The sequence below is a fragment of the Pseudomonas entomophila genome, assembly GCF_029193575.1.
Lineage (GTDB): Bacteria > Pseudomonadota > Gammaproteobacteria > Pseudomonadales > Pseudomonadaceae > Aquipseudomonas > Aquipseudomonas entomophila_G.
The window spans coordinates 1-57,671 of sequence record NZ_JARGCS010000043.1 but is presented as its reverse complement, the minus strand read 5'-3'; the positions used below and the strand labels follow the sequence as shown (position 1 = coordinate 57,671).

The 57,671-nt window shown below is 67.3% G+C and carries 40 protein-coding genes (1 of these 40 running past the window's edge); 12 read left to right on the top strand and 28 right to left on the bottom strand.

Translation table 11 applies throughout. The features are described from left to right. On the top strand, window positions 1-1,141 hold the 3' portion of the coding sequence (locus tag P0Y43_RS19575; protein ID WP_275638912.1) for a methyl-accepting chemotaxis protein. The gene continues 1,025 nt to the left of window position 1, outside the view; only the last 1,141 of its 2,166 coding nucleotides appear in the window; its start codon lies off the left edge, out of view; the stop codon is at window positions 1,139-1,141. A gap of 10 nt (window positions 1,142-1,151) precedes the next feature. On the opposite strand, the gene P0Y43_RS19570 is transcribed toward P0Y43_RS19575, so the two are convergent. Next, window positions 1,152-2,480, bottom strand: coding sequence for a serine hydrolase domain-containing protein (locus P0Y43_RS19570; RefSeq protein ID WP_275638911.1), 1,329 nt, complete (start codon window positions 2,478-2,480; stop codon window positions 1,152-1,154). A 120-nt stretch (window positions 2,481-2,600) separates the two neighbouring features. Between P0Y43_RS19570 and P0Y43_RS19565 the strand changes: the two genes are divergently transcribed. Then, the gene (locus P0Y43_RS19565; RefSeq protein ID WP_275638910.1) at window positions 2,601-3,503 is read left to right on the top strand and encodes a LysR substrate-binding domain-containing protein; all 903 of its coding nucleotides are present in this window, start codon (window positions 2,601-2,603) and stop codon (window positions 3,501-3,503) included. Here P0Y43_RS19565 and P0Y43_RS19560 read toward each other — a convergent pair. The 10 genes from P0Y43_RS19560 to P0Y43_RS19515 all read right to left on the bottom strand — a co-directional run bounded on the left by P0Y43_RS19560 (window position 3,500) and on the right by P0Y43_RS19515 (window position 19,685). Then, window positions 3,500-4,216 (bottom strand): TraX family protein, encoded by a 717-nt coding sequence (locus P0Y43_RS19560; RefSeq protein ID WP_275639023.1) that lies wholly within the window; start codon window positions 4,214-4,216, stop codon window positions 3,500-3,502. The two genes, P0Y43_RS19565 and P0Y43_RS19560, sit on opposite strands and share 4 nt — an antisense overlap. Continuing rightward, a complete protein-coding gene (locus tag P0Y43_RS19555; RefSeq protein WP_275638909.1) occupies window positions 4,213-5,304 on the bottom strand; it encodes a metal-dependent hydrolase in 1,092 nt (363 codons plus the stop codon). The genes P0Y43_RS19560 and P0Y43_RS19555 overlap by 4 nt, the downstream gene beginning before the upstream one ends. Before the next feature lie 108 nt (window positions 5,305-5,412). Then, window positions 5,413-6,663 (bottom strand): OprD family porin, encoded by a 1,251-nt coding sequence (locus P0Y43_RS19550; protein WP_275638908.1) that lies wholly within the window; start codon window positions 6,661-6,663, stop codon window positions 5,413-5,415. Continuing rightward, the gene (locus P0Y43_RS19545; protein ID WP_275638907.1) at window positions 6,660-7,886 is read right to left on the bottom strand and encodes a benzoate/H(+) symporter BenE family transporter; all 1,227 of its coding nucleotides are present in this window, start codon (window positions 7,884-7,886) and stop codon (window positions 6,660-6,662) included. The genes P0Y43_RS19550 and P0Y43_RS19545 overlap by 4 nt, the downstream gene beginning before the upstream one ends. Before the next feature lie 127 nt (window positions 7,887-8,013). Further along, complete coding sequence (locus P0Y43_RS19540; protein ID WP_275638906.1) at window positions 8,014-9,351, bottom strand: MFS transporter; 1,338 nt, start codon at window positions 9,349-9,351, stop codon at window positions 8,014-8,016. A gap of 53 nt (window positions 9,352-9,404) precedes the next feature. Beyond that, on the bottom strand, window positions 9,405-10,160 hold the full coding sequence (locus P0Y43_RS19535) for a 1,6-dihydroxycyclohexa-2,4-diene-1-carboxylate dehydrogenase (protein ID WP_275638905.1): 756 nt from the start codon (window positions 10,158-10,160) through the stop codon (window positions 9,405-9,407). Between the two features lie 50 nt (window positions 10,161-10,210). Then, window positions 10,211-11,221: a benzoate 1,2-dioxygenase electron transfer component BenC gene (gene benC, locus P0Y43_RS19530; protein WP_275638904.1), complete on the bottom strand. Its 1,011-nt coding sequence runs from the start codon at window positions 11,219-11,221 to the stop codon at window positions 10,211-10,213. 68 nt (window positions 11,222-11,289) lie between these two features. Then, window positions 11,290-11,775 (bottom strand): benzoate 1,2-dioxygenase small subunit, encoded by a 486-nt coding sequence (gene benB / locus P0Y43_RS19525; RefSeq protein ID WP_275638903.1) that lies wholly within the window; start codon window positions 11,773-11,775, stop codon window positions 11,290-11,292. Then, window positions 11,772-13,133, bottom strand: a complete 1,362-nt coding sequence (gene benA, locus P0Y43_RS19520) for a benzoate 1,2-dioxygenase large subunit (RefSeq protein WP_275638902.1) — start codon at window positions 13,131-13,133, stop codon at window positions 11,772-11,774. Before benA ends, benB begins: the two co-directional genes overlap by 4 nt. 207 nt (window positions 13,134-13,340) lie before the next feature. Continuing rightward, window positions 13,341-19,685 carry a non-ribosomal peptide synthetase gene (locus P0Y43_RS19515; protein WP_275638901.1) on the bottom strand — a complete coding sequence of 2,115 codons (6,345 nt, stop codon included), beginning with the start codon at window positions 19,683-19,685 and terminating at the stop codon, window positions 13,341-13,343. Window positions 19,686-20,113: 428 nt separating this feature from the next. On the opposite strand from P0Y43_RS19515, the gene P0Y43_RS19510 reads away from it, so the two are divergent. The 5 genes from P0Y43_RS19510 to P0Y43_RS19490 all read left to right on the top strand — a co-directional run bounded on the left by P0Y43_RS19510 (window position 20,114) and on the right by P0Y43_RS19490 (window position 28,119). Continuing rightward, on the top strand, window positions 20,114-20,881 hold the full coding sequence (locus P0Y43_RS19510; protein WP_275638900.1) for a helix-turn-helix transcriptional regulator: 768 nt from the start codon (window positions 20,114-20,116) through the stop codon (window positions 20,879-20,881). 16 nt (window positions 20,882-20,897) lie between these two features. Next, window positions 20,898-22,286, top strand: coding sequence for an efflux transporter outer membrane subunit (locus P0Y43_RS19505; protein ID WP_275638899.1), 1,389 nt, complete (start codon window positions 20,898-20,900; stop codon window positions 22,284-22,286). Between the two features lie 67 nt (window positions 22,287-22,353). Continuing rightward, on the top strand, window positions 22,354-23,268 hold the full coding sequence (locus tag P0Y43_RS19500) for a LysR family transcriptional regulator (protein WP_275638898.1): 915 nt from the start codon (window positions 22,354-22,356) through the stop codon (window positions 23,266-23,268). 72 nt (window positions 23,269-23,340) lie between these two features. Further along, window positions 23,341-24,261 carry a glutaminase B gene (gene glsB / locus P0Y43_RS19495; protein ID WP_275638897.1) on the top strand — a complete coding sequence of 307 codons (921 nt, stop codon included), beginning with the start codon at window positions 23,341-23,343 and terminating at the stop codon, window positions 24,259-24,261. Between the two features lie 75 nt (window positions 24,262-24,336). Further along, window positions 24,337-28,119, top strand: a complete 3,783-nt coding sequence (locus tag P0Y43_RS19490) for a dermonecrotic toxin domain-containing protein (RefSeq protein WP_275638896.1) — start codon at window positions 24,337-24,339, stop codon at window positions 28,117-28,119. A gap of 7 nt (window positions 28,120-28,126) precedes the next feature. Here the strand turns inward: P0Y43_RS19490 and P0Y43_RS19485 are convergent, their stop codons facing one another. Further along, a complete protein-coding gene (locus P0Y43_RS19485; protein WP_275638895.1) occupies window positions 28,127-30,355 on the bottom strand; it encodes a putative bifunctional diguanylate cyclase/phosphodiesterase in 2,229 nt (742 codons plus the stop codon). A gap of 139 nt (window positions 30,356-30,494) precedes the next feature. Between P0Y43_RS19485 and P0Y43_RS19480 the strand changes: the two genes are divergently transcribed. From P0Y43_RS19480 to P0Y43_RS19470, 3 genes are all read left to right on the top strand, one after another. Next, entirely contained in the window at window positions 30,495-32,114 is a 1,620-nt protein-coding gene (locus tag P0Y43_RS19480; protein WP_275638894.1) for an NADP-dependent glyceraldehyde-3-phosphate dehydrogenase, read from the top strand. Between the two features lie 100 nt (window positions 32,115-32,214). Continuing rightward, window positions 32,215-32,682 carry a VOC family protein gene (locus tag P0Y43_RS19475; protein WP_275638893.1) on the top strand — a complete coding sequence of 156 codons (468 nt, stop codon included), beginning with the start codon at window positions 32,215-32,217 and terminating at the stop codon, window positions 32,680-32,682. A gap of 88 nt (window positions 32,683-32,770) precedes the next feature. After that, window positions 32,771-33,955: a hypothetical protein gene (locus P0Y43_RS19470; protein WP_275638892.1), complete on the top strand. Its 1,185-nt coding sequence runs from the start codon at window positions 32,771-32,773 to the stop codon at window positions 33,953-33,955. A gap of 103 nt (window positions 33,956-34,058) precedes the next feature. Here P0Y43_RS19470 and yiaY read toward each other — a convergent pair whose 3' ends face one another. The 11 genes from yiaY to P0Y43_RS19415 form a co-directional block, all read right to left on the bottom strand. Further along, the gene (gene yiaY, locus P0Y43_RS19465) at window positions 34,059-35,207 is read right to left on the bottom strand and encodes an L-threonine dehydrogenase (protein WP_275638891.1); all 1,149 of its coding nucleotides are present in this window, start codon (window positions 35,205-35,207) and stop codon (window positions 34,059-34,061) included. A 115-nt stretch (window positions 35,208-35,322) separates the two neighbouring features. Next, window positions 35,323-36,087 carry a malonate transporter subunit MadM gene (gene madM / locus P0Y43_RS19460; RefSeq protein ID WP_275638890.1) on the bottom strand — a complete coding sequence of 255 codons (765 nt, stop codon included), beginning with the start codon at window positions 36,085-36,087 and terminating at the stop codon, window positions 35,323-35,325. Between the two features lies 1 nt (window position 36,088). After that, complete coding sequence (gene madL / locus P0Y43_RS19455; RefSeq protein ID WP_275638889.1) at window positions 36,089-36,511, bottom strand: malonate transporter subunit MadL; 423 nt, start codon at window positions 36,509-36,511, stop codon at window positions 36,089-36,091. Window positions 36,512-36,574: 63 nt separating this feature from the next. Next, window positions 36,575-37,495 carry a malonate decarboxylase subunit epsilon gene (mdcH, locus tag P0Y43_RS19450; protein ID WP_275638888.1) on the bottom strand — a complete coding sequence of 307 codons (921 nt, stop codon included), beginning with the start codon at window positions 37,493-37,495 and terminating at the stop codon, window positions 36,575-36,577. Beyond that, window positions 37,492-38,106: a malonate decarboxylase holo-ACP synthase gene (locus P0Y43_RS19445; protein ID WP_275638887.1), complete on the bottom strand. Its 615-nt coding sequence runs from the start codon at window positions 38,104-38,106 to the stop codon at window positions 37,492-37,494. Before P0Y43_RS19445 ends, mdcH begins: the two co-directional genes overlap by 4 nt. 1 nt (window position 38,107) lies before the next feature. After that, window positions 38,108-38,899 carry a biotin-independent malonate decarboxylase subunit gamma gene (mdcE, locus tag P0Y43_RS19440; RefSeq protein ID WP_275638886.1) on the bottom strand — a complete coding sequence of 264 codons (792 nt, stop codon included), beginning with the start codon at window positions 38,897-38,899 and terminating at the stop codon, window positions 38,108-38,110. Further along, window positions 38,896-39,744 carry a biotin-independent malonate decarboxylase subunit beta gene (locus tag P0Y43_RS19435; protein WP_275638885.1) on the bottom strand — a complete coding sequence of 283 codons (849 nt, stop codon included), beginning with the start codon at window positions 39,742-39,744 and terminating at the stop codon, window positions 38,896-38,898. The genes mdcE and P0Y43_RS19435 overlap by 4 nt, the downstream gene beginning before the upstream one ends. Continuing rightward, window positions 39,737-40,036 (bottom strand): malonate decarboxylase subunit delta, encoded by a 300-nt coding sequence (locus tag P0Y43_RS19430; RefSeq protein ID WP_275638884.1) that lies wholly within the window; start codon window positions 40,034-40,036, stop codon window positions 39,737-39,739. The genes P0Y43_RS19435 and P0Y43_RS19430 overlap by 8 nt, the downstream gene beginning before the upstream one ends. 1 nt (window position 40,037) lies before the next feature. After that, on the bottom strand, window positions 40,038-40,883 hold the full coding sequence (locus P0Y43_RS19425; protein WP_275638883.1) for a triphosphoribosyl-dephospho-CoA synthase: 846 nt from the start codon (window positions 40,881-40,883) through the stop codon (window positions 40,038-40,040). After that, on the bottom strand, window positions 40,883-42,544 hold the full coding sequence (mdcA, locus tag P0Y43_RS19420; RefSeq protein WP_275638882.1) for a malonate decarboxylase subunit alpha: 1,662 nt from the start codon (window positions 42,542-42,544) through the stop codon (window positions 40,883-40,885). The genes P0Y43_RS19425 and mdcA overlap by 1 nt, the downstream gene beginning before the upstream one ends. 920 nt (window positions 42,545-43,464) lie before the next feature. Then, window positions 43,465-44,421: an AraC family transcriptional regulator gene (locus tag P0Y43_RS19415; protein WP_275638881.1), complete on the bottom strand. Its 957-nt coding sequence runs from the start codon at window positions 44,419-44,421 to the stop codon at window positions 43,465-43,467. 348 nt (window positions 44,422-44,769) lie between these two features. Here P0Y43_RS19415 and P0Y43_RS19410 point away from each other — a divergent pair, with 348 nt between their 5' ends. Continuing rightward, the gene (locus P0Y43_RS19410) at window positions 44,770-45,654 is read left to right on the top strand and encodes an alpha/beta hydrolase (RefSeq protein ID WP_275638880.1); all 885 of its coding nucleotides are present in this window, start codon (window positions 44,770-44,772) and stop codon (window positions 45,652-45,654) included. Window positions 45,655-45,669: 15 nt separating this feature from the next. Here P0Y43_RS19410 and P0Y43_RS19405 read toward each other — a convergent pair whose 3' ends face one another. Together P0Y43_RS19405 and hisN are read right to left on the bottom strand one after the other, a co-directional pair. After that, window positions 45,670-46,401: a hypothetical protein gene (locus tag P0Y43_RS19405; RefSeq protein ID WP_275638879.1), complete on the bottom strand. Its 732-nt coding sequence runs from the start codon at window positions 46,399-46,401 to the stop codon at window positions 45,670-45,672. A 110-nt stretch (window positions 46,402-46,511) separates the two neighbouring features. Beyond that, the gene (hisN, locus tag P0Y43_RS19400) at window positions 46,512-47,303 is read right to left on the bottom strand and encodes a histidinol-phosphatase (RefSeq protein WP_275638878.1); all 792 of its coding nucleotides are present in this window, start codon (window positions 47,301-47,303) and stop codon (window positions 46,512-46,514) included. Between the two features lie 194 nt (window positions 47,304-47,497). On the opposite strand from hisN, the gene P0Y43_RS19395 reads away from it, so the two are divergent. Then, window positions 47,498-48,142 carry a helix-turn-helix transcriptional regulator gene (locus P0Y43_RS19395; RefSeq protein WP_275638876.1) on the top strand — a complete coding sequence of 215 codons (645 nt, stop codon included), beginning with the start codon at window positions 47,498-47,500 and terminating at the stop codon, window positions 48,140-48,142. 101 nt (window positions 48,143-48,243) lie between these two features. Here the strand turns inward: P0Y43_RS19395 and P0Y43_RS19390 are convergent, their stop codons facing one another. From P0Y43_RS19390 to P0Y43_RS19380, 3 genes are all read right to left on the bottom strand, one after another. Next, window positions 48,244-50,250: a MacB family efflux pump subunit gene (locus P0Y43_RS19390; protein ID WP_275639022.1), complete on the bottom strand. Its 2,007-nt coding sequence runs from the start codon at window positions 50,248-50,250 to the stop codon at window positions 48,244-48,246. 2 nt (window positions 50,251-50,252) lie between these two features. Then, entirely contained in the window at window positions 50,253-51,404 is a 1,152-nt protein-coding gene (macA, locus tag P0Y43_RS19385; protein ID WP_275638875.1) for a macrolide transporter subunit MacA, read from the bottom strand. Window positions 51,405-51,455: 51 nt separating this feature from the next. Then, the coding region (locus tag P0Y43_RS19380; RefSeq protein ID WP_275638874.1) for a non-ribosomal peptide synthetase at window positions 51,456-57,671 on the bottom strand (6,216 nt) is incomplete at its 5' end.

Below are 57,671 nucleotides of genomic sequence, written 5' to 3'. Positions count from 1 at the left end.
CCTGGCGAGCATGGCCGGGTTGTTCGCCTGCAACTATCTGGTGCAGCACTACAGCGGCCTGCCCCAAGGTTGGACGGACGGCGTGGAAGTGCTGGCCATGCTCGCTTGCGCCACGTTGTTCAGCGCCGTAGGGCCGCGGCGCCTGGCGCGCCGCTTGAACGAAATGACCGAACTGCTGCGCACCATGGCCGAGGGCGAAGGCAACCTGCGCCAGCGCCTGGACATTTCACGCATGGCCAACGACGAGACCGGCGACATGGGCCGCTGGATCAACAGCTTCATCGACAAGCTCGACGGCGTGGTCGGCAATGTGATCAAGGCCAGCGACACCGTCGGCAGGACCAACCAACTCATGCTGCAACGCAGCCGTGGCGCCAACGCCCACTCCAACGCCATGGCCGATGCGGCGCACCACATGATGATCATCGTCGAGGGCCAATTGGGCGAGATCCAGCAGGCGTCGGTCAGCGCCGAACAGATGAAGCAGGCCATGACCGAAGTGGTCGAGCGGGCCCGCGAGCAGTTCCTCTCGGTGCAGGGCGGCACCCAGTCGATTCGCGATGTGGTGGAGCGGGCGTCGAGCAGCGTGCAGATGCTCGACAGCCAGATGGCGCAGATCGGTTCGATCGTCAGCCTGATCAGCGACATCACCAGCCAGACCAACCTGCTGGCCCTGAACGCCGCCATCGAAGCCGCGCGGGCCGGTGAGCACGGTCGTGGTTTTGCCGTGGTGGCCGATGAGGTCCGTTCGCTGGCCGCGCGCACCGCCTCGGCCGCCGACGACATCCGCGCCATGGTCGAAGGCCTGCAGCACGAGACCCGCAGCGCCGTGGCGTTCATGGATGGCGGCGTGCGCAACGTAGACGACAACCTGCGCCTGGCCGAGACCGCTTCGTCGGAGAACGTGCAGTTGCATCAGGCGGTCGAGCAGATCTTCGGCATCATCCAGCAGCTCAACCGCAGCAGCCACGACTGTGGCCGCACGGTCAAGCAGGTGGACCAGTTGTCCCGGGAGATGCACGAGACCGCGGGCGTGCTGCAGAACAGCGCCGAGACCGTGCGCCTGAACACCAGCAAGCTGGACAAGCTGATGAGCCAGTTCGAAGTCAGCGGCGCGGTGGCGCAACGCGGGGCGGCCTGAACGCTTTCGCTTAAGGCTTCGGCGCCAACGCCTGGGCCACGGCATTGACGAACACCGCCTGCTCGTCATACAGCGAGCTGGGCGACTCGGCGTTCTTCCAGGTCGACCACTGCACCACCACCAGGTGTTCGGTCGGGTTGATGGCGATGCTCTGGCCGAAGATGCCCAAGGCCCAGAAGGTCTGTTCGCTGGTGGCGGTGCGCTTCGGTTCGGCGCTGCTGTCCGCAGCCGGCGCGTTGTACCACCACTGGTAGCCGTACTGGCCGTTGGGCGCGAAGTCGGTCACCGAGCCCTTGGCTTGGGTCCAGTGGGTGGAGCGGGCGATCCAGTCGTCGGGCAGCAGCTTCTCGCCGTTGGGCAATTGGCCGCCGCTCTGCACGAACTGGCCGAAGCGGCCCCAGTCGCGCAGGGTGGCGTTGAAACCGTGGCCGCCCATGTCGACCTTGCCGGGCACCAGGGCGTGCCAGACGCCGTCCTGCTGCATGCCGTAGCGGCTCCACAGGCGGCTTTGCAGGTACTGGGCGATGGTCATGCCGGTGGCGTTCTCCAGCACTCGGCCGACCAGCCAGGCGCCACCGGTGTTGTAAGACCAGACCTCACCCGGCTTGACCCCGGGCTTGCGTTTGACCGAGCGCACCAGCTTGAGCACGCAGTCGTACGGGTCTGGCTTGGCTTCGCACTGGGTCATGTGCGAGAAGTCCGAATCCTTCGAGGCGTAGTTCTCGTCCCAGATCACGCCCGAGGTGTGCTGCAACAGTTGGTGCAGGGTCACGTCCTGCCATTCGGAGCCCTTCAGCTCCGGCACGTACAGGCTGATCTTGTCGTCCAGCGACTGGATCTTGCCTTCCTTGATTGCCATGCCCACCAGCACGCTGACCACCGACTTGGCCACCGAACGTGAGGTCCACAGGGTTTGCGGGGTATTGCCCTTGGCGTAGTACTCGTAGGCGACCTTGCCGTCCTTGAGCACCAGCAGACCGGTGACGCTCTGGTTGGCCAGGTAGTCGCTCAGGCCCAGCTGCTGTTTGCCATCGAGGCTGTATCGCACCGTTTCGAGCTTATGGCTGGCCTCGGGCAATGGAGAGGGCTTGGCGCCTTGGGTGGCGAACACGTCGCCCTCGTATTGTCGGTAGGTATTGCGAAAGCCCACCACACGGGTGTCCTGGTCCCAGGTCAGCATGTCCTTGGGCGCCGGCAGCACGCTGTCGAACGGTTGCGGGCATTGCTGCAAGCCCTTGACGCCGCACGGCCCATGGCTGTCGGCGGCATGCGCGGCGGTGGCCAGCGCGAGTACGGAAAGGCCCAGGAGGGTATGTCTTATTGTTGGTCTTGCCAGCATTGCCGGTTCCTCGAATGGCGTGGAAATACGCCACTGGAGTGTCGGAAACTTGAGCCGCGGCGAAAAGAACCATAAATTTACCCCGGCTATTACAAAAACTAACACCGGCGAGGTACCCCCTTGAGCATCGACCGGCTCCCTCCCCTGAACGCCGTGCGCGCCTTCGAGGCCGCCGCGCGCCTGGGCAGCTACGTGGCGGCCTCACAGGCGCTGCATGTCACGCAACCGGCGATCGGGCGCCACGTGAAGAACCTCGAAGACTGGCTTGGCGTGCGCTTGCTCGAACGCACGCCACGTGGCGTCACCCTGACCTTGCCCGGCGCGCACTACTACCAGGCCGCCTCCCAGGCCCTGCAACTACTGGCCGACGCCGGCTCGCGGCTGGCCCGTCGCGACGACGAACGTTGGCTGCGCATCCTCTGCGTGCCGGCCTTCGCCTCGCGCTGGCTGACCCCGCGCATCGACATCCTGCGCAGCCTGCGCCCGGGCCTGAAGATCGCCATCGAGCCCAACGCTTCCTTCACCTCGGTGGACGCGCGCCAGGCCGACCTTGCCGTGGCCTACGGCCTGCCCGGCGAGTTCTCGGGCGTGCGCGAGGTGGTGATCCGGCCCGAGGTATTCGCCGTGTGCTCGCCCGAGTTCCTGGCCAGCCTGCCGCACCGCCCTACCCTCGCCGAGCTGCCGCATTGCCAGTTGATCCATGTCGACGACGGCACGTGGTGGACCAGTTGGTTCGCGGCCAGTGGCATGCGCGTGCAGGTCAAGGCTGACACCTCGCACATCAGCAACGACGTGGTGCTGAACCTGGCCCAGCGGGGGCATGGCATTGCCCTGGCCACCGAGGTGCTGGTCGGCCCTGAACTGCTCGAAGGCAGCCTGGTGCGCTGTGTCGACCATGCGGTGGCGTTGGAAACCTACCAGTTGCTGACGCCGAACCAGGCGCCAAGCGAGGATGCTCTGTGGTTCATGGACTGGTTGTCCAAGTCCTTGCGCCAGGCGTTTCCCGACGCCAGGGTCGATTAGTCGCCGGGCGTTGCTGCCCACAGCAGCAGCCCCTTTATCACCAGCAGGTGCAAGGGATAGAACGCGTAGCCCCAACGCCCCACCGGCGGCACGCGCCAGTGCCCGTAGCGTCGCAGCCGCTCGCCCAGCGGCGGGGCCAGGGCCGCAATGGCGAGCACCGTCAGGGTAAAGGGCTGCCACAGGTGGCCTAGCAGCCAGCTGTTGGTCAGGTTGCCGGCCATCGCCAGCGCACAAGGCAGCAGCCAGAGCGCCCCGCCGCGTTGCAAGGCGAGCAGGCAGGCGGCGGGCAGTAAGACACCAGGCAGGCCGTACATCAGTCGCTCGCCGACCAGCGCTGCCAGCAGCGCCGCCCCCATGCCCAGGTAACGCGCGGGGCGCTGATGTGCGCCCCAGGCGACCAGCAGGCCAAGGGTCAGCGTGAGCATCACATTGAAGGTGTGCGTGGCGTTGTCCAGCCAGCGGTAAGGGGCTTCGGAGATCACCGAAAAGGCCAGCATCCAGGCCAGGTAGCGCGCGTTGCCTGGCGTGAACGGCGCATCCGGACGGCTGCGGGCGACGTTCACGGCAATGGCCAGGCAGAACAGCGGAAACGCCAGGCGCCCGACCACGAACAGGCCATCGGCCGCTGGCCACAAATAACGCAGGTGGTCGACGACCATCGTCAGCATCGCCAGCCACTTGACCAGGTCCAGCCCGGCCGAACGCCCGCTCAGGGGCGAACCTCCACCGGCGTGGCCTGGCCCAGGTAGCGCGCGGTCCAGGCGGCCAGCGGCAAAGGCGGCTGCTGGTCGAGAATGCGCTGCCAGATCAACCTCAGGTCCTGAAGGTTGAACATCGCCCCGACGCCGGCGCCCTGGTACGCCGAAGGCGTGTCGACGCGCCACTGCCCCTGCCCGTCGCGGTGGGCCATGTTGAAGCGGAAGGTGTAGTTGCCCGGGATGCCCATGCGCAAGTCGGTGACCACCAATGTGTCGCCGATCACGTCGTAGCGCAGCCAGTCGCCGGTGAACCAGCGCAGGCGTTCGTGCAACGCATTGCCGGCCAATGGCCGGGCGGCGTCCAGGTTCAGCGACAGGCGCTGCATCTCCGGCGCCTGGCGGTCGAAAGCACTGCTCACCCCCTCGTAGTAGTCGCCGTCCGGTGTCTTGGCCAACACCCGCCATACCAAGCTATTGAAGGCCATCGGCACCGCACGTACCTCGCTGGCGGTGACACCCTGTTGCGCCAGGGCCCCGGCGAAGCGCTGCTCGGCGGCCATGCGCCCAACGAGGCCGAAACCCAGGTAGGCGGTGCTGAACAGTAACGCGGTGGTCAGCAGCGCCACCGCCCTGCCCTTCAGGCCACGCACTGCCGCATAGAGCACGGCGACCAGCAATGGCACGGTATAGACCGGGTCGATGATGAACACCGCCGCCCAGCTTTCCGGGATGCTGGGCAACGGCCAGAACAACTGCGTGCCGTACACGGTGAAGGCATCCAGCAGCGGGTGTGTGACCAGCACCAGCCAGAACGCCACGAACAACCGTGGCCAGCGGTAGCCCTTTTCAGGCCAGTACCTTCGCCCCAGCGCGGCCACCAGCCAGGCCAGCAGCAGGGCCAGGCCGGTGAGCACGAACAGCGAGTGGGAGAAGCCACGGTGGTACGTCATCTGCGACACCGGGTCGGCGTAGCGGATCACCACGTCCAGGTCCGGCAGTGTGCCGAGGGCGGCACCGTAGAGCAGCGATCGCCGCCCCTGGAGGCGGCCCAGCACGGCGCCTTGCAAGGCGGCGCCGAGCACGGCTTGGGTGAGTGAGTCCAAGGTTTGGGTCCCTGTGCAGGTGTTTGCCGGAACCTACCGTGGGTGGAGGGGGCGGCGCAATCCCCGAGAACGACGCCGCCCCTGGGAGCGTGGATCTCGCTGCTGGCGTCAGAACAACTGCCAGGTATACGCCAGGATCAAGCGGTTCTCGTCGATATCACTGCGGTAGTTCGAGCGTGCCATGGCGTTCCTCACGCGAATCCCCAACCCCTTGAGCACCCCGCTCTGCACCGCATAGCCCAGGTCGATGTCGCGCTCGCGGTCACGCCCTTCGAAGCCCTGCCCGGTGTCGACGTTGTCGCCGGTGATGTAGCGCACCGTCGCCGTCAGCCCCGGAATGCCCATGGCCGCGAAGTTGTAGTCGTAGCGCACCTGGTACGAACGCTCGTCGGTGTAGGCGAACTCATAGGTCGGCACCTCGTTGCCCAGTGGCGAGATGTTGGCGAACACCCTTGGGAACGCGCTGTCGCCATACATGCCCTGGTAGCCGACATGGAAACTGTGGCCGCCATGCTTGGCAGTGAGCAAGGAGAAGAACGCCTGGTTGTCGATGCGCCCGAGCAACGCATCGCCCTGCTCGCGGGCGGTGAAATACCCCAGGTTGGCGCTGAGCACCCAGTCGCCCAGCGGCTTGCTGTGCTTGAGGCCGACGAAGCCCTGCTGGTAGATGTCCTCCAGTTGCCCGTACCACAGGCTCGCGCTGGTCTGGTTGCCGTTGAAGGCATAGTCGCCACCCACGTAATTGAAGGCATCGCTATAGGCCTGGCGCATCGGCACGTGGCCGAGCATGGCATTCATCTTGTCGTCGCCACCCTCGTTGCGCAGGTGGGTGCTGGTCAGGTGACCGGCTTGCAGGGTCAGGCCGGCCAGCTCGCTGGAGCTCAGGCTCACGCCCTGATAGGTCGGCGGCAGCAGGCGGATGTCGCTGAAGGTCAGCACCGGCAGGTTCGGCTGCAATTCGCCGAAGCGCAGCTCGGTCTTCGACAGGCGCGCCTTGAAGGTCGGCGCCAGGCGGCTGTACTCGCTGGCGGCGCGACCATCGCCGTGCACCGGCAGCAGGCCGCTGTTGACCCGGTCGGGGCTGCTGTCCAGGCGAATGCCCAAAAGGCCCAGGGCATCCACGCCGAAGCCTACTGGGCCTGGGGTATAGCCGGACTTGAAATCGAGGATGAAGCCCTGGGCCCACTCCTCGGCCTTGGACTGCCGGTTGGCGCCTACGATGTCGGAAAAATCACGGCTGAAGTAGTAGTTGCGGGCGCCGAGGGTGGCCTTGGCATCCTCGAAGAAGCCACCTTCGGCGGCCAGCAATGGTTGGCTGAGCAAGGTCAGGCCTAGGGCGACGCAAGGGGTATGGTTCATTCCGATAGCTCTCTTGATCTTGTTGTTATGGGTGAAGCGTTGGGCGTAGGGGAAAACGGTTGGCGAAAGCGCAGCAGCGCATGGGCAAGCAGGCCGAACAACAAGCCCCAGAACGCCGCCGACAGACCGAGAAAGGACACCCCCGACGCCGTCACCAGGAAGGTGAACAACCCGGCCTCGCGCTCCCGGGGCTCGGCCAGGCTGCGCGCCAGAGCCTCACTGATCGCGCCGTACAGAGCCAGGCCCGCCAGCGCGGCGATCAATGCCGCGGGAAAGGCGGCGAACAGCGCCATCAGGGTCGCCCCGGCAATGCCCAGCAGCAGGTACAACACACCGCCGGCCACTGCCGCCACGTAGCGCCGGCGTGGGTCTTCATGGGCCTCGCGGCCGGTACACAGGCTGGCGGTGACTGCCGCCAGGTTCAGGCCATGGCAACCGAACGGCGCGAGCACGGCGCCGACCAGGGCGCTGGCACCGATCAGCGGGCTGGCCGCGGTGGCGTAACCGGCGTTGCGCAGCACCGCCATGCCGGGCATGAACTGCCCGGTCAGCGCCACCAGCACCAACGGCAGCGCCAGGCTGAACAACGCCGGCACGCTGAATTGCGGAGTGACCCACTGCGGCGAGGCCAGCTCCAGCACCAGCGCTTCGCTGCGCAGTTGCCCGCTGACCACGGTGACCAGCGCCCCGATCAGCAGCACTGCGGCCACCGCGTAGCGGGGGCGGAACCGGCGCATCAACAGGTAACCGGTGAACATCGCCAGCACCAGTACGGGTTGCACCGGCAAGGCGCGGAACAGCTCGGCGCCGAAGCTGAACAGGATGCCGGCCTGCATGCCGGCGGCGATCGAGCCTGGCAACCGGGCGATGATGCGGTCGAAGGCGCCGCTGACACCGATCGCCAGCAGCACCAGGTTGGCCATCAGGTAGGCGCCCACCGCCTGTTCCAGGCCGACCTGGGGCAAGGCGCTGACCAACAGCGCCGAGCCTGGGATCGACCAGGCGATCACCACCGGCACCCGGTAGCGCAGGCTGAGCACGATGCCCAGTACGGCGCTGCCCACCGACACCGCCCAGACCCACGACGACAGCTGGGCATGGGACAGCTCGGCAGCCTCGGCGGCGTGGAAGATGATCACCAAGGGGCCGGCGTAGGAGATCACGGTGGCCAGCAGGCCGGCCAGGATGGCGGACAGCGAGCTGTCCTGGAACAGGGTTTTCATAGGGCCTCGACGTCGGGGGATGGCAAGGGCTGCGCCCTTGATCGCTGGGCGAGACCACGCCCGCAGGCACCCGCCGTTCAGCAGAGCGGCAAGGTACCTTTGGGCGCGGGCTGGCCCCGCGATGAGGTCACACCGCGGAAGTGGCTACGGACTGGCGTCGGCCGCTGACCAGGTGCACGGCCATCGCCAGCGCGGCCACCGCGCCGGGGATGGCGAAGGCGATGAAGTTCAGTTGCAGCGGCAGGTTGATACCCATCAGCGCCCCGCCCAGCAGCGGGCCGACGATGGCCCCGTTGCGGCCGACACCCGAGGCCCAGCCAAGGCCGGTGGAGCGCACCGACAGCCCGTACAGCTGCGCGGCCCCCGCATACAGCAGGATCTGCGTGCCGATGGTGGTGGCGCCGGCGATGAAGATCAGCAGGTACAACACTGGCATCGGGCTGTTCACCCCCAGCAAGCTGATCGACAACGCTGCGGCGAGGAAGAACGCGACCTTGACCTTGACCAGGTTGTAGCGGTCACCCAACCAGCCGCCCAGGATCGCCCCGGCCATGCCGCCGAAGTTCAGCGCCAACAGGAACGACAGGCTCGAACCCAGGCTGTAGCCGGCGTTGGCCATCAACTTGGGCAGCCAGGAACTGAGTGCGTAGACCATCAGCAGGCAGCAGAAGAACGCCAGCCACAGGGCCAGGGTGCGAGTGGCCAGGCCGTTGCGGAACAGGGCCGAGACCGAGGCGGCCTTGTCACGGGACGCGCCGGCTCCCACGACGGCTTGCAACGTGTCGGAGGGCTGGATGTCGCAGGTCGGGTCCAGGCGCTTGAGCAGCGTGCGCGCATCGTCCTGGCGGCCTTGGCGTACCAGGAAACCGATGGACTCAGGCAGGTGATAGAGGATCACCGGCAGCAGCAACAGCGGCACCGCCGCGGCGAAGAACATCGATTCCCAACCGAAACGCGGCAGCATGTAGATACCGATACCCGCCGAGAGCATGCCGCCCAGCGAATAGCCGCTGAACATGATCGCCACCAGGGTGCTGCGCAGGCGCTTGGGCGCGTATTCGTTCATCAGTGCCACGGCATTGGGCATCAAGCCGCCGCAGCCGAGCCCGGCGAAGAAGCGATAGATACCGAACTCACTGGGGCTGCTGGCGAAGCCGTTGAGGATGGTGGCGGTGGAGAACAGCGCAAAGCAGATGGCGATGCCCTTCTTGCGCCCGATACGGTCGGCCAGGCTGCCGAACGCCAGGGCGCCGAACATCATGCCGAACAGCGCGTAGCTGCCCAGCGCGCCGGCTTGCAGCGGGGTCAGGCCCCATTCCTTCATGATCACCGGCAGCACCACGCCGTAGATGAACAGGTCGTAGCCGTCGAAGATCAGCAGCAGGCCGCACAAGGCCATGATCATCCAGTGAAACGGGGTGAAGCGTGCGTTATCGATGATCGGGTGTATGTCGAGTGTTCGCATGGCATCTGTCTCTTGTTCTTGTTGTTTGAAGAAAACCTTGCCGCCAGTGGTGTTCAGCCCAGGTCACCACCGCCCACCGGCAAGGTCACACCGGTGATGTAGGAGGCCTCGTCGGAAGCCAGGAAGAGAATCGCGCCAACCTGCTCGTCGATGCTGCCGTAGCGGTGCATCAGGCTGCTGGAAAGAGTCTGGTCGACGATCTGCCGGTACCACACGCGCTCCTGCTCGCTCTGCTCGGCCTCGTTGCGCGGAATGCGCCGGGGCGGTGCCTCGGTGCCACCGGGGGCGGTCGCGTTGACCCGCACCCCACGGCCGGCGGTCTCGAAGGCCAGGCAGGCGGTGAGCGCGTTGACGCCGCCCTTGGCCGCGCCGTAGGGCACGCGGTTGACCCCACGGGTAGCGATGGACGAGACATTGACGATGGCCCCGTTGCCGCGTTCGAGCATGTACGGCAGCGCAGCATGGCAGCACCACAGGGTGGGGAACAGCGAGCGGCGCACCTCGGCTTCGATCTGCTCGACCGTGTAGTGCTCGAACGGTTTGGCCCAGATCGTGCCGCCGACGTTGTTGACCAGTATGTCGAGGCGGCCGAAGGTCTGCACCGCCGTGGCCATGACCCGGGCGCAGTCGTCGTGGCGCTCGAGGTCGGCGGTGAGGGTAAGGGTGCCCTCCCCGGCCAGTTCGTGGACCAGCTCGGAGCGGTCCACCGCCACCACCTGCGCGCCCTCGGCCTTCAGCCGCCAGCATACGCCGCGGCCGATGCCCTGGGCGGCGCCGGTGACCAGGGCGACCTTGTTGTGGAATCTCATGTTCGTTCTCCTATGGCCGCTCCTACAGGGGCGTCGTATGGTTCGAGGGGTCAGGCCGCTGCCGCGAACTTCTCGTAGTAGAAGTTCGCCGGGGTGATGCCCTGCTCACGAATGTATTGCCCCACTGCCTCGACCATCGGTGGCGGCCCGCACAGGTACACGTCGACATCCCCATCATTGAGGTGGCGCGGCTCGATGTGCTGGGTGACGTAGCCCTTGTTCGGGTACTGGCTGTCCGGGTTGGCCACGCAGGCGCTGTAGGTGAAGTTGGGAATGCGCGCAGCCAAGGCTTGCAGGCGGTCCAGCTCGACCAGGTCGAAGTCGTTGGTGACCCCGTAGATCAGGTGCAGCGGGTGCGCGCTGCCGGTCTCGGCGATCTTTTCCAGCATCGCGGTGAACGGCGCCAGGCCCGTGCCACCGGCCAGCAGCAGCAACGGCCGTTGGATCGGCCGCAGGTAGAAGCTGCCCAGCGGCCCGGCCAGGGTCATGCTGTCGCCGGCCTTGGCCAGGCTGGTGAGGAACTGGCTCATCAACCCGCCTGGCACGTTGCGGATCAGGAAGCTCACCTCGCCGTCCTTGGGCAGCGAGCTGAACGAATACGCCCGGCTCTGCTCGCTGCCGGGCACCTTGAGGTTGACGTACTGCCCCGGCAGGAACGCCAGGCGGCTCAGCGCCTCGCCCTTGACCGACAGCGCGATGGTGCTCGTCGACAGCTGGCGCACGTCGCTGATGGCCGCCTCGAAGCTGGCCTGCTCGGTCTTGCACAACTGCGACGACGCCGGGATGCGCACCACGCAGTCGGACTCGGCGCGCATCTGGCAGGTGAGCACGTAGCCCTGGGCGATTTCCTCCTGGCTCAGGGCGTCTTCGATGAAGTTGTCGCCCAGGTCGTAGCGCCCTGCCTCGGCCTGGCACTTGCAGGTGCCGCAAGCGCCGTCACGGCAGTCCAGGGGGATGTTGATGCCCTGGCGATAGGCGGCGTCGGCGACGGTCTCGTGGCCGTCGGCCTGGATGAAACGGGTGACCCCGTCCTCGAAGTTCAAAGCGATCTGGAAGCTCATAGCGGTACCTCGCGGGCGAGCCCGGCCACGGCGCGCGCAAAGGCACGCCGGGCGCTCTCGCACCGGCTTCAGATGTGGTAGATATCGATGACCTGACGCACGTAGTCGTTCTTCAGCACCACCTTCTTGGCCTTGATCAGTGGCTGCCCGCCACGCAGGTCGAGGGTGTAGAAGCTGGTGCCGAAGTAACTGTCGGTGGTCTTGTAGCGAAAGCTCAGGGTGTGCCAATTGAAGCGCACGCGACACAGGCCGTCGGCCTCCTCGAGGACCTCGATGTTGCTGAGGTTGTGCGAGGTGCGGGTATCCGGCACGGTAGCGCTGGAGCGTTCGGTCTTGATGCGGAACACCCGGTCTTCCAGGCCGCCGCGATTGCCGTACCAGATCAGCGAGATCTCGCGCTGCGGGTCTTCGGTGAGGCGGTCGTCATCGTCCCAGGCCGGCATCCAGAAGGTGGCGTCGGCCGCATACAGCTCCAGCCACAGGTCCCACTGGGCATCGTCCAGGTAGCGCGCCTCGCGGTAGAGGAAGTCGCGCACGGTTTCGTAGGTGCTCATTGCACGGCCTCCACGTCGATCAGCGCCGGCTGCTCGTCGGCCAGGGCCTTGAGCATGGTTTGCTGCCAGTACTTGTGCTGCAGCACGAACAGGCCTTCATCCTCGGTGCGCACGCCCGACAGCAGCGGGTGCAGCTCGATCTCGCGCGCCGCCTCGTCGGCGCCTTCGACCCAATGGGCCGCGCCACGGGACATGTCGTTCCAACCAGTGCCGCCGCCGTAGCCGGTCTGGCACGAGCGGAACTCCTCCAGGTCGTCCGGGGTGGCCATGCCGCTGACGTTGAAGAAGTCCTCGTACTGACGGATGCGTCTGGCGCGGGCCTCGCTGCTCTCGCCCTTGGGCGCGATGCAGTAGATGGTGATCTCGGTCTTGTTCACCGAGATCGGCCGGGCGATGCGGATCTGCGAGCTGAACTGGTCCATCAGGTAGACGTTGGGGTACAGGCACAGGTTGCGCGAGTTCTCGATCATCCAGTCGGCGCGGGCCTGCCCGAAATCGGCGGCCAACTGCTCGCGACGCTCGAAGGCCGGGCGGTCCTCGGGGTTGGCCCAGCGCGTCCACAACAGCAGGTGGCCGTGGTCGAACGAGTAGAAACCGCCACCCTGCTTGGCCCAGGACCCGGCGCTCATGGTCTTGATCTCTTCACCGCTTTCACGCTGCTTGCGCTGGTTCTGGGTCGCGGCGTAGTTCCAGTGCACGGAACTGACGTGGTAGCCGTCGGCGCCGTTTTCAGCGGTGAGCTTCCAGTTGCCTTCGTAGATGTACGAACTGGCGCCGCGCAGCACTTCCAGGCCTTCAGGGGACTGGTCGACGATCATGTCGATGATCTTCGCCGACTCGCCCAAGTGTTCGACCAAGGGCTTGACGTCGGCATTGAGGCTGCCGAACAGGAAGCCCCGGTACGACTCGAAGCGCGCCACACGGGTGAGGTCGTGGGAGCCGTCGCAGTTGAAGCTGTCAGGGTAGCCTGCGTTGCTGGGGTCCTTGACCTTGAGCAGCTTGCCGCTGTTGTTGAAGGTCCAGCCGTGGAACGGGCAGGTGTAGCTGGAACGGTTGCCGCGCTTGTGCCGGCAGAGCATGGCGCCCCGGTGGCTGCAGGCGTTGAGGAAGGCATTGAGCTCACCGTCCTTGTTGCGCGCGATGAAAATCGGCTGGCGCCCCATGGTCAGGGTGAGGAAGTCGTTGTTTTCCGGGATCTGGCTTTCATGGGCCAGGTAGATCCAGTTGCCCTCGAAGATGTGCTTCATCTCCAGGTCGAACAGACGCGGGTCGGTGAACATCTCCCGCTTGCAGCGGTAGACACCCGCTTCCCGGTCGTCCTCCAGCATGGCATTGAGGTAGTCGAATCCCAGGGACATGGCCAGGGTCTCCATTGTTATTGTTCAGGCCAGGTCAGGGTATGCGGGGGGCGATGAAGGGGATATCCGGATTGTGCAGAGTGCTATCCGTTTTCTGCGGGGGGATGGCCCTGTCGCGGGGCGAGCCCGTTCCCCCAGGTACGCCGCCGTTCTTTCTGGCGGCAAGCTACCTGTGGGAGCGCGCCCCGCGATAGGGCCCGAGAACCGCTACAGTCGCCGACGGTTCTTCAATTGCGGGATGGCCGTCTCGGCAATCTCCACCCGCTCGACCTGCTGCCGGGTGCTGGCCGCGAGTGCCGCCAGGGTCGGCTGGCTGAACAGTGCCCGGGCATCGGTGTGCAGCCCAGCCTGGCGCATGCGCGCCACCAGCCCCACAGCCAGCAGCGAATGCCCACCCAGCTCGAAGAAGTTGTCATCGCGCCCGACCTGCTCGACCTTGAGCACCTCGCTCCAGATCTGCGCCAGCGCCCGCTCCACATCATCCTGCGGGGCGTGGTAGGCGCGGCTGATCACCGACTCAGGCCCGGGCGTCGGCAGCGCCTTGCGGTCGACCTTGCCGTTGGGACTCAACGGCAGTTGCGCAAGCGTTACAAAGGCGGCGGGCACCATGTACGCCGGCAGCCGTGCCAGCAGGTGGGCACGCAGCGTCTCCAGGCTTGGCGCCGCCTGGCCGTCACGGCAGGTGAAATAAGCCACCAGGCGCTCGTCACGCACCAGCACCACCGCCTGCCCCAATGCCGGGTGGGCCAACAGCAGCGCCTCGATTTCCCCGAGTTCCACACGCAGGCCACGCAGCTTGACCTGAAAGTCGTTGCGCCCGAGGAATTCCAGCTCACCCGTCTCACGGTAGCGCACCAGGTCGCCGGTGCGGTACAGACGGTCACCCGGCACGAACGGGCTGGCGATGAAGCGTTGCGCCTGCAGTTCCGGCAGGCCGAGGTAGCCGCGAGCCACGCCGACGCCCCCGATGTGCAACTCGCCGGCGACACCCAGCGGCACCGGGCGGTCGTGTTCGTCGAGCACGTACAAGCGAGTGTTGGCGATCGGCCGGCCAATGGGGGGGGACAGCTCGGGCAACGGCTGGGTGGGCTCCAGGGTCCAGCAGGTGCTGTCGACCGTCGCCTCCGTAGGCCCGTAGACGTTGTGCAAGCGCACGTGCGGCAGGCGTTCGCGTACCCGTCGAACCAACGCCGAAGTCAACTCGCCGCCGCCGCAGAAGATATCGCGGAGGCTACTGCAGCCCTCGATCTGCGGCTCTTCGAGGAAGGCGTGCAGCAGCGCCGGCACGAACTGGATGGCGGTCACCCGCTTGGCCTGTACCCGCTGTACCAGGTAACCCGGGTCGCGGTGGCCGTCGGGGCGTGCCAGCACCAGGCGCAAGCCGGCGCACAGTGGCCAGAACAGCTCCCAGACCGAACCGTCGAAGCTGAACGGCGCTCGTTGCAGCAGGGCATCTCCCGGGCGCGTGGGGCATATCGTCGAACCCCAATGCATGAGGTTGCACAAGCCTCGATGCTCGATCATCACGCCCTTGGGTGTGCCGGTGGAGCCAGAGGTGTACATCACGTAGGCCAGGTGCGAGGCGCTCAATTGCGCCACCTCGGGCGCCTGTGGCGGATGCCGCAGCCAGTCGTGCTGGTCGAGGTCGACCCGTGGTGTCGGGTAACCGTCGAACAGGCCACGGGTGTTGCCGTGCACCAACAGCGCCAGCGGCGCACTGTCGGCGACCATGTAGCGCAGGCGTTCGTCCGGGTAGCCAGGGTCCAGTGGCACATAGGCCCCGCCGGCCTTGAGCACGCCGAGCAGGGCGACGAGCAGGGACAACCCGCGCTCGATGCATACGCCCACCCGGGTGTCGGGGCGCACCCCCAGGGCGATCAGGTGATGGGCCAGCCTGTTGGATTGCTGATCGAGCTCGCGGTAGCTCATCTGCGCATCGTCGGTTTCCAATGCCACCGCCTCGGGGGCAAGCAACGCTTGTCGACGGAACAGTTCCGGGAGTGTCGACTGCAATGGGCTTTGCGTTTGGTCGGTGGCGTTGAAAGCGTTCAGCAGGCGGCGCCGCTCGTCTTCAGGCACGATGCAGAGTTGGCTCAGTGGCTGGCTCGCGTCCCGGTTCAAGGTCTCGTGCAGCGACCGCAGGGCGCTTTCCAGATAGTCCAGCACGCGCTGCGCGCCCAGCGCGCAAGGGGCGTGCAGGCCAAGCTGCAGGCTGTGGCCACGGTCATCCACCGACAGCGCCAGGGGGTGGCTGTGCACCTCGCTGGCGTGCAGCAGGGCGGCCCCCGGCAACGCCAGTTGCGTGGGCGCCGGGCCCTGGCGGAAGTTGATCAAACCCTGGAACAGGGGCACGCCCGTCGGCAGGCCACTGCACTGCTGGGCCAGCACCAGCGGCGCATCTTCATGCTCCAGCAGCGCGGCGAGTCCGGCCTGGGTCTCGACCAGCGCCTCGGCGACCGTGCGCCCGCTCAGCAGAACGCGCAGCGGCAAACTGTTGATGAACATACCCAACGCCCGGTCGGCGCCCTCGCCCGCTGTCACCCGGCCCAGCAGGACAGTGCCGAACAGCACGTCATCGCGTCCGCCCAGTGCGCCCAGCACCTGGGCCCAGGCCAAGTGGAACACGCTAGCGAGGCTGACGCCCTGACGCTTGGCCAGGTGGCGCAGGCCTTCGGCCAGCGACAAGGGCAGCGTCCGCTCCAGCGTTTCCTGTGCGCCGTCCTGCGCTTCACCCAGGCCGGGCAGCTTCGGCGGCGCGTCGACACCTGCCAGCAGCTCACGCAGGAAGGTCTCGTGCTTCGCCTGGCGGTCAGCCGCGCCGCTGTGGGCAACGTAGTTACGGTATGGCACGGGGGTTGGCAGCCGGTGCCCTTCGTCGCTCAGCAGCAGGCGCAACTCCTCCAGCAGCACGTGCACCGAGACTGCGTCGTTGACCAGGTGATGGAAACGCAGCAGGCCCAACCAACGGTCGTTCGCGGGATCTGCGAGTGCCGCCAGCGCCATCATCGGCGCACGGCTCAGGTCCAGCGGCGCTTGCCCTGGCAGGTACTGCTTGCACAGGTAGGTGCTGGCGTCTTCGGGCACGCTGTCCAGCAGCGTCACCGGCAAAGGCGCCTGGCGGCAGACCACCTGCTGCGGCCGTTCGATGCCCTCCCATGCCAGGCAAGTGCGCAGGATGTCGTGACGCGCGATCACCTGTTGCAATGCCTGGCTGAAGGCGTCCAGGCTGGCACGGTCGGTGAAGGCGAACAGCGCGTGCTGCTGGTAAGGGTCTTCGTGGTCACGCAGGTGGTGGTACAGCAAGCCTTGTTGCAGCGGCGCCAGCGGGTAGATCTCCTGCACATTGGCAGCCCCCCCGGGGATGCCAGCGACGATGCGTTCGATGGCTGCCAAGCTCAGGTCGGTCAAGGGCAACATCTGTGGCGTGAGCTGCGTGCACCCCGGCGGCACGCGGTTGGCCGGCACCGCTGGGGACGCCTGGCGGCAGGCCGCCGCGAGACTCGCCAGGGTCGGCTGGCCGAACAGCACCTGCACATCCGCCTGCAAACCCTGTTGGCGCATGCGCTCGACCAATTGCACCGCCAGCAGCGAATGCCCGCCAAGTTCGAAGAAATGGTCATGGCGCCCTACCCCGGGCACCTGCAGCAGTTCACTCCACAGCGCGGCCAGACATTTTTCCACCTCACCCTCGGGGGCTTCGTGGCCACGGCGCACCATGGCCTGCGCGCCGGGTGCCGGCAACGCTCGACGGTCCAGCTTGCCGTTGGCGGTCAGCGGCCAATGGGCCAGCGCCTGGTAGGCCACTGGCAGCAAGGCCGCGGGCAGAAGGTTGCGCAGGTGCTCGTGCAACACGCTCGGCGCCACGTCGCCACCGACGAACCACGCCTGCAATTGGCCGTCGCGCAGCAGCACCACCGCCTCGCGCACGTCGGCATGGCTGGCCAGGGCGTTCTCGATTTCGCCCAGTTCCACGCGCACGCCACGGATCTTCACCTGGTCATCGTTGCGCCCGAGGTACTCCAGGGTGCCGTCGGGCAGCCAGCGCACCAGGTCGCCGGTGCGGTACATACGTGCGCCCGCGGCCTCGCTGAACGGGTCGTCGAGGAAGCGCTCGGCGGTCAAGCGTGGGCGGTTCAGGTACCCCCGGGCGACACCGTCGCCGCCCACGTACAGCTCGCCCGCCATGCCGATCGGCAGCAATCGCTGCTGGCTGTCCAGCACGTACAGCTGGGTGTTGGCGACCGGCGCGCCGATATGCAACGCCCGACCCGGCTCGACCTCGCCGGAGCTGGCCACCACTGTGGCTTCGGTGGGCCCGTAGTTGTTCACCACGCGGTAGCGGCGCCGCCGCGTCAGGCTGCGCAGGCGGTCGCCGCCGACCAGCAAGGTGCGCAGGGTCGGGTGGTCTTCCTGGCCGAAGGCATGCTCGGCCACCGGCGTGGGCAGGAAGCTCACATCCAGCGGCTGGGCGCGCCACCAGCGCAACAAGGCGTCGAGGTCTTCACCGCGGTCATGCACCGGTGCCAGGTGCAGGGTCGCCCCGGCGCACAACGCCGGCCAGACCTCCCAGGCCATGGCGTCGAAGCCGAAACCGGCCAGGCTCGAGGTATGGGCATTGGCGTCCAGGCCGAACGCCTGGCAGTGCCAGTCGACCAGGTTGGCGAGCATACGCTGCTCGACCATCACCCCCTTGGGTTGGCCAGTGGAGCCGGAGGTGTAGATCACATAGGCCAGGCTGCCCGGCCCGACGCCGGTCGCCGCGGGGTTGCCGGGTGGCGGCCCGTCCGCTGCGAAGCGATCGAGTTCGATCACCGGCACGGCCAGGGTTGGCAGGCGCTCGAGCAGCCCACTCTGGGTCAGCAAGAGCGCCGGGGCGCTGTCTTCGATCAGGTAGGCCAGGCGCTCGCGCGGGTGCGCGGGGTCAATCGGCACGTAGGCAGCGCCGGCCTTGAGCACCGCGAGCAACCCCACCAACGTCTCCAGTCCACGGCGCGCCACCACCGCGACCCGCTGTTCGGGCACCACGCCGAGGGCGATCAGATGGGCCGCCAGGGCATTGGCCCGGTCATTCAGCGCGCCATAGCTCAACTGCCGGCCTTCCTGTACAGCGGCCACCGCATGCGGTCGCGCAGCGGCCTGGGCCTCGATGCGTCGATGGACCACGGGCTCGCCCCGTGCGGGTAACGCGCTGGCGTTCCACTGCCGCAACTGGTGGTGCTCGGCCGGCGTCAGCAGGTTGAAATCGGCGATGGGCCGCGACGGTGCCGCCAAGCCCTGCTCCAGCACATGCAGCAGGCGCCGGGCCAGGCCCTGGGCCTCATCGCTGTCAAGCCAGGCGCGATGGTGCACCAGGTGCAACCAGGCCTTGTCGTTGTGCCGGTTGCTGCGCAGGTGGATGGCCAGGGGCGTGCTCTCGTGGCCATTGGAGACTTTCACCGTGTGCGCCGTGGCCTCGCCGTAGCGGTAGTCGTGGTCATCCTGCTCATAGGACACCGACACTTCGAACAATTGTTCACGCGCCCCGCGCCGCGCGGCCAGGGCGCGGTTCAGCTCGCTGAGCGCCAGGCGCTGGTGGCGGAAATCCTGGCGCAGGGTGTCGCGCACCGCCGCCACCAGTTCGGCAAAGCTCAAGGTCGGCGCGAATGCCAGGGGTACGGCACTGACCTGGGCGAACAGGCCCAGGGTGTTCTTGTAGCGCGCGCCACCCCGATTGAGCAGTGGCAGCCCAACCACCCAGCTGTCGCGCTGGGCGCTCCGGGTGAAGCACAGGTGCAGTGCTGCCAGCAGTACGTGAAAGGCCGAGGCCTGGTGCGCGCTGGCCAACTGGCGCATACGTGCATGCAACGGTGCGGGAAACGCCTGCACCCAGGTGCGTGACGGTGCCTCGTCGGTGGCACGGCGGTAAGGATGGCGCGCGACCAGCAGCGGCTCGGGCAGCGTGGCGAAGCGTTGTAGCCAATAGGCGCGATCACGGGCCTGGCGGGGCGAGCCCTGGTAGCTGAGGTCCTCGCTGATGAAGGTCGAGTAGCCAGTGCCCTCAGGGGCCACGGTGCCGCCTTCGAGCAGCGCGGTATAACGCTCGCCCAGGGCCTTGAGCATCTGGCCGAAGCCCCAGCCGTCGAGGATCAGGTGGTGGGCCTGGGTGGCCAGCCAGTGCCGCTCGGGGCCCAGGCGGATCAGCGCGAAGCGGAACAGCGGCGAGCCATCGAAGCGGTAGCGCTGCCCCATCTGCTGCTGGATCAACGACGCGGCAGCGGCCTGCGGGTCTGCCTGCCCGGATAGGTCCAGCAATGGCAGTTCCACACTCGACTCAGCGGCAAAGCGTTGCAGTGGCAGGCCGTCGGCACCCGCCCCCGGCACCAGTTCGGTGCGCAGCGCCGGGTGTTGCGCCACCAATTGCTCCAGGGCCTGGCGCAGGCGTGCCGGCTGCAGCGCGCCGGTCAGCTCGACATAGCCGCCGATGGTATAGAGCGGCGAATCGCCTCGGCTCAATTGGTCGAACCAGATATCGCGCTGGGCGCTGGTCAACGGGTAGGTATCGGCGGCAAGCATGGGCTGGGAGCGTCCTTCTCCAATGATCGTCCGCGGATTCAAGCACCCGTCCCCGCCGGTGTATGGCCCCGGAAACCCGGACAGTCACGACACATCAAAGTTCGCTGATTTTTGTGTAGGAAATCAGCTACATGAGAGCGCTCGCGATGACCTACGTGACCGCTCATCGACGGCAAACACGCTGGCTTCTATCGGTCTTCTGACGCCAATTAGCCGACTACGGCTCAGCGCGGCGTCTGTTCAAGTGGCCGAAACGCCGCCCGCCGTGTCGTATTCGTGCCATTGTCTGTCCCCGGTTTCCACTACAGACGCAGGTTCCGGCCGTGGGCTTGAATACCGCCACCCACTGGCCAGCCGCCTAGCCCGGCAAGGAGCGAGCCCGCGCGCGAGACCGTCCCGCAGTGCCCTCATTCAAGGATGACAAAGCCATGAAGCTGAACCCCGGCCTCGAACAGCGCCACGATCCGCGCCTCTACCTGCAACTGGGCGAACTGATCGCCAGCACCGGTGACGCGTGCTTCGCCACACACATGCTGCGCCTGGTCGACACCCTGGTGCCGATTCACCGTCTCGACCTCAGCGAATGGACCCTCGACGCCCGCCGAGGCAGCATCAGCCGCATCAAGGTGCTCGGCGGCGCGGGCCTTGGCCCGGAATGCCCGGCGCCGGACCAGCTCAGCCACCCGCTGCTGCAGAACATCATGCAAATGAAGGATCCCCTGCTGATCCAGCTCAAGGCCCCGGTCGGCCGTCATACCCGCCACAGCGCGCACCAATGCAACCTGGTGTCGTGCAATGGCGACCGGCGCCTGGTCATCTGCTTCCATCGCCAGACCCGCCAACGGGCCTTCTCCCTGGCCGAACTGTCGCTGCTCAAAAGCCTGTCCGACACACTCCTGCCGCTACTTGAGCGCCATGGCCTGCTGGTGCAGCCCGGTGCCGACACGCTGCCCGCCGAGCCTCACCCGAGCGCCCTGCGCCAGGCTTTCGGCGGGCGCTTGGCGCAGGAAGCTATCCACCTGTCGGCGCGCGAACAGGAAGTCTGCCTGGGCTTGCTGACCGGTGGCACCGTGCCGCAGATGGCCCAGCGCCTGAGCGTGAAGAACAGTTCGGTGGAAACCTACCTCAAGCGCGCCACCGCCAAGCTCGGCGTCAGCGGTCGCCATGGCCTGGCGCGCTGGATGGCCGGTGCCTGAACACAGGGAACCCGCAATGCCCAGATACCCCGCTACTTTACTGGCCATGCTCCTGGCCGGCTGCACGCTAGCCCCTGACTACCAGCGCCCTGCCCTGCCTGTCGCCACGCAGTACCCCGCCCCTCCCGATGCGCCTGCCACACCTGGCGCGCCGGAGGACTGGCGCGGGGTGTTTCACGACCCACTGCTGCGCCAACTGATCGACAGCGCACTGGCGAACAACCGCGACCTGCGCGTGGCCGCGCTCAACGTCGAGGCTTATCGCGCCCAGTACCGCATCCAGCGCGCCGAGCTGTTGCCCAAGGTCGCCGCCGATGCCAAGGGCCAGCGCCAGTACCTGCCGCGACGCATGACGGGCACCGGCGATGGGGTGATCTCGCAGACCTACTCGGCCACACTGGGCATCAGCGCCTATGAGCTGGACCTGTTCGGCCGCCTGCGCAGCCTCAGCGACCAGGCCTTGCTCACCTACCTGGCCAGCGACGAGGCACGGCGCAGCGTGCAACTGGGCCTGGTGGCCAGCGTGGCGAGCGGCTACCTGACCTGGCGCGCCGACCTGGAATTGCTGGCATTGTCCCAGCAGACCCTGGCCGCCGACCAGGAGAGTCTTCGCCTGACCCTCGGCCAGCGCCGCGCCGGCACCGCCTCGGCCTTGCAGAGCATCCAGGCGCGGACCAGCGTCGACAGCACCCGTGCCGCCGTGGCCCGCTACCAGCGCCAGGTGGCCCAGGACTTCAACCAGTTGACCCTGCTGGTCGGCACGTCGCTGAACGCCCCGCCCGCCAGCCTGCCGCTGGCCGCCGAACAGATCAGCGGCCTGCCGGCGGGGCTGCCCTCGGAGCTGCTGCAACGGCGCCCGGACATCCTCCAGGCGGAGTACCAGCTGCGCGCCGCCAACGCCAACATCGGCGCGGCGCGCGCCGCTTTTTTCCCCAGCATCAGCCTGACCGCCAATGCGGGCAGCGGTAGCCGCGACTTGTCCGGGTTGTTCGACGCCGGCTCCGGCACCTGGCTGTTCCAGCCGCAGTTGAACCTGCCGCTGTTCAACGCCGGCTCCCTGCGCGCGAGCCTGGACTACGCCCAGGTGCAGAAGGCCGTGGAAGTGGCGCGCTACGAAAAGGCCATCCAGACCGCCTTCCAGGAAGTCGCCGACGGCCTGGCCGCGCGTGCCACCTACGAACGCCAGCTGCGCGCCCAACGCGACCTGGTCCAGGCCAGCCAGCGCTACTACGACCTGGCACGCAACCGCTACCGCAGCGGCCTGGACAGCAGCCTGACCTTCCTCGATGCCCAGCGGTCGTTGTTCAGCGCCCAGCAGGGCCTGATCAACGACCGCCTGGCGCAGTTGCTGGCGGAGGTCAACCTGTACGCCGCGCTGGGCGGTGGCTGGGCGCCGGTGAACTGAGCGCCGATTGCCTCGGCGGGCAGCGGGCGGGCATCATCAGGCCTCTACCCGCCGCGAGCCCCTGCGCATGCTGATCGATGAAGAGCTGACCCTGAAGAAGCTGGAGACCTTTCTGGCCTTCATGCGCAGCGGCAACCTGGCCCGCGCCGCCGCCGAGCTGTCCACCAGCGCGGTCAGCGTGCACCGGGCCATCCACTCGCTGGAAAGCGCGCTGCGCTGCCCCTTGTTCAAGCACGAAGGCCGCCAGTTGATTCCGCTGGAGAGCGCCTACGTGCTGGAGAAAAAGGCCCGCCAGCTGATCCAGGACGCCGAACAGCTGGTGCGCCTGACCCGCGAGGCGGCAGGCTTCTACTCCCAGCGCTTCAAGCTGGGCGCGCTGTACTCGCTGACCGTCAAGACCGTGCCGCGCCTGGTGATGGGCCTGAAACTGCGGCGCAGCGAACTGAACATCGACCTGACCCTGGGCTCGAACGTGGAGCTGTTGCACCGGCTGAAGAACCACGAGCTGGACGCGATCCTGGTGTCGCTGGACGAAAGCGTGATGGACCCTGGCTGCGAGCAGTTGCCGCTGTTCTCCGACGACATTTTCCTTGCCGTGCCCACCGACTCGCCGTTCGCCGAACAAGGCGAAGTGGACCTGGCGGACCTCGCCGACTCGACCTTCCTTACCCTGACCCAGGGCTTCGCCACCCACCGGGACGGTACGCGGGTGTTTGAACAGGCCGGGTTCGAGCCGAAGGTGGCGATGCAGGTCAACGACATCTTCACCTTGTTGAGCATGGTCAGTTCGGGGGTGGGGTATGCGTTGCTGCCCGGGCGCATCGCCGCCGTCTACGAGAACCGTGTGCGGTTGATCCCGCTGCAGGCGCGATACCGCTTGCAGCAGCATATCGGGGTGGTGTTCCTGAAGGCGCGTGAGCGTGACCCGAACCTGCTGGCGCTGTTGGCCGAATGCCGGATGTACCGGCTCGAGCGGGAATGATTCAGGGTTGTTCCGGCGAAGCCCAGCCGTTTGCTGTACCCTGTGCCGCCTCGACAGCACTACGACCACCCCATGCAAGCCATCCTGCAAGAGATCCTCGACCACGTCCGCCCCCTGCTCGGCCACGGCCAGGTCGCGCAATACATCCCTGCCCTCGCCCAGGTCGCCCCACACCAACTGGGCATCGCCGTCCAGGAACTGGATGGGCAGTTGCACTGCGCCGGCGACGCCTACACGCCGTTCTCGATCCAGAGCATCTCCAAGGTGTTCAGCCTGGTCCAGGCCATCGGCCACAGCGGTGAAGATATCTGGTCGCGCCTGGGCTACGAGCCGTCCGGCCAGGCGTTCAACTCGCTGGTGCAACTGGAGGTGGAAAAGGGTCGCCCACGCAACCCCTTCATCAACGCCGGCGCCCTGGTGATCTGCGACATCAACCAGTCGCGTTTCGCCACTGCGGCCCTGTCGATGCGCGACTTCGTCCGCCGACTGGCCGCCAACCCGCGCATCGTCAGCGACCCGGTGGTGGCCGAATCCGAATATCAGCACCGCGCGCGCAATGCCGCCATGGCCTACCTGATGCAGGCCTTCGGCAACTTCCACAATGATGTCGACGCCGTGCTGCGCAGCTACTTCCACCACTGCGCCTTGTCGATGAGTTGCGTGGACGTGGCCCGCGCCTTCTCGTTCCTGGCCAACAGCGGCTACTGCGCCCACAGCGACCAGCAGGTGCTCAGCCCGCGCCAGGCCCAGCAGGTGAACGCGATCATGGCCACCAGCGGGCTGTACGACGAGGCCGGCAACTTCGCCTACCGCGTAGGGCTGCCGGGCAAGAGCGGCGTGGGCGGCGGCATCGTCGCGGTGGTGCCGGGGCGCTACAGCATTTGCGTGTGGTCGCCAGCGCTCAATGCGTCGGGCAATTCGCTGGCAGGGCTGCGCGCGTTGGAACTGTTGAGTGAACGCATCACCGGTTCGGTGTTCTCGGCGGTGCCGTAGGCAAACTACATATCTACCGTTCACCCGGGCCCTCGTTGATGCCTCCTGTGCACCTTCATGCACAGGAGCCGGATGATGACCACCACGCAAAACCCCCACCAGGCGTTGCTCGAACAACGCCTTCCCGTCTGGGCGCGGCATATTCACCCGCACCATTGGCAGGCCTTGAGCGACGCACTGCGCCCCGCCCAAGGTTTCGCCGATGCGCAAGCCCCCTGGTTCGCCAATGCCGCCCCTGGCCGGCGCGAAGCCGTTCTAACCAGCCAGGCGCGGCTGGCGCATTCGCAGCGAGCCCTGGCCCGCGCCCTGCGGGGGCTCAAGCAGATCGCCGAGTTCGCCGAACCGCTGCTGGCCAGTGCGCTTGAAACCCGCCATGGCGTGAAGGTATCGGTACGCGATGCCGAGCTGCTGCGCGTGCATCCCGTCTTCACTTGGCAGGCCGTTGTCAACCACCACGAGCGCCAGAGCCTGCTGGAGGCGGCCTTGCACAATTTCACCGAGGCGATGCCGTTCAGTCGCGAAAGCGCGCTGGCCCTGAGCGCCGACATCCGGGTCAGCAAGACCCAGGTGACCGGCAAGACCACCCTGGGTGACAGCGAGACCCTGGTAGACATCGCGCTGGACTCCGAAGCCTACGACGTCAAGCCTCTGCCCCTGTCGCCAGAGGCCTTCGCCAGCACCTGCCGCGCACTGGACATCGGCCAGCGCTACCAAGCGCACCTCGATGCGTCGTACGCCCCCGCGGCGGTCGCCGAGCTGGCCGTCACGGTCTACGAAGATCGGCTGCGCCAGGATGCGCAGCTGGCGTTCCTGCGCCACCAACTCAGCGGCGCCGCGTTGGATGAGGTCCTGGCACGACTCGACGGGGATAGCGCCCTGCCCTGCACCCAGCTCAGCCTGTTCGGTATCACGCTTCATGAGGTGCTGCTGTTCGACCTGGAGCACGCCGGGCTGTTATTGCACCTGCCTGGGCACGCAGCGGCCTTGCAACCCTGCGCGGGCCTGGCTGCCGTGCACGACCGGCTGCGTGACACGCTGTTGTCGCCTGAGGCGCGCCAAGCGTTTCTCGCCTATGTGCCGCGCGACCGGCAGGCCACCTTCCTCGATCGCCTGCGACAAAACCTCGATGCCGCGGGCGATACCCCCCAGGGGCAAACCTGGCCGCTGCGTGAAGGCGCTGACCTGCACCTGCGCGAACACACCGTCGAAGGGCCATGGGCGCGCTTCCTGCACTTCGAGCATGTCGCCCGTCTGAAGACCGAAGCCCGTCAACTGGCGGTGCCCACCGCTGACGTCGATGAGCAGGCGCGCAAGCGACGCATCGCCGAGCTGGAAAGCCTGGGGCTGAATACCTTGATGCTGGCCGGTTTCTTCATCCCGGGCGTGGGCGCATTGATGCTGGTGGTCACCGCCTGTCAATTGCTCGACGAAGCCTATGAAGGCTACGCGGCCTGGCGCCTCGGCGATCGCCACCAGGCCTTGAACCACCTGGCTGCCGTGGGACTGAACCTGGGCTTGATCGCAGGCTTGCACGTAGCCGGAAAATGGGCGCCGAAGCTGCTCGCCAGATGGACGGAGTCGTTGGATGAAGTACGCCTGGACAATGGCCAGGCGCGTCTCTGGAAGCCCGACCTGGCGCCTTACCGCAGCCGCCTGTCGCTCCCCGAGGATGCCGTGGCGGACCAACAGGGTATCTACACGATCGATGGGCACACCTATGCGCACGTGGATGGCCAGCTCCATGACATTCGCCTGGACGCGCGCGGGCAATGGCGCGTGCGCCACCCTGACGACACCGAGGCCTACCAGCCACCGCTGGAGCATAACGGCGAAGGTGCCTGGCGTGGCGTGCATGAGCAGCCGCTCGGTTGGTCGTACGCCACACTGGTGCGTCGACTCGGCAGTGTCGGCGAGGGCCTGGAGGCCCGCGAGCTCGAACAGGCCGCGCGGATCGCCGGGGTTACCGAGGCGCACTTGCGCGCCGTCCACCTGGAAAATGCCAGGGCCCCAGCGCTGCTGCTCGACACACTCGCCCGCATGAAGGCCTATAAACGCTTGCCGGCGTTCGACGACGAGGCATTCCGGCTGGCCTATGAGGGAAATGCTCCCGCCGATGCCGGGGTCGAACGCCTGTGCAGCGAATACCCCAGGTTCACCGCGCCGCTTGCCCGACGATTCCTGGCACGGCTTACCGAGGCGCAGCGCGGCGCCTGGGAAGCGGACGGTGGCTTACCGCGCGGGTTGCGCAGCGATGTCGAGCAGGCCCACGGTGACTTGCCGCTGGTGCGGGCCGTGGAAGGCCTGCACCTGGTGGGCTTGGCCGACCAGGCCAGCGAAAGACTGGCCTTCGTCTGCCTCGAGCGCCTGCCAGGCTGGCCCAGCGACCTGCGCATCGACCTGCGCGCCGCCAGCCCGGAGGGCCCGCTGCTGCGTCAGGCGGGCAACCCGCAGGCCGGTTCGGTGCGCACGGTGATCCGTTCGCGCGACGGCTACGAGGCGTACCGGGGCGAGCGGCCGGCGCCCGGCGTGGTGGACAAGGACCTGTGCCGGGCACTGCAACAGGCGCTGACCCCAAACCAGCAACAGGCACTGAACCTTGGCACGCCCAGGGCCTTGGCCAAGCGCTTGCAGACGCGTATCGACACCCTCAGGCCATCGCTGGCCAGACGCCTGTTCCAGCCCTCCCCGCGCCCGCGCCGGTCAACGGCAGGCTTGCGCGGCGGCGCGCCGACCGACCACACGCGCATCTCCCTGTTGCGCGATGCGTTGACCGCGCGTTATCGGCGCCTGTATCCGAGCGCCAGCGATGCGCACATCAACGAGGTGTTCAGTCGTTGGCGGCGGGAGCTGCGCTCGCCCGGCGACATGCTGCGCGAGCGTGAACAACGCCTCCAGTGGGTGCAAGACCACCTGCGCCAATGGGCCGGCGTTTCGGCAGCCAGGCAGCGGGCCATGCGGCCGATCCTCAATGCCTGGCGACGCACCAGTACCTTGCAACTGGATGAGGGGCGCATCATCCATACCTTGGCGCTGGGTGACCTCGACCTGGTCGAGGCAGACCTCGAGGGCCTGGACCTGGGGCAGGATCTCGCCCACGTGCAGGACATCAATCTCAGTGGCAACTCCGAGCTGTGCGCGTTACCGCCACGTTTCCTGGCGCATTTCCCCACCCCACAGCGGCTATACCTCAATTATTGCCGCTTCAGCCGCCTGCCAAACCTCCAGGCCCCTTCACTGAGCTGGCTCAGCCTGCAACACAATCGCATCACCTGGGACGCCTGGAGCCAAGCGGCGCTCGAACAGCTAACGAACGTGCGCGTACTCGAGCTTTCCGACAACCCATTGATCCAGGCGCCAGACCTGCGGCGCTTGCCTGTGCTCTATTCGATCTTCATGAACAATTGCAGCCTCACCGAACTGCCGGCAGGCCTCGATCTGCTCCAGGAGCCGCTGGCGCTCGACCTGGGGAACAACCAGTTCACCCGCCTGCCGCCAGGGTTGCGAGTGTCGCCGCAGACCGGTGGCGCGATGTGCCTCGACAGCCCATGGCTGGACGAACAGGTCCAGCAAGAGATTCTCGACTACTACGCCCGGCACCAGGTCGATCTACTGGTCGCCGACAGCGAATATGAGGAACTGCTGGACGACACCACCGTCGAGCAACGGCAGATCTGGCAACGCCTACCGCTGTTGTACCGGCGGGACTTGCGCAGCCTGCTGGAGCTCGACGTGTTTCTCGACGCCCCTCTGCAGACCTGGCGCCGGGTATGGCGCGCCCTGGCGTTGATCGACCGCGACCCCCGGCTGCGCGCACGTGCGCTGGCCGAACCGGTCGCGGCGCTGTTGGACATCGGCTGAGACCAACCTAACGGGCCGAGCGACTGCCCGCCCGGTTCGGCAACCAACCCAGCAGCGCCACCGCCGGCATCGGCCGACCCAGCAGGTAGCCCTGGCCCTGGTCGCACCCGGCATCGCGCAGGAAGTCGTACTGCGCCTGGGTCTCGATACCCTCGGCGGTGATCTTGAAGCCCAGGGCGTGCCCAAGGTCGATGATCGCCCGTGCCACCGCCACCGCGTCGTCGTCCTCGGGCAGGTCCTTGATGAAGGCGCGGTCGATCTTCAGGTGGTCGATGGGCAAAGCGCGCAGGTAGGCCAACGACGAGTAGCCAGTACCGAAGTCGTCCACGGCGGTGGTGACGCCCATCGCCTGCAACTGCGCCAGTACCGCACAGGCTTGCTGTTGGCTCTCCATCAGCAGGCTCTCGGTGATCTCCACCTCCAGCAGGCTGGGCGCCAGGTCATGGCGAGCCAGCGCCGTGGCCAGGGCGGTCACGTAGTCGCTGCGCTCGATCTGCAGCGCCGCCACGTTGATCGCCATCGGCCCCGGCAGGCAGTCGGCGGCGCGCCATTCGGCCAACTGCGCGCATGCCAGTTCCAACACCCGCTCACCCAGGGGGATGATCAGCCCGGTGCGCTCGGCCAGCGGAATGAAATCGGCCGGCGATACCAGGCCATGCTCCGGGTCACGCCAACGCAACAGCGCCTCGACACCCTCCAGGTTGCCGCTGAACAGGTCGATCTTCGGCTGGTACCACAGCTCGAATTCATTGTGCTGCAAGGCCCGACGCAGGTTGCGCTCCAGCTCCAGGCGTTGCTGCAGGCGTTCGGTCATGTCCGGGTGGTAGGGGCGCCAGGCGTTGCGCCCGCTCTCCTTGGCCGCGTACATGGCGGTGTCGGCGTGGCGCAGCAGGCTGTCGGTGTCTTCACCGTGCTGCGGGCACCAGGCCAGGCCGATGCTGCCAGTGACCAGCGTGGCGTTGCCGTTGAGGTCGAATGGCCGTTGCAGGCAGCGCAACAGCGCACGCACCTGGTGGTGAACCTGGCCCTGGCTGCCTTGCAGCATGAACACGAACTCGTCGCCGCCCAGGCGGCAGACGCGGTCCTGGTTGTCCAGCTCCTGCAAGAAACGCGCAGTGGCCTGTTGCAGCAGCAGGTCGCCCATGGCGTGGCCAAGGCTGTCGTTGACCTGCTTGAAACCGTCGATGTCGAGCATCAGCACCGCCAGGCCGTGGCCCTGGGTGATGGCGCTGCCCAACTGTTGTTGAAACAGCACGCGGTTAGGCAGGCCAGTGATCGTGTCGTAGTGCGCCAGACGCTCGAGTAGCGCCTGGGACTGGCGCAGCTCACGGTTGCGTTGTTGCAGCAGGCGCTGATTGGCCTTCAGGCGGGCGACGAACAGGCTGAACAGCCCTGTGCAAGCCAGGGCGATGAGGAACAGCGGCGAGGCCAACAGGGTATACCCCGGCCAGCCACCACGCGGCTCGGCAGCCAACTGCCACTGCCCACCCGGCACGTCGACGATCTGGCTCACGCGCGGGGTGTCGAACAACGCCCCATCCCCCCAGATCAACGCTCCTTGCGCACCCTTGCCGTCGGCGCCGCGCACCGCCACTGCGATAGGCCCGTCGGCGCGCAAGCCGGCGGCTTCCAGCAAACGGTCGATATCGGCGACGATCGACAGGTTGCCCCAGTAGAACTTCACCCCGCGCTTGCCGTTCACGAAGACTGGCCGTCGGTAGATCAGCGCACGACCACCCTGGTACAGATCCACCGGGCCCGCGAGTACCGCCTGTTGCCGCTCGCGTGCAGCCTGGAGCATGGGGTACTGCTGCTGAACACGTCGGTAATCCAGGCCGATCACCCCGACGTTGTCCTTGAGGGGGTACACCGCGGCAATCACATCGTCCGGCGCCAGCGACACATGACGCATGTACGGCACTGACTGCAATGCATCGCGGGCCATGCCCTGGAAATGCTCGGTGCTGATGTGGCCATCGGCGGCCAGCAACTGGGCAATCCCCTCGGTCTCGCCGAAGGCCGCACGCAACTGCGCTTCCAGAGCACCCCGCACTCCGGCCAGGCGCACCGCGATGCTGGCGGCGTCTTCATTCTGCCGGCGCTCGAGGTCCAGGTACCCGAGCATCATCGACAGGCTGATGCCGACCAGCGCGAAACCCACTGGCAACAGGCGGTTGAGGGTGCTACGCAAGGTCTTTGCGGGTGGCTCGTCGAAGATGGGGCGTGTCGTACTCATAGGCTCAAATCGAAATCGATTCATCCTGTATCGGCGCTTGCGCGGCAATGTTGAGCCAGACTGGTGTTTTTCCAACGGCAGGTGCATGCTCGAAAGCTGAAGCGTTTCACCTGGCCATCGACACCGAGGAGTTGTACCCATGGACCGCCTGCTCGATTCACTGTTTCCCGCCGCAGAAGACATTCCCGACGCCTGGCGCCTGGGTGAGCCGCTGGAGCAACGCGACTACCTGGTCGGCGGCCAGCTCAGGCGCTGGGACGGCGCGCTGGCCACGGTGCGCAGCCCGGTGTGGCTCAAGGATGGCAATGGCGAGCGCCAGGTGATTCTCGGCAGCGCGCCGCTGCTCGATGCCGACACCGCGCTCACCGCGCTGGACGCGGCGGTGCAGGCCTATGACAAGGGGCGTGGCGCCTGGCCGACGATGCGCGTGGCCGAGCGTATCCAGCATGTCGAGGCGTTCCTGGCGCGCATGCGCGAACAGCGCACGGCAGTGGTCAAGCTGCTGATGTGGGAGATCGGCAAGAACCTCAAGGACTCGGAAAAGGAGTTCGATCGCACCTGCGACTACATCGTCGACACCATCAACGCCCTCAAGGACCTCGACCGGCGCTCCAGCCGCTTCGAGCTGGAACAGGGCACCCTCGGGCAGATTCGCCGCGCGCCGCTGGGCGTGGCGCTTTGCATGGGGCCGTACAACTACCCGTTGAACGAGACCTTCACCACGCTGATTCCGGCGCTGATCATGGGTAACACCGTGGTATTCAAGCCGGCCAAGTTCGGCGTGCTGTTGATCCGCCCACTGCTGGAAGCGTTCCGCGACAGCTTCCCGCCGGGGGTGATCAACGTCATCTATGGCCGTGGACGCGAGACGGTCAGCGCGCTGATGGCCAGCGGCAACGTGGATGTGTTCGCCTTCATCGGCACCCACAAGGCCGCCAGCGACCTCAAGAAGCTTCACCCGCGCCCGCACCGCCTGCGCGCGGCACTGGGGCTGGACGCCAAGAACCCCGGCATCGTCTTGCCCCAGGTCGACCTGGACAACGCGGTCGACGAGGCGCTCACCGGCGCGCTGTCGTTCAACGGCCAGCGCTGCACGGCGTTGAAGATCCTCTTCGTGCACGAGGATGTGGTCGAACCGTTCCTGGAGCAGTTCCAGCGCAAGCTCGCCGCGCTCAAGCCCGGCATGCCCTGGGAGCCGGGCGTTGCGCTGACGCCATTGCCGGAGCCGGGCAAGGTCGACTACCTCGACGCCCTGGTGGCCGACGCCACTGCCAAGGGTGCGCGGGTGCTCAACCAGGGCGGTGGACAAAGCCGCGGGTCGTTCTTCTACCCTGCCCTGCTCTACCCCGTCAGCCCGGCGATGCGCGTGTACCACGAGGAGCAGTTCGGCCCACTGGTGCCGGTGGTGCCGTATCGCGACCTGCAGACGGTGATCGACTACGTGCTCGACTCCGACTACGGCCAGCAACTGAGCCTGTTCGGCAACGACCCGGCGACCATCGGCGCGCTGATCGATACCTTCGCCAACCAGGTCGGGCGCATCAACCTCAATGCCCAGTGCCAGCGCGGGCCGGATACCTACCCGTTCAATGGGCGCAAGAACAGCGCAGAGGGGACCTTGTCGGTGCATGACGCGTTGCGGGTGTTTTCCATTCGCACGTTGGTGGCGACGCGGTTCCAGGAGGCTAACAAGGAACTGATCAGCGAGATCATTGCTAATCGGCAGTCGAGCTTCCTGACCACGGACTATATCTTCTAGCGCGAGGGGGTTTAATCGGGAAACAGCATTTGCGCAATGGGCAAAACTGTACAAACATACAGCCTTGTACCGCATCCGCTTATTTCAGGAGGAACGCGCCATGCCAGCCAAACCCATTCCCGAGGGCCAACACAGCATCACCCCCTATCTCGGTATCAAGGACGCCGCCAACGCCATCGCGTTCTACAAACAGGCCTTCGGCGCCGTCGAGATGTTCCGCCTCGACGGCCCAGATGGCCGCGTCGGCCATGCCGAACTGAAAATCGGCGACTCCTCGATCATGCTCGCCGACCCCTGCGACATGGAAGGCGGGCTGACCGCCAGCCAGTCGCTGAACGGCGCCGCCATTGGCCTGCACCTGTATGTAGAGGACTGCGACAAGGTCTATGCCCAGGCCGTCGCCGCCGGCGCCACCGCGTTGCGCCCAGTCGAAGACCAGTTCTACGGCGACCGCAGCGGCACGCTCAAGGACCCGTTCGGCAACCTGTGGTTCGTCTCCACCCACAAGGAAGACCTGACCCCCGAGGAAATCCACGCCCGCGCCGCCAAGCTGTTCGGCGGCAACTGACGCGCCAGGCCACGAGCCGCGAGCTTCGAGTTGAAAGCGCCGCGGCTTTGCTTGAAGCTTGAGGCTTGTAGCTTGGAGCTGCTCCCGAATGCGAATCATCGAAAAAAGCGCCGCGCTGGTGCGCAGCCTGACACCCGCCGAAGAAGAACTGCTGGTGGGTTTCTCCACCGGCACCCTGGCCGGCCCCCGCCTGCTGCAGGCCAACCAGTGGCTGATGAAGGTGCGTAGCGCCAACCAGTGGCTGGCCTGCGATTGCCGCAAGGATGCCCTGCCGGTGCTCAACGTCAGCCTCAACGGCAACACCGGCACGCTGTTCCTGCGCAACAACCCCGACACGCCCGAACACGCGCCCGGCTGCCCGTTCACCAAGGACGAGCGCGAGGCCCTCGAGCGCAGTGAAGAGGTCGCCCAGCCGGCCGCCTGGCTGGCCCCGGACACGGCCCTGCGTCTGCTGGGCGATTTTCGCCGGGGTGGCGAGGATGGCGGCGCCAGCGAGCCTGGCGAGCGGCGCGAGCAGCAACGTCTGCTGTCGCTGCTGCTGACCTGGATCGAGGCCAGCGGGCTGAACGTCTATGCCACCCACCTGAAGAAGGACCTGACCGCGCAGTTCGCCGAGCTGCGCGGGGTGGCCGCGCGCTACCCGCTGCTCGAGCGGGTGCCGGCCAGCAACTACCTGGAAACCCGGCTGGACATGAAGCACATGATGATGCTCAAGGCCCGCCTGCGCGAAGCCACGGTGTTCGGCAACCACCGTCGCCATGGCCTGCTGCTCGACTGCGTGGAGCAGATCAAGGGCCGCAAGCTGTTCAACGCGCGCAGCGAGGATGGCTTCGATTTCCAGGGGCATCACCTGCTGTGGGGCGGCGCCAAGGCCTCAGGCCCTTTGTTGGCCCTGGCGCTTTACTCTCCAGCCACCGCCGGCAGTCATTATTACGAGCTGATCCACGTGGCCAGCGTGCCGGTGCTGTCACGCGCGCACCTGTTCCCGGTGTACCGCGATGAAGAGCGCGAACCGCTCAAGGCGCTGGTGTCGCTGATCGACTGGATGGCCAGCAAGGGCGTGAAGGTGCTGATGCGCCGACCGGTGATCGGCGGGCAGGTGATGGACGAACTGGTGCTGACCTCCGACCAGGACCGGGTGCTCTCGGTGTCGCTGCTGGAGCGGCCGATCGGGCCGGAGCCCGAGACCGAGAACTTCAAGCGGTATGCCGACTTCAAGAGTTTGGAGACGTTTCGCAAGTACGTGGCGGGGTTCTTCATGCGTGAGCGTTGAAAACGCGGCGGTGCCATCGCGGGGCGAGCCCGCTCCAGGCACCCCGCTGACCTGAGCGGGCTCGCCCCGCGATGGCGTCAGACCAGGCAACCCCTCCCCTGAATCAAAACGCCGCCTTGAAGATCGCTTCGATCTCCACCTGACTCGCCAGCCGCGGGTTGGTCAGCCCACAGGCATCCTTCAGCGCATTGGCCGCCAGCACCGGCACATCCACCACCTTCGCCCCCAGTTCCTCGAGCCCCGTCGGAATACCAATCGCCGCCGCCAGGTGCTCGATGGCCGAGATCGCCGCACCGGCGCCCTGCTCGGCATCCAACCCACACGCCTTCACCCCCATCGCCTTGGCCACGTCACGCAACCGCGCGGCGCTGACCTTGGCGTTGAAGCGTTGCACGTGCGGCAGCAATACCGCATTGCACACGCCGTGAGGCAGGTCGTAGAAGCCGCCCAACTGGTGCGCCATGGCATGCACATAGCCCAGCGAGGCGTTGTTGAACGCCATGCCGGCGAGGAACTGCGCATAGGCCATGTTCTCCCGTGCCTGCAGGTCATGCCCGTCGGCCACGGCCTGGCGCAGGTTGTCGCTGATCAGGCTGATGGCCTTGAGCGCGCAGGCGTCGGTGATCGGCGTGGCGGCCGTGGACACGTAGGCCTCGATGGCGTGGGTCAGGGCGTCCATGCCAGTGGCGGCGGTCAGGCCCTTGGGCATGGCGACCATCAGCGCCGGGTCGTTGACCGACAGGATCGGCGTGACATTGCGGTCGACGATGGCCATTTTCACGTGGCGCGCTTCGTCGGTGATGATGCAGAAGCGGGTCATCTCGCTGGCGGTGCCGGCAGTGGTGTTGATGGCGATCAACGGCAGCTGTGGCTTGCTCGAACGGTCGACCCCTTCGTAGTCACGGATATGCCCGCCATTGGCGGCGCACAGGGCAATGCCCTTGGCGCAGTCGTGGGGTGAGCCGCCGCCCAGGGAGACCACGCAGTCGCAGCCTTCGCGCTGCAGCAGCGCAAGGCCCGCCTCGACGTTGGCGATGCTCGGGTTGGGCTTGGCGCCGTCGAAGATCACCGCGTCGATGTCACGCCCTGCCAGCAGCCCGGCAATGCGCTCGGCGACCCCGGCTCGGGCCAGGCCCTGGTCGGTGACGATCAGCGCCTTGCGCAGGCCGTAGCCAGCGATGGCGTCCATGGCCTGGTCGAGGCAATCGATGCCCATGATGTTGACGGGCGGGATGAAGAAGGTGCTGCTCATGGCCGGATCCTCCGAAGGCTCTGTCTCTGCCCTGGAGGATCCGCCTGATCGGGGGTGGAGGTGTTGATCCAGGACAAGGCGCTGTCAGTGCCCCGCGATAGGCCCCCAACAACCGTCAGCCCACCAGCCCCCTCACACAGAAGTACAGGATCGACGGCCCCATCAGGCACCCCAAACCGGTGTGGAAGGTCGCCGTCAACGCCCCGTAGGGCACCAGCCGCCGGTCGGTCGCCGCCAACCCCGCCGTCACCCCGGAGACCGTCCCGGCCAGGCCGCCGAAGACCATCGCCGAACGCGGGTTGTCCAACGCCAACAGGCGCGCCGACACCGGGGTGAAGACCATCACCAGGATCGCCTTGATCAACCCGGTGGCGATCGACAGCGCCATCACCTCGGAACTCGCCCCCAGCGCCGCTCCGGTCACCGGCCCGACGATGTAGGTCACCGCACCAGCGCCGATGGTGGTCATGCTCACCGCATCACGGTAGCCAAAGGCCCAGGCGGCCGCCGCACCGACGATGAACGGCAGCACCGTGCCCAGCAGCAACGCCACCGCGCCGATCATCCCCGCCTTGCGCGCCTCGGTGGCCTGCACCTCGAAGGCGGTGGCGACGATGGCGAAGTCACGCAACATCGCCCCGCCCATCAAGCCGATGCCAGAGAACAAGGCCATGTCCGCCAGGCCCTTCTGCCCGCCGGTCAGGGTCCCGCCCACCCAGGCCAGCACCAGGCCGATGACGATGGCGATGGCCGAACCGTGCACCCGGCCGAAAGTCAGGTAGCGTGACAGCATCACCGACAGCCACATGATGCCGCCCACCACGGCGAATGCGGTGATCAGCCCGTTGTGTTCCAGCGCCTTTTCAATGATCGACCACATGTCAGCGCCCTCCCGCCGGTGCTACCTGCGCGCGGGGCCCCACCCCTGGGTCGTCCTTGGGCAACGGCTCGCCACGATGGGTACGGCTGATCACGGCAATGGTCAGCCCGCACAGCAGCACCGCGCCGATCGCCGCCACTACCGCCACGGGCCCGCCGTGCAGTGCGGTGACCACGTTCTGCTGGGCCGCCATGGCCACCACCACCGGGATGTACATGGCGCCCCAGAACCCTACGCCGAACTCGCATTCCTTGCTCATGCCGCCGTTGCGGTGCATGTACAGCCGCGCGCAGATCAGCAGGATCATGGCGATGCCGACCCCGCCCACATTGGATTTGACGCCCAGCAGCACGCCCAGGAAGTCGCCGACGATTACGCCGGCCAGCGTGCATACCGCCAGCAGAGCCACACCATAGATGATCATTTTCGTTGTCCTCGGTCTTGTGTCGAAGTTGCTTGTTGTTGTCCTTCGAAATGCAGCCTGCGGTCATCGTTGGCGGGCCACCTCCTGACGCAAGAGCGCGTCGATCGAATCCGGCCGGGTGCTGTCCAGGGCGACCACCCTGCCCGCGTCGAAGACCTTGCGGGCCAGGCCGCTGAGCACGCTGCCCGGCGGCATCTCCACGTGCAGGCGCACGTCGCGCTCATAGGCGCTGCGCAACGTCGCCCGCCAGTCGACCACCCGCGCCATGTTCAAGGCCAGGTCATCGCGCAGCCGCTCAGGGTCGTGCAGCGCGCGTGCGATGGTGCCGCTGAGGTAGCCGATGCGTGGCCGCTGCACGCTCACCCCGGCAAACGCCTGGGCCAGTTCGGCGGCGGGCCCGGCCAGCAGCGCGCAGTGCGACGGTACGCTGACCGCCAGCCGTGTGCAGGCGCCCTGCCCGCCACGACGCACCCGGGCGGCGACGGCGGCCATGGCCAAGTCGCTGCCGGCGATGACGATCTGCGTGTCGGCATTGAGGTTGGCCACGTACACCTCGCCGCCAACTTCGGCCAGCAAGCGCTCGACCTCAGGCAAATCGAGGCCGTTGATCGCGGTCATGCCGTAGCCCTGGGGGTAAGCCTGCTGCATCAACTCGCCACGCAGGGCCACCAGGCGCACAGCGTCGACGAACGGCAGGGCATCGGCGACGACGGCGGCGGCATAGGCACCGATGGACAACCCCGCGACATAGGCCGGAGCCGGGCTGCGGCGCAGCAGCCAGCGCGCCCAGGCGACCCCGGCCAGCAACAGGCACAGCTGCACGGCGCGGGTCGACTGCAAGGCCTCGGCGCTGTCCAGCGCCAGGGCTGATTGCTTCAGGGTATCGCTGGCCTCTTCCAGCAGCCCACGGGCCTCGTCGGGCAGACGGTGCAGCATGCCCGGTTGCTGGGCGCCCTGGCCGGGGAAGGCGAACAGGCTGCTCATGCCGCGCACTCCAGGCGATTCCAGGGGTCGAGCACCAGCCGCGCGCCCCGGGGCGACTTGAGCAGGACGCGGCGCGCGCTGCCGGCCCATTCGCGCAAGGCCACGGCGCCCTCCGGTGTTTCCAGCTGCAGGTCGATACGGCACCGCGCGGCATCCAGCCGCGAGAGCAACGCCTGCGCCTGCTGCCGGGGCATGGGTTTGGGCGTGCGCAGCAGCAAGTCGAGGTCGCTGCCGGGATGCAACACCGACTCGCCCGTGGCCAGTTGGTAAGCGACGCCACCGGTCGGCCCCCAGGGCAGTCCGCTGGCATCGAGCACGGCGCTGACCTGGGCCAGCGCCTGCAAGGCCGGCAGCGGGCTGTCGCCGTGCCAGCGCAGGTCTTCGGGGCTCAGCCGGCGCATGACCGCCGCGCAGGGCATCTGCGCGGCCAGGCGCCTTTCCCGCCCTTGTCCGCGCACGCCCACCGCCACCCAGCCCTCGGCGCAACGCGCCCGACGCACCACCACCGGCTGACCGGCGACCAGCACGTCGTGAGCCCAGGCCGGCGCATCACTGGGCAGCTGCGCCGGGGTCATGCCCCAGAGCAGGTCGTGTGGGCGTGGCACGCTCATCTCAGGTCTCCTGCCACTGGGCGCGCAGGCGTTCACGCACCAGGCGCGATGCGCTGCGGTGCTCGCCCGCCAGGCGGCCAGACAGGTCCGTGCTTTCACCAATATCGCGCAGCGCTTGCACCAGGGCTTCACGCACCGCCGCCAGGTCCTCGCCCTGTGGCTGTTCGGCATTGCCCACCGCCTGTCGGCGCCACAGCAGGCCGAGCGAGGCGTAGCTGCCCAGGTCGTAGGCCATCGGCGGCACCTGGGCGGCCAGGGCCTCCAGTTGCTCGACCGTGCGCAAGGTGATGCGCGCCGCGGCGGCCTTGCCCATCGCGTGCACCATCACCCCGGCATCGTCCAGGGCGATCAGCCGCTGGGCCTGGTAGCCATGGGCGAGGAAGGCGCCGGACATCGCCTTGCCCACCAGCAGGCCGATCAGCGGGTGGCCGGCCAAACGGGCGCGGGCATAGGCGTCCACCGCCCCGGCCAGGGCCTGGTGAATGCCCAGCGCCTCCTCGCGGCGGCCATAGGCCTGGCTGGGCACATCGACGATCGCCACCAGGGCGCGGCGGGCGCCGTCGCGGTCGGCGGCGATGGCATCGTCCACCGCCTTGGCCAGGCCCCAGCCCTCAAGCAGGCCGACCTCGCCGCCACGGGCGCGGGGAAACGGGTTGTCGCTGTCCGGCAGCACGGCGATGAAGCGCGCCGGGCGGTTGTCCAGCTCTGCGTCGACCACCCGCAGCGACGCGGGGTAGCCGGGCACGGGTTGGCCTTGGGTCAGCCCGGTCATCCAGTTCAGGGCACGGCTCATGACAGTTCTCCTTGGTACAGGGCGCGCACATCGGCGGCATTTACCTGCGGGCAGTCGTCGCCCAGGCGCGCCAGGCGTTCGAGGAACCAGGCGTGTCGGCGGCAGCGCTCGACCGACGGGGTGTCGAGCAGTTGCAGCAGCTGCGCGCGCAGGCCCTCGACATCGTCGGCGACGTAGCCGTCCACCAGGCCGCTGGCATGGCGCTGCTCACCCCCGCTCAGGCTCCAGATGAAGGGGCGGTCGCGGGCGTCGTATTCCTCGATGCCGGCTTCCTGCTCGATCACCTGGGGCCCGTTCAGCCCCAGGCGGGCCTCGCGGGTGACCAGCAGGTGGCTGCACAATCCCGCAGCGATGGACATGCCGCCGAAGCAGCCGACGGCACCCGCGATCACCCCGACCACCGGCTGGTGGGCGCGCAGCTCCACGATCGCCGCCTGCACCTCGGCGATGGCCGCCAGGCCCAGGTTGGCCTCCTGCAGGCGCACCCCGCCGGTTTCCAGCAGCAGCACGGCGCAGGTGGGGATGCCGTTGCGGTTGTCCTCGACGGCCAACTCCAGCGCCCCGGCGATCTTCGCCCCACCCACCTCGCCCAGGCTGCCGCCCTGGAAGCCGCCCTCGATCGCCGCGATCAGCGCCGGGCGCCCGCCCAGGCGGCCCTTGGCGATGATCACGCCGTCGTCGGCCTGGGGCACGATGCCCTGGCGCGGCAGCCATGGCGACATCAAGCGCTCGAAGGGGCCAAGCAGTTCGCGGAAGGTGCCAGGGTCGAACAGCGCCTGGGCCCGTTGGCGGGCGCCCAGCTCGACGAAGCTGCGGTGCTGCAGCAGGCGGGCATTGTCAGTCATGGCCGATCTCCTCGAAGCCTTGTTCCAGGCGCAAGCGCACCACACCGGGTGTGGCGCCGAAATCATGGATGTCGATGCGCATGGCGGGCAGTGCGCGACCATCGAACAGCCGTTCGAACAGTTGCGCCCAGCGCGCGTCGCTGCCGTTCACCGAGGTCACCACCTGGATCTGCAGGCGCCCAGGCTGGCCGGGCTCGATCAGCACCTCCAGGTCGCCGGAGCTGACGCAGCCGACCAGGCTACGGCCACGCGCCAGGCCCACGGCAGGGTATTCAAAGGTCAGGGTTTGCATGTCACAGGCTCCCGGCTTTATCGAGGAACAGGCAGGCGGCGAGCAGGTCGGCGGCGCCCCCTGGCGAGGCATTCAGGTGCAGCAGGCGCTGGTCGAGCCGGCGCAGCAGGCGACGGCCCGGCAAGCTGGCGCTGCCGCCAGCGGCCAGTACCCCCGCGGCGCCCTGCTGCACCTCGGCCAAGCCTTGCGGCCCGGCGCGCCAGAGCACGCAGGTGTCGCTCAGGCCGGCCATGATCGCCAACAGCGCATCCAGGCGTGCATGGTTCTCGCTCACGCCTGCCGCGCGGCTGCGTCGCAGTTGCGGCAGGCCCAGGCCAGTGACGGCGGGAAAGCCCAGTTGCGCCTGTTCACGCGCGCCACTCATGGCATAGCGGCGGCGCACCTCACGGCCATGGCTGTCGCTGGGAGGCAACGCCGGGTCGTCGACCAGGGCGATGCGCCCGGCGCGCAGGGCCAGGGTGGGCGCCTCGGGGTTGCCAGGTTGCAAGGCCCGCGCCGCGACCAGCAGGCCCAGGGCCCAGATCGCCCCCCGGTGGGTATTGATCCCGCCCGTGGTGGCCAGCATCGCGGCCTCCCCTTCGCGGCCGATGCGGCCCAGCGCCGCGCGCAGCGGCACGTCGACCTGGCCATGGGCCTGGGCCGCCTCGGCCATCTGCCGGAAGCACGGCCACAGGGCCAAAGCCGAGGCATGCATCAGCGCCAGGGACATGTCCTGGTGCGCGCCATTGCCCCGGCGGTCCACCAGCCCCGGCTTGGGCGACAGGTCGGCTTCGTCGATCAGCGCTTCGACGGCGAGGTCGGCGAGGCCGTCGGCCAACGGCAGCGCCTTGAGTTCGAGTGCGTTCATCACCAGCTCCTGAAGCGTGCAGGCGGGTTGTAGAGGCCGCCGGACCATTCCACCAGCTCGGCGATGCTGCGCGCCGCCAGCAGTTCGCGGCGGGCATCGGTGCGGCGTATCCCGAGGTCTTCGGGCAGCGCCACCAGGCCTTGTTGACGCAGACGCTGGGTGTCCTTGGGGTCATGCCGCAAGCCGATGGCGGTAACCCCCGCGACGGCCGCGATCATCTGCCGGCGTTCCTCAAGGCTGCGCGCCTTGTACAGGTAGGCGATGCCTTCTTCGGTGAGCAGGTGGGTGACGTCGTCGCCGTAGATCATCACTGGCGCCAAGGGCATGCCGGCCTTGCGCGCCACCTCCACGGCGTCGAGGGTTTCGACGAAGGTGGGCTTGCCGCCCTCCTGGTAGGTCTCGACCATCTGCACCACCAGCTTGCGGCCGCGTTCGAGCAGGGTGTCGGGCACGGTCATGTCCAGCCATGCCGGGGTCGCATGACGCCGGCCGCGCGGGTCATGCCCCATGTTCGGCGCACCGCCGAAACCGGCCAGACGGCCACGGGTGACGGTAGAGGAATGGCCGTCACCGTCCACCTGCAGGGTGGCGCCGATGAACAGGTCGACGGCGTACTGTCCGGCCAGCTGGCACATCATGCGATTCGAGCGCATCGAGCCGTCGCGGCCGGTGAAGAACACGTCCGGACGCTGGGCGATGTAGTCCTCCATGCCCAGCTCGGTGCCGAAGCAGTGCACGCTCTGCACCCAGCCGGTCTCGATGGCCGGGATCAGCGTCGGGTGCGGGTTGAGGGTCCAGTTGCGGCAGATCTTGCCCTTCAGGCCCAGGGATTCGCCGTAAGTCGGCAGGATCAGCTCGATCGCCGCGGTGTTGAAGCCGATGCCGTGGTTGAGCGACTGCACTTGGTGTCTTTCATAGATGCCACGGATCGCCATCATCGCCATCAGCACGTGCACGGGCTTGATGTGGCGCGGGTCGCGGGTGAACAGCGGCTCGATGTAGAAGGGTTGGTCGGCGACCACCACGAAGTCGACCCATGACGCGGGGATATCGACCCGCGGCAGGTCGTCGACGCGCTCGACCAGTTGGTTGACCTGGGCGATGACGATGCCATCGCTGAAAGCCGCCGGCTCCACCAGCGCGGGGGTGTCTTCGGTGCTGGGGCCGGTGTAGAGGTTGCCGTCGCGGTCGGCCATGAAACCGGCGACCAGGGTGACATTGGGGATCAGGTCTACCAGCAGGCGCGAATACAGTTCGATGTAGGTGTGGATGGCGCCGACTTCGAGCAGGCCGTCTTCGAGCAATTGGCCGATGCGCAGGCTCTGCGGGCCGGCGAAGGAGAAGTCGAGCTTGCGGGCGATGCCGCGTTCGAACAGGTCCAGGTGCTCGGCGCGGCTGACGCTGGGCATGATCATGTGCAGGTCGTGCAGGCGGCTGGGGTCGGCTTTGGCCAGGGCGCGCGAGAGGAAGTCGGCCTGCTTCTGGTTGTTGCCCTCCAGCACGACGCGGTCGCCGGGGGCGATCAGCAGCTCGAGGGCCTCGACGATGCGGTCGGTGGGCAGCACCCTGCCCTCGGCCAGGTGCTGGACACGCGCCAGGCGGCGCTGCTTCTCGGCCCGTCGCCGCGACCACTGCGGCGGTGGGGTGGTCAATGTGCTCATCGCGGGCTCCACGGTTGGGCTGTCGTGGAGCTAACTTAGGCTTGGGGCGTGGGGGCATCAATCAAGCAGCGTGCGTGATTGTTACGCCTAGGCTAACGATCATGGGAGCCGCTGTCTTTTTGGTGTCAGTGCCGACGCAATCGCTGTTGATCTTGATCTTGATCTTGATCTTGATCTTGATTTTGATCTTCGTGCGCGGTAGTTCAGACGCAGCAGATTGCGACGTCAGGAGGCCGAGTGGAGGCGTCTGGAGGGCCATGGCGCGTAGCGCCACTTCGGCGCAGCCGAAGACGCGAGATGTAGGTTTGCGCAGCAAACCGTAGGCCGCGTGGGCCCGGAAGGCGCCGGAGCGAGGGGACCCCGAAGCGCAGCGTAGGGGCCGGATGCAGGAGCCAGCGGTTTTTGCCTACTTTTTTCCAAGAAAAAAAGTAGGCCGCCGTAAGGGCGGAAAGGTGATTTGGCGCCTCTCGAAGAAACGGATATTCACGCTGTTTCAAAGCCAAAGCCAAAGCCAAAGCCAAAGCCAAAGCCAAAGCCAAAGCCAAAGATCAAAAAACCCTCGGATCAGCACGCCAACCGCGTGAATATCCAGTCAGGGCGGGGGCGCCAATGCCCCTTTTCGCCCTTACGGCGACTTACTTTTTCTCATGGGAAAAAGTAAGCAAAAACCGTGGCTCCTGCATCCGGCCCCTGCGCTACGCTCCGGGGTCCCCTCGCTCCGGCGCCTTCCGGGCCCACGCGGCCTCCTGACGTCGCAATCTGCTGCGTCTGAACGACCGCGCACAAAGATCAAGAGCGGTTGCGAGGCGCTGCGCGCTCGCTGAAACAAGAGCAAGAGCAAGCTTGCATCAGTGGGATTTTGGTTGCGTTTGCCGCCTCATCGCGGGGCAAGCCTGCGCCTACAAAGGGCCGCGTCGTTTTTAAGTGCGTCGTTTGAAGGTTTCCGACGGCAACTCGCCGAACTGCTGACGGTAACTCTCGGCAAACCGACCCAAGTGCAAGAAACCATAGTCCAACGCCAACTCCGTCACGCTGCGTACCGGGCAACTGGCATCGGCCAAACATGCCTGCACCCGCTCCAGCTTCTTCTGCCGAATGTACTGCCGAGGCGTGGTCCCCAACTGCCGGTCGAACAGCGCATACAACGACCGCACACTCATGCACGCCTGCTCCGCCAACCCTTCGGCCGACAGCTCGAGTTTCAAGTTGCGCTCGATATGCTCGAGGATCCGCTCCAGGCTCGCGCCCGATACCCCCAACTGCTCACGACGAATATTGTTGCTCATCAGGGTCAGCAGCTTGCTCGCGACGATCTGGCTGTAATATCCCTGCACCTTCGCAAGCGAGTCACTGACCTCCGCCTCGTGGCAGACCATCGCCAACAGGTTGACGAAGCCGTCCAGCTCTTCCAGCCGGTAATGGTTACGCAAGAAACGCACCCCGCCACTGGGCCGCTGCCAGCGCTGCTCCTCGCAGAAACTGTCGAGCAGGTGGGTCGGTACCTTGAGGATGAACTTCTCGCAGTCTTCCGAGTAGGTCAGGTCCACCGGGTCATCCGGGTTGATCAGCAACAGCTCGCCCGGCACCAGGTAGTGCTCGCGCTGATGCCCACGCCACAGGCAGTTGCCGTTCAGTAGCACTTGCAGGTGGTAGATGGTCTCCAGCGCTGGGGAGGTGACGCGCACGCTGCCGCCGTAGCTGATACGACACAGGTCGAGGTCGGCGAATTTGCGGTGGCTGAGGCTGGCCTGGGGGTGGGTGCTGCGCGACAGGCCGATGCAGTGCTGGCCCACGTGCCGGTTGACGTAATCGGACACGGCATAGGGGTCGGCGTGCTGGAACACGCTACTGCGCTCGCTCAATAGGCGGCTTTCCATAGGCAAGGCACTCGGCATCGTTATTGTTCTGGTCGCCGCTTCCTACAGGCAAGGGGCCTGTGGTCACGGTCGTCACGGTATCGCGTGTCGCCAGTCATGGGGCATCGGGCAGTCGACGCCTGGCAGACAAGCGCCACACTAAGCAAAAAACCCAGTGCCCGGCAATGCCTATCGGGCAAACGGCGGGCGGAAAACGCACCTGATGCGACGATCGGCCGTTCGATCAGCGAACGGTTATTTCCGAAATAGCTTGCAAACATCTGATGGCGCCATTCAGAAGAAATTTCCTACAGCGAAACCCGGTGTTCTGCTACAACCCGACGACTCCTCACACCGATCAAGGTGCCCATGGCCGACTCACTGCTCGCTGCATTCAAACGCCGCTGGCTCACCTGGCTGGCGATGGCCATGCTGGTGGTTGGCCTGCCCGCAGGTTGCGCCGTGCTGCAGCACAAAGAGCGCGAGCTGGTGTTTCGCATCGAACCGGGCCAAGCCAGTTGGTTCCAGGGCTTGCCAGCGGGCGTTCAGGAACTGGACCTGCGCCCGCGCAGCTTCACCAACGGCCAGACCCTGCACGCCTGGTGGTGGCCGGCCCGACGCGCCGACGCACCGGCGATCCTCTACCTGCATGGCGTGCGCTGGAACCTCACCGGCCAGTTGTTCCGCATCGAGCAACTGCATGCCATGGGATATTCGGTGCTGGCCGTGGACTACCGCGGCTTTGGCCAGAGCCGTGGCGAGCTGCCCTCCGAAGCCACGGTGTACGAAGACGCACGCATCGCCTGGGAGCGCCTCACCCAATTGCAACCGAGCGCCGGCAAGCGCCTGATCTTCGGCCACTCCCTGGGCGGTGCGGTGGCGGTGGAGCTGGCCAGTGAACTGGCACGCCAGGCGCAGCAGGCCGGCGAGGCCGTGCCGGCGCGAGGGTTGATCCTCGAGTCGACGTTCACGTCCCTGGGCGATGTCGCCGCCGTGGTGGCCGACACCAGCCTGCCGGTACGCTGGCTACTGTCACAGAAGTTCGACTCGCTGGAGAAGATCAAGGATGTCGGCATGCCGCTGCTGCTGGTGCACGGCCTGGACGACCGCTATGTGCCGCCGCGCTTCAGCCAGCAACTGTTCGAAGCGGCGCAAGAGCCCAAGGCACTGCTGCTGGTGCCCGGGGCGACCCACAACAACAGCATGCGCCTGGCCGGGCAGCGCTACCGGCAGGCGATCGACGCGTTGCTGTAACGACAACCGCACACCTCATTGCACCGGCAGGAAGTTCATCAGCAGCAGGCTCTGCGCATAATTCAGCCCGATCCGCCGGTAGCGCTCGTCCAGCAACTGCGCCATCAGATCGAGCCGGGCGACGATCTTGCCGAACTCCACCGCGAAACTCAGGTTACTGCCCTCCTCCGAGATCTCGTTGGAAAACAGCAACAGCACACCGTTGGCGTCCTGGCGCTGGCTGAGCATCCAGGTGGCCTTCTCGATGTTGCGCGCGGCGTTGTTGATGAACAGCGGGTCGAGGGTATCGGTCATGTAGAATTCGGTCCGCCCGCCATGGGCGGTGATCAGCATGCTGCCGATGGCGTAGATGAACGCCCCGACGCGATCGCCGCGAAAGTCCGGGCTCAGTGCATAGCTCAGCGCTGCCAGGTCACGCCGTTCGCCCAGTTGCGCCAAGGGCTGGCGTTGCTCGATGGCCTGGCGGATCTGGCGCTCGGCGGTGGCGGCGTCCAGGTAGCCGGATTGCTTCCACTGCGCGGGGTTGCGCAGGTAGAGCTTGTTCATCAGCAAATACAGGCTGTCCAGGTTGTCACGCATGGACAGCGTGGCCATGCGATCGACGCTGGTCTGGAACAGTTCACTGGGGTGGCCGTTGCCGAACTGGGTGAGCATGTCGCGGCCCTGCTCCTGGGTGCAGGCGCAGAGGGCGAACAGGGCGCCGGCCAGGAGCAGGCGCGGGCAATGGCGCAGCGGAAAAACGGGCATCGAAAGCAGGGTCCAGGGCAGCGGCCGGGCCGGTTATCGGCGCAGCCTGGCCATGCATAGAGCCCTGGAATCAGAAAAAGTGCGATGTGCCGGCGTGGCTGCCGGCCCGATCACATGGCCTGACGCAACATCTCCACCACCTGCGCATGCAATGCCGGGTCGCCACAGGCCACCACGCACCCGCCGTCCTGCGCGCTGCTGCCATCCCAGGCGGTGATCACCCCGCCCGCCCCTTCGATGATCGGTATCAACGCCTGTACGTCATACGGTTGCAAGCTGGCCTCAACGATCACATCGACGAAACCCGACGCCAGCATGCAGTAGGCATAGCAGTCGCCGCCGTAGCGCATCAGTCGCGCACGCCCGGCGACCTGCTCGAACGCGGCCTTGCGCGCCGGGGTGTCGAACATGTCTGGGGTGGTGCACATCAGCGTGGCCGTGGCCAGGTCGGCGCAGGCCCGGGTCTTCAGCGGCGTACCGCTGCGCCAGGCGCCTTCGGGGGTGCCGACGAAGCGTTCGCCGGTGAATGGCTGGTTCATCACCCCCACGACCGGGCGCTCGCCGTCGTTCAGGGCAATCAACGTACCCCACAGCGGCAGGCCCGTGATGAACGCACGTGTGCCGTCGATAGGGTCGAGCACCCAGGTCAGCGGGCTGCTGCCCACCGCCACGCCCTGCTCCTCGCCAAGGATGCCGTGCTCGGGGTAGCGTGCCACGATCAACGCGCGCATGGCGTCCTCGGCAGCCTTGTCGGCAACGGTCACCGGGTCGTACAGGCGCCCGCCCTTGTCCTCGACGTCGAGGCTGGCACGGAAGTACGGCTGGATCGCCACCGCCGCGGCATCGGCCAATTGCTCGGCAAAGGCTCGGAATTCGCCGATCTGTTCAGCGCTCAAGGACATGGGTCAGGCCTCGTAGGGGAAAGGGGCTGGCATCATACCCGAGGTCAAAAGGGTTATGCCCTTATTGCTATTTCATTAAGCAGTCACTGAATCGTTGTACTAGGATAGCAAGCAGTTCCGCGGCCCTGCCCGTGGCCAAGGCTGGCCACCGGCCGCACGGAGCGTTCGAACCACCGTAACTCATGGATGACACGATGAATTCGCACCGGTTGTTTCCCCAGATCGGCAAGGTCATTGCCAGCACCGGCAGCGCGCATTTCCCGCGCATGCTGCATGACCTGATCCAGACCCACCTGACCATCGACGCCACGCATATCCGCCAGTTGCGCCTGGCCTCGCCCCCGTGCGCCGACAGCGACTCGACCCTGCTCAGCGAAACGGTGTTCAGCACGCAAGCGCCTCAAGACGGCTTCAGCGACCCGGCGAGCCTGCACCTGGCCCGGCGCAAGAACGGCTACCGTTACGAGATTCACGTGCTGCGAGCCGACCAGGCGGCGTTTTCGCCCAGCGAGCGCAGTTGCCTGGAAGACATTTCGCCGCTGCTGCTGCCCATGCTGGAGCAGCACATCGACGCCTTGCAGCCGGGGCTGGCCGAGCGCCCGGGCGGGGAAAGCCTGCAGACCCGCTTCAGCGAGCGCCTGCGCCAGTGCGGCCTGCACCTTTCCGAACGGGAGCAGCAGGTGTGCCTGGGGCTGCTGGCCGGACACACGGCGCCGCAGCAGGCCGAGCGCTTGCAGTTGAAGGTCAATACGGTGGAGAGCTACCTGCGCCGGGCGGCGATCAAGCTGGGGATCAGTGGGAGGCATTCATTGATGCGATGGATGTATGCGCAGGCTTGAAGGTTTGTAGCTGAGTTTACCGGCCCTATCGCGGGGCAAGCCCGCTCCACAGGGGGACTGCGCCCACCCTGTAGGAGCGGGCTTGCCCCGCGAATGCGATGTCAATCTCGTGCCAAGGCCTCGATGGGGTTCAACCGCGCGGCGTTTCGCGCCGGCACGAAGCCGAACAGGATGCCGATCAGCGTCGAGCAAGCGAACGCGGTCACGACCGAGGCCGGCGAGAACACCATCTGCCACTGCTTGACGAACAGCGCGAACAGGTAGCCGATCCCGTACGACAAGCCAATACCGATCACCCCGCCGATCAAACAGACCATCACCGCCTCCACCAGAAACTGCTGACGGATGTCCGACTGCCGCGCCCCCACCGCCATGCGGATGCCGATCTCGCGGGTACGCTCGGTGACCGACACCAGCATGATGTTCATCACCCCGATCCCCCCCACCACCAGCGAAATCACCGCGATCAGCGACAGCAGCAAGGTCAGCGAGCGGCTGGTCTTCTGCACCGTCTGCATGATGCTGTCGAGGTTGTTGGTGAAGAAGTCCTTGGTGCCGTGGCGCTGCAGCATCAGCTTGTTGACCTCCTCCTCGACGCGCTTGCTCGGCATGCCGTCCTTGATCCGCACGCTGATGCTGTCCAGGTGGCGCTGCCCAAGCAGGCGCCCGGCGGCGGTCTCGTAGGGCACCCAGACGTTCAGCGCGTTACCGGCGGCGAACAGGTTGTTGTTCTCGGTGGTCACGCCGATCACCGTGCACGGCAGGTTGCCGATCAGGATCACCTGGCCCAATGGGTCGACGCCGTTGCCGAACAGGCGCAAGCGCGTGTTGTGGTCGATCACCACCACCTGCGCCTGGCGCCGGGCGTCGCTTTCGCTGAAGGCGATGCCGGAGGCCAGGTTGATGTTGCGCACCTGGAAATAGCGCTCGCTGACGCCATTGAGTTGCACGTCCACGTCCAGGTTGCGGTAGCGCACCAGCATGCTGCGGCCGATCACCGGCGTTGCGCTGTCGACGTAGTACAGCTGGTTCAACGCGGTAACGTCGGCGGGCAGCAGGGTCTCGATGGCCTTGGCCCGGCTGTCACCGAAGTTGCTGCCTGAATAGATGTCGATGGTGTTGCTGCCAATCGACTGGATGTCCTTGAGCACGTAGTTCTTCGCGCCCTCGCCAATGGCCGAGATCGACACCACCGAGGTGATGCCGATGATGATCCCGAGCATGGTCAGCAAGGTGCGCATGCGGTGCGAGACCAGCGCTATCCAGGCCATCTTGAAGGCCTCGCGGAACAACCCAAGATTCGCCACCAGGCGCCGCGCCGTCGGTGCCGGGCGCGGCGCGGGGGTGGCATTGGGTAGCGCCTGGGCGTCGGAGGCATTGCGCCGGTCGCTGACGATCTGCCCATCGCTGACCTCGATGATGCGCTCGGCGTGGGCGGCGACCTTGGGGTCGTGGGTCACCAGGATCACCGTGTGCCCCGCCGCGTGCAGCTCCATCAAGATGCGCATCACCTCCTTGCCGCTGGCGGTGTCCAGGGCGCCGGTGGGCTCGTCGGCGAGAATCACCTCGCCGCCGTTCATCAGCGCCCGGCAGATGCTCACCCGTTGCTGCTGGCCGCCAGACAACTGGCTGGGCCGGTGCGTCAGGTGCCCGGCCAGGCCCAGGCGCGTCAGCAGCTCACGCGCCCGCTCATGGCGCCGGGCCTGGGCGGTGCCGGCGTAGATCGCCGGGATCTCGACGTTGCGCAGGGCGTCCAGGTGCGGCAGCAGGTGGTAACGCTGGAAAATGAAGCCGAAGTGGTCGCGGCGCAGCGCCGCCAGGGCCTCGTCGTCCTGGTCGCGGGTTTCCTTGCCGTCGACCTGGTAGCTGCCGGCGCTGGCGTGGTCGAGGCAGCCGAGGATGTTCATCAGGGTCGACTTGCCGGAGCCGGAGGCACCGATGATCGCCACCAGCTCGCCGGCGTGGATCTCCAGGTCAATGTGGCGCAAGGCCAGGAACTCGCGGTCGCCGGCCATGAAGCTGCGACTCACTCCCTCCAGGCGCAACAGCGGCTGGGGGGCATGCGCAGTGGCCTGGCGCTGGGGCGTCAGTTCGAGGTTCAGGTTCATGCTCATGCCCCCGCGTCGGCAACCGGCTCGCCGATCACCACCCGATCGCCTTCGGACAGGCCGTCCTTGATCTCGACCCGCACGTTGTTGTTGATGCCCGCCTGCACCTGGCGCACCTGGGCGAAGCCCTTGGCGTCGAGCACCCGCACCGGGTAACGGCCATCGCCATCCTGCGGGCCGAGCGCGGCCACCGGCACGCTGAGCACCGCCTGGGCGGTCGCCAGGACGATGCGCACCTGGGCGGTCATGGCGATGCGCAGGCGGTGCTCGGGGTTGGGCACCTCGAACAGCGCGTTGTAGAACACCGCGGTGTTCTGCTTGGGCGCGGCGCCGTTCTTGTCGGTGCTTTCCAGGTAGTTCTGCGGCGCGGGCTCGGTGCCGCGCAGGGTGGCGTAGTAGCGTTTGTCTTCACCCAGGATGGTGAAGTACACCGGCTGCCCCGGGCTGATGTGGATCACATCGGCTTCCGAGACCTGGGCCTTGACGGTCATGGTGTCGAGGTCGGCGAGCTTGAGGATCACCGGCGCCAGTTGCTGGGCGATCACGGTCTGCCCCTCCTGGGTGACGATGCCCACCACATGGCCATCGATCGGCGCACTGATGCGTGTGTAGTCGAGGTTGACCTTGGCCGTGTCGATCTGCACCTGGGCGCTCTTGATCTGCGCCTCCAGCGCACCGAGGCTGGCCTGTTGCACGCGGTATTCGGACTCGGCGCTCTCGAAGTCCTGGCGTGAGATCGACTCATCGTCCTGCAGCGCGCTGTAGCGCTCGTAGACGCGCCGCGCCTGGGTCACCTTGGCCTGGGTAGAGCGTCGTTCGGCCTGCAGCTTCTCCTCGTCGACCTGGGCCTGGCGCAGGGTGTTGCGCAGCACCAGCGGGTCGATCTCGGCCAACCACTGGCCCTTGCTGACCTTGTCGCCGAGCTTGACCTTGAGCGAGCGCAACTGCCCGGAGACCTGGGCACCGACATCCACCTGGCGAATGCCTTCCAGCACCCCGGTGGCCAGCACCGCGTTCTCGATATCGCCCCGTTCGACCGTGGCGGTGATGTAGCGCGGCGGCGTGGCCGGCGCCTGCACGGCATACAGCGCGATCCCGGCCACCAGGGCCACGGCGGCGCCGAGGCCGATCCTGCGAAACGTCGATTTATCCATAAACTTCATCCAAAAACTGCTCTGGAACCCCGCTGCCCGAGTAGGCGCGGGCTATTGCGTGACCTGCAGGTGCTGCGCTTCCCGCCACCAGGCGGCCAGGCTGAACACCTGAGGCGCCTTGAGGATGCTGAAATGGTTGCCCGGCCCACGCCACACGCGCAGTTGTGGCAGCAGGTGCTGCCACCCCGCGAGCATCGCCGCCTGTTCGCGCTGGTTGCCCGCCGCGTCCAGGGTCGGGTCGGCCACCAGCACCAGGCCCACCGGCCCGGCGAAGTCTTGTGGCGGCCGGTACTCGCTGCGCAGCGCGCTGGCGAAGGTGCGGGCGATACCGTGCAGCGCCTGCGCCGTGGAGCGCGCGGGTAACAGGCCGATGCGCACCATGGCCTGGTGCAGCCACGCCAGCTGCTGCTCGTCATCGGCGGCGGCAAAAGCCCCCGGATCGAGGTCCAGCGACCTGCCGGTGGCCAGTTGCAACGACTCGACCAGGCGCTCCAACGCCGCCGTGAAGGTATAGGGTTTGCCACACACACCCGAACCGCCCGGAGCCTCGCTGTCGACCAGGGTCAACGAACGCACCTCGCGGCCCAGTGCCTCCAGGCGCACCGCCATGGCATGCGCCACCCACCCGCCGAACGAATGCCCCACCAGGTTCAGCGGCCCCTGCGGGTGCAGCGCGACGATCGCGCGCACATGGCACTCGGCGGCGGCCTCGACCCGGCTGTGGGGCGTGCCATTGCCCTCCAGGCCGCGCGCTTGCAAGCCGTACACCGGCACCTGTGGCCCCAGCGCCTCGGCCAGGCCAATGAAGCTGGTGACGCTGTCACCGGCCCCCGGCACGCAGAACAGCGGCACGTGCCCGGCCTGCCCGCTCTGGATCGCCACCAGCGGTTGGTAGGCTGCATCCGCAGCCGGCTCGCCAATGCCCGCCGCGCTGGCCCGCAAGGCTTCGCCGAGCACCCGCCCGAGCACCTGCACATGCGGCGCCTGCATCATGCCCAAATGATCACCGGGCACGTCCACGGCGTGCAGCTGCGCCGCCGGCAGCGTCAGTTCCCAGCCCAGCCCCGGGCTCGCCCCGTCGCGGCATTGCGCCGCGCGCAGCAGGTGCACCCGGATACCCAGCGGTTCCGGCCGGTAATGCGCCAGGGCGTGGCCGTGGGCGATCTCACGTTCCAGGAAACACTGCAGCTCATCGTCACCGGCTTCGGCCAGCCCGCTGTACAGCAGGCCCTGGTCGCGGCAGGCGGCCAGCAGCGTGGCGAAGTCGTGCTCCGCCGCGGCCAGGGCCTGGGCCCGTGCCAGCGCTGCGACACCCGCCTCGCCCTGCGCCTGCCAGTGCCCTTCGCAGTGCAGCAGCAACTGGCGCTCCAGCAGGCGCGGCCCCTGCCAGCGGGCCTTGCCCTGGTCCACCAGCCGCGGTTGGTAGGTGTCGATCAAGCCAAGGAAACTGACCTCCTCGTCCATGCCCAACAACTGCGCGGCGACCTCATAGGCGAGCGCGCCACCGAACGACCAGCCAGCCAGGCGATACGGCCCCTGCGGCTGCACTCGGCGGATGCGCATCAGCAGGCCTGCCGCCAGGGCCTCCAGGGTGTCGGGCTGCGGCTGGCCGAGGGCGATGCCGGGCAGGCCGTAGATCGGGAAGTCGCCCTCGATCTCGCGGCCCAGCACCGGGAAATAGAAGTCCATGCCGCTGAACTCGTGAACCAGGAACAACGGCGTCTCGCTGCCAGTGGCGCGCACGCACACCACATCGTCCGGCGGCGGCGCCTCGCGCTCGGCGATCAGCCCGGCCAGCGCGGCGATGCTCGGCTGCTGGAACAGCTCGGCCAACGAGACCTCCAGGCCCTGCTCACGCTGCAGGCCGACCAGGCGGATTGCCGACAACGAATGGCCGCCCAGGGCGAAGAAGCTGTCATGGCGACCGACCCGTGGCACCTCCAGTACCTGCTCCCAGAGGGTGGCCAGTTGCTGCTCCAGCGCTGTCGCCGGGGCCTCGTAGACCGTCTCGATCAGGTCGTCCTGGCCAGCCGCCGGCAGGGCCTTGCGGTCGACCTTGCCATTGTTGGTCAGTGGCAGCGCCTCGAGCCCTACGTAGGCGGCCGGCACCATGTACTCCGGCAGCCGCGCCTGCAGCCAGGCGCGCAGGCTCGCGGGTACCAGGGCCGGGTCCTGGCGGGTGAACCAGGCCACCAGCCGCGCCGGGCCCTGGGCCTGGGGCACGGCCATGACCACCACCTCACCGATGCCCGGGCATTGCGCCAACTGCTGCTCGATTTCGCCCAGTTCGATGCGGAAGCCACGGATTTTCACTTGGTCGTCGTTGCGCCCCAAGCACTCCAGCTGGCCATCGTCGCGCCAGCGCCCCAGGTCGCCGGTGCGGTACAGCAAGGCGCCGGGGCGCGTGCCGAACGGGTCGGCGACGAAGCGCTCGGCGGTCAGCTCGGGGCGGTTCAGATAGCCCAGGGCTACGCCGTCGCCGCCGATGTACAGCTCACCGACCACGCCGGAAGGCACCAGGCGCCGATGTTCGTCCAGCACATGCACCTGGGTGCTGCCGATCGGCCCACCGATCGGCACCTGCTCGGCATTCGCCGGCACCACGCGCACGTGACCGGCGGTGGCATAAGTAGTGGTTTCGGTCGGCCCATAGCAGTGCACCAGGCGTAGCCCTGGGGCCAAGGCCAGCAGGCGGCGGAAAGCCGCCGGGTCGCCGCGCTCGCCGCCGCAGAGCAGCACGCGCAGGCCCGCCAGGGCCTCGGGAATCAGCTGCACGTACTGGTTGAACAGTGCGGTGGTCACGAACAGCACCGTCGCCCCGCCATCACGCAATGCCGCGCCGAAGCGCGCCGGCTCCAACAGCGTGGCGTGGTCGATCACCAGCACCTGGCCGCCGTTGAGCAAGGCGCCCCAGACGTCCATGGTGCTGGCGTCGAACGCCGGGTTGGAGGCGAAGGCGATACGGTCGTGCTCGCTGAAGTCGGCATAGCCGTCGTTGAGCACCAACCGGGCGATGCCACGGTGCGCCACGCGCACGCCCTTGGGCGCGCCGGTGGAGCCGGAGGTGTACATCACGTAGGCCACCGCGTCGCTGTCCTGGGCCAGGCACGGGTTGTGCCCGGGCTGGTCGTCCAGGGCCAGGGTGTCGAGGTCGATGCGCCGGTCGCGATAGCTGATCGCCTGGCGGGCCAGGGTGAGCAGTGCCACCGCCTGGCAGTCCTGCACCATGAAGCCCTGGCGCTCGGCGGGGGCGTTGATGTCGAGCGGGACGTAGGTGGCGGCGCACTTGGCGATGGCCAGTTGCGCGACCAGCAGCTCCAGCGAGCGCGGCAGCAGGATCGCCACGTGATCGCCCGGCCGCACACCCTGGCCGATCAGGTAATGGGCCAGGCGGTTGGCACGCTCGTTGAGCGCACCGTAGGTCAGGCTGCGTGCGCCCTGGCGCGCGGCCAGGGCCAGCGGGTGGCGGGCCGCGCGCTGTTCGAACAGGCGCTGCACCGGTTCGCGTGGGTAGTCGCGGGTGGTGGCGTTGAACGTCGCTCGCAGGCGCTCGGCTTCGTGGGCCGGCAACACCGACAGGTGCTCCAGACCCTGGGCGCTGTCGTGCCGCAAGCCTTCGGCGAGCCCATGCAGGGCTTGCTCCAGGTACTCGCAGAGGCGCCGCGCGTCGATGCCCTCGGCGCACTGCGCAGTCAGGGCGAAGCCTTCGCCCAGGTCGTCGATGCTCAGGGCCAGCGGGTAGCTGCTGCGCTCTTGGGCGTCCAACAGTTCGATGCCCTGCCAGGCCTCTGTCGCACGCTCGCTGCCCTCGCCCTGCGCGCTATGGCGGTAGTTGAGCAAGGTATTGAACAGCGCCGTGCCCACTGGCAGCCCGCTGCAACGCTGGGCCAGGGCCAGGGACGCGTGTTCGTGGGCGAGCAGCCCGGTCAGGCGCTGGTGGGTGGCGGCCAGCGCCTGGCGAGCCGAGACGCCGGCCAGGTCGACACGCAGCGGCAAGGTGTTGATGTACACCCCCAGCGCCCGCTCGGCGCCCTCGCCGCCCTGCAGCCGGCCCAGCAGCACGGTGCCGAACACCACGCTGTCACGCCCGCTCAGTTGGCCGAGCACTTGCGCCCAGGCCAGGTGCATCAGGCTGGCGACACTGACCGCCTGCTCGCGGGCCAGGGCGCGCAGCCGCAGGCCAAGGGCCGCGTCCAGTGTGCGCCGGGCCTGGGGCACGGCGTCTTGGTGCGGCGTGGCGTGGGCGCCATAGGGCAAGGTGGGCTCGTCGAGGTCGCCCAGTTGTTCGCGGAAGAACGCTTCGTGCCGGTTGACGTCGCCGCGCTGGGTGAGTTGGGCGATGTAGTTGCGATAGGGGACTGCGGGCGGCAATTGCCGTTGCTGGCCAACAAGGCAGGCTTGCAGTTCGCCGCGCAGCACCTCCAGGGCGATGTGGTCCATGACCAAGTGATGGAACAGCAGGGTCGCGGTGAGGCGGCCGGTGTCGGGGTGGGTGGTGTGGAGCAGGCGCAACAGGGGGGCCTGGGTGAGGTTGAAATGGCGGGCGTCCGAGGTGGCGCCATCGCGGGGCAAGCCCGCTCCAAGGGCAGCGCCGTGCATGTCCACGACCTCCAGGGCAACCTCGCGCCAGACCACTTGCACGGGCGCCGCCAACCCCTCCCAATGGAACGCGGTGCGCAGGCTGTCATGGCGCGCGATCACCTGCTCCAGGGCATGGCGCAGGGCCTCCAGGCGCGCAGCGTCGGCCAGCGCGAAATGCACCTCCAGCACATAGGTCGCAGCCTGCGCATTGGCCAGGTGGTGGTACAGAATCCCACCCTGCAAGGGGCCCAGTGGGTAGATGTCCTGCACATTGGCCGCGCCACCTTCCACCGTGGTGACGATGCGGTCGATGGCCGTTTGCTCCAGCGTCACCAGCGGCAGCAGCTCCGGGGTAATGCGCGTGCAACCCTCGGCGATGCGGTTGGCCGGCACCACCGCCTGCCCGCCGTCGCTGACCAGGCGCGCCAGCGCCGCCAGGTCCGGAGCGCCGAACAAGCCCTGCACCTCCAGGTCGAGGCCACGGGCGCGCAGGCGCGCGGCCAGGGTCACTGCCAGCAGCGAATGGCCGCCGAGCTCGAAGAAGTTGTCGTGCCGCCCTACCCGCTCCACGCCCAGCAACTCGCCCCAGACTTCGGCCAGCAACGTCTCGATGTCGCCCTGTGGCGCCTCGTAGGGCCGTGCTGCCACCTCGCCCGGCGCCGGCAGGGCCTTGCGGTCGAGCTTGCCGTTGGGGCTCAACGGCAGCACGTCGAGGTGAACGAACAGTGCCGGCACCATGAACTCGGGCAGATGCGCCAGCAACGCGGCACGCAGCGCCTCGGCAGCCTGCGCGCGGCCAGTGTAGTACGCCACCAGGCGCTTGCCGGCGGGCGGCAGGTCGAGGGCCAGCACCGCCGCTTCCTGCACACCCGGCACGCGGGTCAGGCAGGCCTGGATCTCGCCCAGCTCGATGCGCAGGCCGCGGATCTTCACCTGGTCGTCGTTGCGACCCAGGTATTCCAACGTGCCGTCGGGCAAGTGCCGGGCCAGGTCGCCGGTGCGGTACAGCCGCGCACCGAGGCGTTGGCTGAACGGGTCGTCGAGGAAGCGCTCGGCGCTCAGTTCGGGGCGGTTCAGGTAGCCCCGCGCCACCTGCGCGCCGCCGATGTACAGCTCGCCGGCCACGCCTTGCGGCACCGGCTGGCCCTGGGCATCCAGCACGTACAGCGTGGTGTTGGCGATCGGCTTGCCGATCGGGGTGTTGTCCGGGGTCTCGGCCAAGGGCTCGGCGCAGTGCCAGGCGCTGACGTCCACCGCCGCTTCGGTCGGGCCGTAGAGGTTGTGCAGCTCGACCGTCGGCAACTGCGCCTTGAAGCGCCGCACCAGGCTGCCCGGCAGCGCTTCGCCGCTGCACAGCACGCGCTTGAGGCGCGCGGGCTCGGCATCGCCGTGACCCAGGAACACGTCCAGCATCGACGGCACGAAGTGCAAGGTGCTGATCCCTTCCTCAGCGAGGATGTCGCGCAGGTAGCTCGGGTCGCGGTGCCCGCCAGGGCGCGCCATGACCAGCCGCGCGCCCACTTGCAACGGCCAGAAGAACTCCCACACCGACACATCGAAGCTGAACGGCGTCTTTTGCAGGACCACGTCGTCAGCCGTCAGGCCGTAGGCGTCCTGGGTCCACAGCAGGCGGTTGACCACCCCGGCGTGCTCGTTCATCACGCCTTTGGGCAGGCCAGTGGAGCC

What these genes read in the sequence shown, in the direction of transcription:
- P0Y43_RS19570 (WP_275638911.1), bottom strand. Translation starts at nt 2,480, where the DNA reads ATGCTGGCAAGACCAACAATAAGACATACCCTCCTGGGCCTTTCCGTA.
- P0Y43_RS19550 (WP_275638908.1), bottom strand. Translation starts at nt 6,663, where the DNA reads ATGAACCATACCCCTTGCGTCGCCCTAGGCCTGACCTTGCTCAGCCAA.
- P0Y43_RS19545 (WP_275638907.1), bottom strand. Translation starts at nt 7,886, where the DNA reads ATGAAAACCCTGTTCCAGGACAGCTCGCTGTCCGCCATCCTGGCCGGC.
- P0Y43_RS19540 (WP_275638906.1), bottom strand. Translation starts at nt 9,351, where the DNA reads ATGCGAACACTCGACATACACCCGATCATCGATAACGCACGCTTCACC.
- P0Y43_RS19535 (WP_275638905.1), bottom strand. Translation starts at nt 10,160, where the DNA reads ATGAGATTCCACAACAAGGTCGCCCTGGTCACCGGCGCCGCCCAGGGC.
- benC (WP_275638904.1), bottom strand. Translation starts at nt 11,221, where the DNA reads ATGAGCTTCCAGATCGCTTTGAACTTCGAGGACGGGGTCACCCGTTTC.
- benB (WP_275638903.1), bottom strand. Translation starts at nt 11,775, where the DNA reads ATGAGCACCTACGAAACCGTGCGCGACTTCCTCTACCGCGAGGCGCGC.
- benA (WP_275638902.1), bottom strand. Translation starts at nt 13,133, where the DNA reads ATGTCCCTGGGATTCGACTACCTCAATGCCATGCTGGAGGACGACCGG.
- P0Y43_RS19515 (WP_275638901.1), bottom strand. Translation starts at nt 19,685, where the DNA reads ATGCTTGCCGCCGATACCTACCCGTTGACCAGCGCCCAGCGCGATATC.
- P0Y43_RS19510 (WP_275638900.1), top strand. Translation starts at nt 20,114, where the DNA reads ATGAAGCTGAACCCCGGCCTCGAACAGCGCCACGATCCGCGCCTCTAC.
- P0Y43_RS19505 (WP_275638899.1), top strand. Translation starts at nt 20,898, where the DNA reads ATGCCCAGATACCCCGCTACTTTACTGGCCATGCTCCTGGCCGGCTGC.
- P0Y43_RS19500 (WP_275638898.1), top strand. Translation starts at nt 22,354, where the DNA reads ATGCTGATCGATGAAGAGCTGACCCTGAAGAAGCTGGAGACCTTTCTG.
- glsB (WP_275638897.1), top strand. Translation starts at nt 23,341, where the DNA reads ATGCAAGCCATCCTGCAAGAGATCCTCGACCACGTCCGCCCCCTGCTC.
- P0Y43_RS19490 (WP_275638896.1), top strand. Translation starts at nt 24,337, where the DNA reads ATGACCACCACGCAAAACCCCCACCAGGCGTTGCTCGAACAACGCCTT.
- P0Y43_RS19485 (WP_275638895.1), bottom strand. Translation starts at nt 30,355, where the DNA reads ATGAGTACGACACGCCCCATCTTCGACGAGCCACCCGCAAAGACCTTG.
- P0Y43_RS19480 (WP_275638894.1), top strand. Translation starts at nt 30,495, where the DNA reads ATGGACCGCCTGCTCGATTCACTGTTTCCCGCCGCAGAAGACATTCCC.
- P0Y43_RS19475 (WP_275638893.1), top strand. Translation starts at nt 32,215, where the DNA reads ATGCCAGCCAAACCCATTCCCGAGGGCCAACACAGCATCACCCCCTAT.
- P0Y43_RS19470 (WP_275638892.1), top strand. Translation starts at nt 32,771, where the DNA reads ATGCGAATCATCGAAAAAAGCGCCGCGCTGGTGCGCAGCCTGACACCC.
- yiaY (WP_275638891.1), bottom strand. Translation starts at nt 35,207, where the DNA reads ATGAGCAGCACCTTCTTCATCCCGCCCGTCAACATCATGGGCATCGAT.
- madM (WP_275638890.1), bottom strand. Translation starts at nt 36,087, where the DNA reads ATGTGGTCGATCATTGAAAAGGCGCTGGAACACAACGGGCTGATCACC.
- madL (WP_275638889.1), bottom strand. Translation starts at nt 36,511, where the DNA reads ATGATCATCTATGGTGTGGCTCTGCTGGCGGTATGCACGCTGGCCGGC.
- mdcH (WP_275638888.1), bottom strand. Translation starts at nt 37,495, where the DNA reads ATGAGCAGCCTGTTCGCCTTCCCCGGCCAGGGCGCCCAGCAACCGGGC.
- P0Y43_RS19445 (WP_275638887.1), bottom strand. Translation starts at nt 38,106, where the DNA reads ATGAGCGTGCCACGCCCACACGACCTGCTCTGGGGCATGACCCCGGCG.
- mdcE (WP_275638886.1), bottom strand. Translation starts at nt 38,899, where the DNA reads ATGAGCCGTGCCCTGAACTGGATGACCGGGCTGACCCAAGGCCAACCC.
- P0Y43_RS19435 (WP_275638885.1), bottom strand. Translation starts at nt 39,744, where the DNA reads ATGACTGACAATGCCCGCCTGCTGCAGCACCGCAGCTTCGTCGAGCTG.
- P0Y43_RS19430 (WP_275638884.1), bottom strand. Translation starts at nt 40,036, where the DNA reads ATGCAAACCCTGACCTTTGAATACCCTGCCGTGGGCCTGGCGCGTGGC.
- P0Y43_RS19425 (WP_275638883.1), bottom strand. Translation starts at nt 40,883, where the DNA reads ATGAACGCACTCGAACTCAAGGCGCTGCCGTTGGCCGACGGCCTCGCC.
- mdcA (WP_275638882.1), bottom strand. Translation starts at nt 42,544, where the DNA reads ATGAGCACATTGACCACCCCACCGCCGCAGTGGTCGCGGCGACGGGCC.
- P0Y43_RS19415 (WP_275638881.1), bottom strand. Translation starts at nt 44,421, where the DNA reads ATGGAAAGCCGCCTATTGAGCGAGCGCAGTAGCGTGTTCCAGCACGCC.
- P0Y43_RS19410 (WP_275638880.1), top strand. Translation starts at nt 44,770, where the DNA reads ATGGCCGACTCACTGCTCGCTGCATTCAAACGCCGCTGGCTCACCTGG.
- P0Y43_RS19405 (WP_275638879.1), bottom strand. Translation starts at nt 46,401, where the DNA reads ATGCCCGTTTTTCCGCTGCGCCATTGCCCGCGCCTGCTCCTGGCCGGC.
- hisN (WP_275638878.1), bottom strand. Translation starts at nt 47,303, where the DNA reads ATGTCCTTGAGCGCTGAACAGATCGGCGAATTCCGAGCCTTTGCCGAG.
- P0Y43_RS19395 (WP_275638876.1), top strand. Translation starts at nt 47,498, where the DNA reads ATGAATTCGCACCGGTTGTTTCCCCAGATCGGCAAGGTCATTGCCAGC.
- P0Y43_RS19390 (WP_275639022.1), bottom strand. Translation starts at nt 50,250, where the DNA reads ATGAACCTGAACCTCGAACTGACGCCCCAGCGCCAGGCCACTGCGCAT.
- macA (WP_275638875.1), bottom strand. Translation starts at nt 51,404, where the DNA reads ATGGATAAATCGACGTTTCGCAGGATCGGCCTCGGCGCCGCCGTGGCC.